A 43,854-nucleotide genomic window follows, 5' to 3' on the forward strand; every position below is an offset into this window, starting at 1 on the left:
TCGTCTGTAGTAAGATGAGTATAGGTCATTTGTCTTCACTCCTTATAATTCTTTGGACGGAACTATTTTGAGTGTAGCACAAATGACTTATTTAGTTGTCTAGCTTAATTTTACTATCGGCGAAAAGATAAAAAAATACACATTTAACCCTCACGGAAAAAATGTGTATCGAAATAACATATTCAGTTTTTATTCTTATGAGTTGATGTATTTTCAACATAGCAATGCCTCCACAAGACATTGCCTAAGCCAATTAACTATGTCACTACAATCAAAAAAACAACAACAAGAAGTGTTAAGTTCCTTATCGTTGGCTCTGCGTCTTAGCGTCTGGCTCTTTTATGATTGTTCTCTTTAATTTCTTTTATTGATTATATTTTCTTATTTACATTCAGAAAGCATAATCTAAGATATTTATTTTGCAATCACACTTTTCTTTGCCAGTGATATAAATTAAACCTCTTTCTCATTACGATAAAGAAATTTACTTCCAATCGCTATAATGAAAGTGGCAAAAAAAGTTATCATGATTGGGATGTATACTGTATCTTGAAAGACTTCAAATCCTATACCATAGATTATTTGTCCAATTAGTGAAGCACATTGAATAATCATCAAAAGAATTGACATTACTTTTGCCAAATGTTGAGTCGGTGTAATCTTTTGGACTTTACTAATTGAAAAAATGGAAACTATTGATAAACATGCAGAAAGTGGAACAGCACATAAAACAAAAAGTAAAAATGCTGGGATATTTCCAATTTTTAATAGCATAGGGGTTGTTGATAAAGTGATTGGTATTAGAAGAATGGCAATAGCCAAAATCCATAAATAGAAGTTTTTAACTTTCAATTTTTTTAGGACTGCTCCAATCATTAATGCGCCTAAAATTGTTGCAAATTGAATAGCACCAATGCCAACACCATACAACTCTGTTGATAAGTTCATTGTTACTCGTAGTATGTATGGAATACCCACAACGAATAGAGGTGCAAGTACAAGATTCAACCCTACACTAATCAATAATGTTTTTCTAACAAAACTATCGGATAGGGTGTAATGCACTCCTTCTTTTAAATCATTTGTAAGTACACGGAAGATACTTCCAGAGTATGTCGATTTGTTCTTTGGTACTAAAATTCGACTTTCTAATATTGCAGTTAAGAAGAATACAACTGTTGTAATAATTAAAATGTTGTCCATTCCAATAATGCTATATAGAAGCCCACCTAAGATTGGTGCAACAATACCAGAGATTGACTGTACACCTTGTAGTATTCCATTGGCAGATTCTAATTTATCTTGTGAAGCTAAACTAGGGATAATTGCTGTTACAACAGGAGTATCCATTGAACCTACAAATCCAAATAAAATCATTGCTATGGTTATTACAATTAATGAGGTCTGATTAAACAAAAATGCTATGAGTAACAATAGACTAAATAATCCATTCGCTGTATCTAAGCCAACCATAATTGTTTTCCGATTGAATCTATCTGCTACTGCACCTGCAATAGGCGAAAGCAATACTGGTAAACTTGATACAGCAAATAACGTTGCAAAGATATCAGCACGTCCTGTAATATCTAATACATATAGTGATAAGGCAAAGCGAAGTAATGATGTTCCAAAAACAGAAACAGCTTGACCAATTACCAACTTAATAAAATTGAATGTAGTTTGATACATTCTAGTTTGTTCAATTTCCATGATACACTCCTTATAATATTTTTATTTTGGGGTTTGAACCTGTGTTTCTTAACTCGTGACACAGAGATTTATTTTGACAAGAACTAATCATCAATTAACAATGTAGCTTTATAAAAATAAAGAGCCAGTAACATAGAATTATTCATTCCAAGTTACTGGCTCCGCGTCTTAGCGTCTGGCTCTTTTATAATTGTTATTTCTAAGTCATTTACACTTATTAGACTTTCTTGTTTACACTTAGGGCAATACAGAGGAAAGTTTTTGAGTTCAGTATCTGACCGTATTTTGTTTCGTGTTTTATTCTTACATATCGGACATAATATCCAATTTACATCTTCCATATGATTTCTCCTAATTTTCAATCTATATTCATTAATCTTTATAAAACCTAATTCTTTCTTTACTTGATGGGATTTGGTTATATACTTTTTTCCATACACCATTTTGATATACTTCATACTCTCCAAATCGACAAAGAATGCCATTTGAACCTTTTATATTATCGCTATCCATAAGCTGAAAATGGAGATGTGGAGATGTAGAATTTCCAGAGTGTCCAACATTACCTAAATAAGTACCTTTTTTAATTTTTTCATTCATGGAAATATTAATAGAATTTGTTTGCAGATGTACAAAAGCCATGTAGACACCATTTGAACATTTCATGATAATATAGTTTCCAGCGATTACACTATAATCGTCTTTGTTTTCGTTAAAGGTAAGAGTTTTTCTTAAAGCAAGAATAGATTCTCTTAACCAATGAACATGTTTTCTTTCCGAAATACCATCTACGATTGCCACGATCTCTCCATCACACGGAGCATAGATTTTTTCCCCCCAGCAATAGAATTTTTTTAAAGGTATACCAAGTAGTAGGAATCTTAAGAAACTAGCATCATAATCTTTGTTCTTATTCTTCCGATCAACTTGTAAAAAATCAAATGCATATCTTAACCCCATTCTATTAGTTCCATGACTAGGGACTTTTTTTGCTGGTGTGGTTGGAGCATTCCATTCTCCCCTTAAAGGAAAGTCTATTGTTACTGGTTCGTTATTGAATATTTTAATCATCTCTAAGATACCTCATTAGAAACATAGAAAATTTTTCGTAGTTCATCAAAGTACCCATCAAGTGTTGAAATAATCTGTTCATTATTCGGGCTTGGAGCTTCTTTACTTTTAATATCTTCTAAAATTTGATTGGTAAATCCTACATTAGACCAAAGAATAAATTGCTTACATTTTTCGATATCTAAATCTTTACGAAATTTAGATATATCCATATCATCAAAAAGTTGAAAACATTCAGACACTTTTCTTTCGTTACCACTATTTTGAATTCTTTTATTTATTTCATTAGAACTTGTTTCAACAGTTAATTTATCAAAATCAAGAATCCACGGATATTGTTTGATTAACTCTAATTGAAGTAAGTAAGACTGTCTTAATCTCTTAAAAAGGTCTTTCTCTTTCAAATTGATTTTTAAATAATATTCCTTTTCTAAAACCTCTTCAAAATAGTCATAAATAAACAAAAATAGTTCTTGCTTACTTCCGACATAATGGAACATTAATGCCTTAGAGATTCCTGCTTCTTTTGCTATAACATTTGTTGAAGCTTCATCATAACCCTTTGCTGTGAACTCTTTTAAAGCAGAGTTTAGTATCACAATTTTTCTTTTTTCATCTAGTTTAGAAATATTCATGCTATCACACCTTTCTAAAGATTTCCGATATTGATGTCTATACTGCTAATTTTTTTAGATTGAAATAATCTAAATAACAAAAAACAACTCCGATTGCACACACAATTAATCCGATTACGCCCAACGTAGCAATTAAAAATTGACTAGATGAGTTAGCAGATGAGGCAAATTCAAATACATTGAACATCGTTAAAGATACACTATTTGTTGTTATTAGAATTGCGATAATAAAAGCGATAATAATAACTAATGAGGTCATAATTAGCTTAAGTCCTCTTTTATTGATTTCTTTATTATCTTTATTCTGAAATAAAGTTACCAGTGCAAAAACGATAAATGCTAATTGAACAGGCTCTCCGATTCCAATCATATTTGTTAAATATGGAATACAGACTAAAGTTCCAAGGATTGCTGTAATAAGAAACATAGTTCTAGTTGTACTATAATTATTTTTCATAATTTCTCCTTTCATTATTTTTTTGACCTACTAGATCAATATCATAATATCGCTTTTTACCTAATAGGTCAATGTAGAAAAGATTAATCTTTTATAATTTTCCAGTTTTCATTTTTCTGTAAGGTTAACTCAAATTGAGAAAGCTATGTAACTTTAGTTTCTTTATCAAGGTATTTCACTGTTACAATGGCTGTCACTTGATTGGCAGCTTGTGTGTAAACAGGTGGTCCTATGTCAAGAATTAGGACAAGTTAAAATGAGAACACCTTATGCTTTTAGCTAATGAGTCGACATTTCCTTTTCTCGGCTTGTTCATGCACCGTTTCAAATTCATTTGGGGACAGATAATTGCAATGGCTGTGGATTCGAACTGTATTGTAGAATGTTTCAATGTATTCAAAAATCATATGGTAGGCATGAGTGAAATTTTTGAGAGTAAAACGATTTAACCATTTGTTTCCATTACAGGGTAGTAGAGGATAGTTGATTCCAGATGGAGCAAGTGCCTTGCCTAGTTTCTAGGGTGTTAGGTACCACTATAGACCATTAAAAACCAGTAGAGAATATCATACATAGGGAACTCCTAAGGTTTAGTTGCAGGTTCGATTCCTGCAGGGGACGTTATGAAAATAAGAAAGTTGAGAATCTTTATTTGAGATTCTCAGCTTTTTCTTATATTACAGGTTTCTTGTATTTTAAGTTAGATGGATTGATAAAAGATACTTTCTCATCTTTTTTAGACTATGCAAAAAAAAGAAACACTTGTCTTTATTGTTTTCTCATGCTTCGAAGAGTTTTTAACACTTTTTTCAGAAAAGGAGTATAATATGATTTCGGAAGGTTTAATTAAATCTTCTGTAAATTGTGATTAGGCAAAAGGAGAATAGAAACCTCATGACAAAGGAATTTAAAGAGCGAATTATCAAGCTGAAAAATCAGTATCCTGAGTTGTCTCTTGAAGAAAAAAAAGAACAAAAAAAGTTATTAAAAAAGCGGAACAAGATTGCCTATCATCGATGTGAAATGATGAGACATGAAATTCTGCGTCTTGAAGCTAAAAGAAGTCAGCTGCTGCTTGAAGGAAATGAAGAGCAGGTAGCAGAAATTGAAGATAAAATTTTAGAGAAAAAAGGTCAGTGGCTGAAAATCTTTTATACTAAATTAGAAAAAGTTTAGGAGGTGACCGGATGGAATTTGTTACCCTTATTATCATGTTTGCTTTTGCAGTAACTTTTTCTAATATTATCAGTCGAGTACTGCCGATTATTCCGACTCCCTTTATTCAGATTTTTGTCGGTATTTTAATTGGTCTGACTGAGCAGGGCCGCTCCATCACATTTGAACCAGAATTATTTTTGATTATGATTATTGCTCCGCTGTTATTTCGTGAGGGTGAAAAGATGAATGTTCGTACCTTTTTAAAAAACAGTGGACCTATTCTATTTTTGGCTTTTGGCGGAGTTGTATTAACGTTACTTGCTGTAGGTGGTGTATTTTATATATTATTACCAACAATCCCTTTGGCCGCTTGTTTTGCACTTGGTGCAGCATTAGGACCAACTGATGCAGTAGCTGTTAAATCTTTGGCAGGAAATCTAAAATTTTCAGAAAAGTCAACCAGCATCCTGGAAGGTGAGGGCTTGCTGAATGATGCTTCTGGTGTAACGGCTTTCCAGTTTGCACTTGGTGCACTAATTACAGGGAGTTTTTCTTTACTGGAAGCATCTGAAACATTGCTCTTCTCTAGTCTATTTGGTGCTCTGATTGGTTTTCTTTTAGTATGGATGAAAAATAAAGTGGTAGAATTAATTGAACGAGCTTCTGCAAAAGATGTGACAGGTTACTTGCTTTTAGAATTACTGCTGCCGTTTTTGGCTTATCTGCTAGCGGAAGAATTTCATGCATCAGGCATTATTGCTGCTGTAGTAGCCGGTGTGATGCAGTCTTCAGGATTTCGTAAGGTTAGTTTGTTTGAAGCGAAGCTTTCCAATGTTTCTGATACAACATGGTCTACAATTGAATTTACTTTGAATGCATTAGTTTTCCTTTTTTTGGGAATAGAAGTGTCTCAGGTATTTTCTCCTATCTGGAACAGCGTGACCTACTCAAATCCCTACCTTCTTCTGATTGTGGTGATAATCTCCATATTACTCTTTCTTGTCCGTTTTATTTATATCGTTGCTTTTTATCTTTATAAAGAAGGGTATTCTACTGTAAAAAGTCATTTTCACGATCTTCTTGTTCTGACTTTTGGCGGAGTGAAAGGAACCGTCAGTTTGGCAACAATTTTCATCCTTCCTCTATCAATAAATGGAGAGACTTTTGAAGATCGGTCATTGCTATTGTTTATCACTGCCTGTGTTATTTTGACTACACTATTAGTTGGAATGGTGGTTCTGCCTATTCTGGCTGAAGATGAAGAAGTGGAGACGGCAGATGGAAGCTTTATTGCTATTTTAGAGGAAGTAAAAAGCACGCTGATGAGTGAAGTGGAAGGGAAGTCGGAAGATAACCGTCTTCGTCTGGCTGCTGAGGTCGTGATTGAAAATTATCAGGATCGTATTGGAGAAAGTTATACTAACACATTGACCAGTGATGAGCGCAGCGAGTCGCAGGAACTTCAGGCACTGATGCTTTCTGTTGAACGAGACAGCTTAGATAATTATTATCGGCAAGGAAAAATTACAATAAATGGTTATCGTTTTTATTCCCGGTTTATCGATAATTTTGATAAATCAATTACCAGACAGATTCTTTCTTTTGCCAGTTTTTGGCTGGCTTTTGTTAAACGTCTGTTACGGGTTCTTTTACACCCAAAACTTTTTATGTCACGTCATCAAAAGGGAGCAACCTTATTGAGCCAGACGGATATTGCAGAAGTAAAAGCTCTGTTTTTAAAAAATTCAGAGTTACTTCTGGAAAGCTTAGAAAACCTGCAGGATGTCTATGATGAAAGCTTGATTGACTTTTATGCAGCCAAGCGAAAACGATTGCTGATACGCTTGGAGCAGGGAACGTTGATTCCTTCTATGTTGATCCAGCAGGAAGCAGAATATGCCAGAGAGATGCTTCGAGGGTATTACTTGGAGCGTAAGATTATCGATGAATACGAGGTTTCCAATAAAATAACTTCATGGACAGCCAACGATTATCGCCAAAGAGTGAATTTGCTGGAGTCCTACTCTATCAATAATTTGACCGAACAACTGCCGTTAACATTTGTTCTCAGAAAGCGTCGACAAATAAAAAATGAAGTAAAAGAAAGAATGTAGATAAATTGTAATCATTTGAATTGCTGAACGAAAGAGTTATTTTTTCAGGAGTATATTGGTAAGCATTACAAAAAGACGGGACTGTGACATAAGTATGTCTGAGTCCCCTAAAATTGAATAAATGGTGTTCCAGTCTTTGTATGATCTGAGCTTCGAAGAAGCGTAGGAGCAAGTTCATACATGCCCCTCAGACATGCTGTGCATCTTCATCTATCTGAGTTGAGGTCATATCATTCCAAACCTTAACTCTTTCATTTCTTTCCCAAAAAAAGACTATACCTCAAGAGTCCAACAGGAATTTCATTTTCTGATAGTATATAGCCCAGTTGTCTCTGTATTTTCTTTTCGAATTCTTATTCCGGTAAGTGTTCATCAAGTGTAAACCAAAAGGACATATCTGATCGTTGTCATTATTAACCACTCTATGCCAGTCTTTTTATTTTTATTATAGCAGGACCTGAGTATGAAGAATTCATTTTTGATGAAGCAAACGTCTTTATTCAATGTCTTCAACTAACTGATTTATTTCCAGTTGTTTAGTCAATAGACTTAGAGATTTTTTATAATGTGTGCTGAAGGGTTCATTGAAATAATAGGCTCTTCTTTGATGATTTTCCTGTGATTATTTTTATAAGACCCAAATTATTTATTGCTGAAACTCCTTGTAATTTTCTGATGCTCGTTTGTATTGTATATAAGCGAAATTTATTAAGAACTGTCATTGTCATTTAAAATAACCAGTTCTGTAAGCAACAGTGTTCTATCGTTCCAAAATAAGCTCTGAAGATTTGTCAGTAGCTAGCAAATCTTCAGAGCTTTAATAAAAGATTTATTTCAGATGAAACAGATAAACTATGCCCAGTTTCCATTGCGGAAAACAGGGACAACTGAGCCATCTTTTCGGATACCGTCAATATTCATCTGTGCTGAACCAACCATAAAATCAACGTGCGTCTGACTGCGGTTTAACCCGGCTTTAATCAGTTCTTCTTCACTCATTTCAGTTCCGCCCTTAATACTGAATGCATAGGCAGAGCCTAAAGCCAAATGGTTAGAGGCATTTTCGTCAAACAACGTATTGTAAAAAGTGATGCCGGATTGAGAGATTGGAGAGGGATCAGGAACTAGAGCGACTTCACCTAAACGTTTAGCGCCGTCATCTGTCTGCAATAATTTGGCCAGAGTTTCCTCCCCTTTTTCAGCTGAAAAATCAATGATTTTTCCTTTTTCAAATGTAAATTTCATTCCGGAAATTGTTGTACCTGCGTAGCTTAATGGTTTAGTACTGGAAATATAACCATCTACTCTGTGACAGTCAGGAGCAGTAAAGACTTCCTCAGTTGGCATGTTGGCCATAAATTTTTCTCCACGGACATTGTAGCTTCCGGCACCTTCCCACAGATGATTTTCAGGCAGACCGATTGTTAAATCTGTTCCAGGGGCAGTATAGTGTAAGAAATCAAATTGTTCTTGGTTCAGCTCTTCTGCTTTTGAGGCCAAAAGGGCATCATGCTTTTCCCAGGCTGCAATAGGATTCTCTTCATAAACTCGGGTTGTTTTGAAAATCTCATTCCAAAGAGCATCAACTTGTTCCTCTTCAGTTTTCAGTTCAGGGAAGACTTTAGCTGCCCATTCTTTACTGGAGGCTGCTACGACAGACCAACTGATTTTATTTGCCTGCGTTGTTTTTCTTAATTTCATCATCGCTTTTCCAGTTGCGTTTTGAAATAGTGCAACACGTTCAGAATCAACACCTGCCATAGCATCAGGGTTAGAGGAAACGACACTGATTCGGCTTGCACCTCTTTCGATCCATTCGTCCATTTGCATAGTTTTATAAGTAGAAACATTTTCAAGATATTTTTGATCTGCATTCATGAGGAATTCTTTTTGAACAACATCATCTGTCCATTGAACAATTACTTCACCAGCACCTAATTTATAAGCTTCTTCAGTAATTAATCGGGCTAAAGGTGCCTGATCTACATTAATTTGCACTACAATTGTTTGTCCGGGCAGTACATTCACTCCTGTTTCTACAATCAGCCGGGCATATTTTTTTAATAAAACATCAAAATTTGGTAACGTCATAAAACATCCTCCTAAAGTTTATATCATAAACGTAAATATCATAACATGGATAAAAAGCAAACTCAATTATATTAGGAAGTGATGAAATAAGGCTGATTTAACCGTCTATTAAGAACCATAACAAGCTAGTATTAGTATTTTGCAGAAATCTCTAATCGTGTTACAATAATACTAGATATCATATGGAAGATTTTTGAGGGTGTAGGTAAGGTAGAGAGGATTGAGAATATGGCAAGAAAGAAAACAATTACTAAAGACCAAATACTGAATGCTGCATATGATGTAGTAGCTACTGAAGGATTCTCTAAGCTTACTGCAAGGAATATTGCAGCAAAAATGAAATGCTCAACACAACCTATTTATTTAGAATTTGAAAATATGGACGATCTAAAAGAGGCACTGTTTGACAAGATTCACAGCTATCTTTCAACTGAGGTATTTCCTGAAAAGCATACTGGTAATACAATTATTGATCTGGCATTAAACTATATTCATTTTGCAAAAAAGGAAAGTAAATTGTATCGCGCGCTATATTTAGAAGAATATGGCGGGGGACAGCGTATGCAGGAATTTTCTTATAACTATTTTTCCAGTGCGGTTAAAAAGGACCCTAAATATACAGAATTGACTGATAAGCAGATAAATTCACTACACATGGGAACTTGGATTGTAGCGACTGGGGTTGCGTCACTAATGACTTCCGGGATTATTCATCCGACAGATGAACAGATTGAAGAACTTATGAAAGAAAGTGTTGAAACCACACTTGAACGTAATGTTTTTATAGACATCAGCTAAAATTGAATCGAACGAAATGAAAAGAGAGCAGCCGTATTTTCGGAAACTCTCTTTTTTATCTATTTGTTTATTTAGCTTATTGAAGACTGACTTAAGAAGCAGCTTCTACAAGTTTTTTTGCGAATACTTCCAGATTTTGAATATCTTCTTCTTCCGCAGCAAGATCAACTTTTACGCTGTCAGCACCTTTTACAGCACCGATTTTAGAAAAAACAGCTTCAAAATCATCTACAGATTTACAAAATTCCTCATAGAATGTATCGCCGGAACCGCAGACACCAAAAATCTTGCCATTCAGATTAATTTCCTGCAGCTCTTCATAAAAATCTACGATTTCATCCGGAAGCTCTCCATCACCATAAGTATATGTAGCAACGACGCAGATATCTGCATCCTTAAAATCTTCTGCATCTACTTGAGTGCATTCGTCAATTTCAACTTCAACAGTTAAGTTTTCAAATGCTTCTGCAACGATATCAGCTATTTCTTCAGTATTACCGGTCATACTGGCATAAACAATTTTAGCTAAGGTCATCTATTTCCCTCCTTTGAAATAATACAAATTTGATTATAACAGAAATTTGCTTAAGATGTAAATTACTTAAACGGCAGATGCTTTTTTACTTAAACATTGTTGTAAAGTAAGGTCTGTTGGAACTGGATAATTCAAAAAAAGAACCGCCGTTCTTATCTTTTTTAGTAAGAACGACGATTGATAGTTATTATTGAATAACAGAATCTGTTACTGGCTCTATAGTTGATTCGTCTGTAGATATTTCTGTTTCAACTGTTGTAGAAAGAGTCGTTGAAGTGGTATCAGCTGTTTCTTCAGTAGAAGAGGTGCTGCTTGCAGAAATACTTTCTTTGGTAGATTTATATTGTTCTTCATCATAATTTAAAATATTTTTTGTGTAAAATTCAGATTTTTGTGTAAGCTGCTCTCTAAATAAATCAAGAGGATAAATTTCCAAGAGTGTTTTTTGATTAGAGAACAAATTGGTTCCCAGACCTAATTTATTTCCATGAATGGTTACATTCAAACTAGCAAGAGTTGTTGGGAATATATCCATAGTAGTAAATTTTCTGTTTTTTGATTCAGTCGGTAAGACAGGAGAGTTTATAAACAGATTAAAAACAGTTCGTTCATAATCTTTAGGAAAATCTTCTACAAAATCCTGATCCATGGTCAAATGATCACCTGTCACAACAATGGTTGTATTCTCATAAAATGGCTGTTCTTTGCACCATGCGATGAATCCTGCAATCTGGTAACTGCTGTAAGCAATGACATTTGCATATTGACTATCATATTTTTCCGGTTTGTTTGGAGACATCAATCCATTAGGGAAATGAGTGTCTGCTGTTAACATAGTCAGATTAAAAGGTTCCCCTTTGTTGTATAAAGCAGTGGCTTCATTTTTAGCATATTCGAATAGTTTTTCATCTTCAAACCCCCACCAGGCATAGTAATCCTCTGGAATCAGTCCCAGTTCCCTTGCTTTTAAAAGATCTAAAATGTCATAGCCGCCATGCTGATTCAAATAGGTTCTTCTGCCTCCAAAGCTTGCATCGGATCCCATAATGAAGGTCTGATTGTAGCCTTCTTTTTCCAAAATTTCAGATATGGATGTAACGCCGGGAAGAAACTGTGTACTGCCGGTACTGTATGTATCCTTATCGCCAAAGCCATTTACATCGGCTGTAGGAGCTTTTAATGGTGTACCGGATGTCTGTGCCACAATGGCTGCTGCAGTATACTCCGTACCTGGTACTTGATAAGCACCGCCGATTTTGTCGCTGTCAGAAAAGTTAATCGCACCTGTATCTGTTAAATCAGTCAATTCCTGTAACAAATTATAGGGTTGTGTTCCGCCCAGCTTTTCACTAGTATAGCTTCCTTCAAGAGATTCTACAAAGATATAAATCAGATTGCGCTTTTCTTCCGGGAAGTCAATTTCCACTGTTTTAGGATCAACATATTCTTTCTCAAAAAGAGTTGATTTTCCAAAATACAGTTTCACCTGCGCGAAACCTACATTATTAATACTTAAGAGAACAGCCCCGGATAATACTATAAAGATAGATAGAGGCATCAATGCCTTTTTCCATAATGCTTTCTTTTGCCGACGAGTCTTTTTAGATGATGTAAATAAAGAATAGTGTGAGAAAAATACAGTCCCTCTAATAAAAAAATAAGTTAAAACCAGAGAAATAATCAGAGGTTTGTCAATAAATGTAATCACCTGATCTGTGTTTGTTCCGCCTAATGTCTGCATGCTGTAAAGCAGCTGATCAATGCTGACGGGTCCGAACGTACGAATCAGCCAGCTGCTGCTTGTATACAGCAAAAGAGAAGTCAGCAATATGATAGAATAAAATCCCAAAAGAATTTTAGCAGGTATGGTCAGGACGGCATTCTTTTTTTCTTTAACTGAAATGTTGACAGCTGCTTTATCTGACTGGATATAAGCAACAGCCAGTGCTATAATAACGGCGATAAATAAGTTAATCAAAAAATAGAAAGAATGACTTGTGGTATTGACAGCTTCAAGCGAGCGATTAAAAATACTTGTATAGATTAGCAGAGAGCTGCACCAGACGATAAATGAAAGATCCAATGTCTGCAAAAAACATTTCAGACCGCTTTTTTTGTCAAACAACAGCTTTCCAAAAAGCAAGTTAAAAATGTATATTAATATGAAAGCTATAGATAATGTTAATAAAATATTCAACGAAATTCTCCTCCCAATCTATAGAATAATATCATAAAATCACTGTCATTCAAAGTGTTCGTTTCTTCTTTTAATCCTATTTTAAAACTTTTTTAGTTCTTGTTTTTTGACAATTAATCAGTTTTGTAATTGAATAAATTCTCTTATTCGACAATTTTATGCTAAACTAACAGATGATAAAGATTAATTTGCAGGAGTGGAGTACAGGAATGATTACACTAAAATCAGCTAGAGAAATTGAAATGATGGATGAATCTGGAGAATTACTGGCGGATGTTCACAGACATTTGAGAACGTTTATTAAGCCAGGTATTTCCAGTTGGGATATTGAAGTATTTGTAAAAAATTTTATTGAAGGTCATGGAGGAGTAGCAGCACAAATCGGATATGAAGGCTATAAATATGCCACTTGCTGCAGCATTAATGATGAAATCTGTCATGGCTTTCCAAGAAAAAAAGTGTTGAAGGACGGGGACTTAATCAAAGTAGATATGTGTATTGACTTAAAGGGGGCCATGTCTGATTCTTGTTGGGCTTATGTTGTGGGAGAATCTACGCCGGAAATTGATCATTTGATGAACGTAACCAAAAAAGCACTTTATATTGGGATTGAGCAGGCGCAGGCAGGGAATAGAATTGGCGATATTGGTCATGCTATTCAAACCTATGTAGAAGGGGAGGGGCTATCAGTCGTTCGCGATTTTGTGGGACATGGAATTGGTCCGACAATTCATGAAAGTCCTTCTGTTCCTCACTATGGAGAAGCAGGAAAAGGTCTGCGTTTAAAAGAAGGTATGGTTATAACGATTGAGCCTATGGTAAATACTGGCACTTGGCGAATGAAAATGGACCCTAATGGCTGGACAGCCTACACTCAGGACGGCGGACTAAGCTGCCAATTTGAGCATACGCTGGCTATTACTAAAGAAGGACCGAAAATTTTAACTTCTCAAGGTGAAGAACTTACTTATTAAGCCTTGAATGAAGCGGAGCATTTTTTTTTGCTGTATAAAATTATAAAGTGTTAAAATGGGGAGAGAAATCAGTATGCTGGATAAATTGAAAAATAATGAGAATCTTAATCGATTTATTCAAACTACACAGGAGCGAATAGTCAACTCAGAGATGGGCAATACCTCTGTCGTTGTTGCGTATTATTTGCTTCTGTCATTGTTTCCTCTTTTAATTGCTGTAGGAAATTTACTGCCGTATCTTCAAATTAATCCAAACAGTGTATTGCCCTATATTTCAGAGTTTATCCCAGAAACAATATTTAATGATCTTAAGCCGGCAATCAAGTCTCTTTTGACTCAAAGCTCCGGGGGACTTTTATCAGTTTCAGCACTTGCCACTTTGTGGAGTGCAAGTCAGAGTATTAATGCCCTGCAGGTTGCTATGAATAAGGCGTTCGGTGTAGAACAGCGGAAAAATTTTATTTTGGTTCGACTGGTTTCGTTGTTTGTTATTGCTCTTCTCATGGTTGCATTGGTTGGGGTGGTGCTGATCTTAGGTCTTGGGCAGAATATTTTGGATTACATAGAGCCGATTATTCATATTCCGGCTGATTTTCTAAATACCTTTCAGACGCTGAAGTGGCCGGTTACAGGATTTGGTTTGTTTCTAACGATGAGCCTTCTTTATTTTGCTGTACCAAATGTCAAATTGAAAAGCCGTTCAGTTTTTCCCGGCGCAATTTTTGCAACAATCGGCTGGCTGCTGTTGTCTCAGGTATTTGGTGTATATATTACGTATTTCAGCTCCCGAGTATCAGGGTATCAGATTATCGGAAGTTTCATCGTTCTGATGCTGTGGCTCAATTTTGCCTCAACAATTATTGTATTGGGAGGTATTATTAATGCGGTGGTTGAAGACTACCTCTCTGAAGGTCAAATAGAAAGCCGTGAAGGAATGATCCGCCAGCTGATCATTTTTATAAAAACTAAAGTTGCCAAATAAATCCTGATTTAACTTTTGATTCCCTGTAATTTTTATTTTAGTAGATTGCAGAAAGAGCAGGGGCGTTATCGAACTTGTAAATCGGGAATGATCCTGTATAATATACGTTGAAACTTAAGAAAGTGGGACGTTTATATGTCTATGTTTATTTATGAAGTCATGTTGCGGCTGTTACTGACATTCATGATTTCTCTAATCCTGACGCCGCTGGTCAAATTGTTGGCTTTTCAAATTGGGGCCTACGATGCTCCAGGGGAACGGAGAATAAATAAAAAAAATATGCCGACTGCAGGCGGACTGGCGATTTACATCTCTTTTTGTATCTCGTGTCTGTTATTTTTTCACTCAGTAATTCCAACAAATTATATTCTGCCGATTATCCTTGCCGGCGGTATAGTGATTGCAACAGGGCTAATTGATGATATTTATGAATTGTCGCCTAGAAAAAAAACAATCGGTATATTGCTTGCTTCGCTGGTCATTTATTTTGTGGCCAAAATCCGAATAGATTTTGTTACTTTACCATTCTTTAATCAGCTTGATCTGCGCTGGCTGAGCCTGCCTCTGACAGTGGTTTGGATTGTTGCTATTACAAATGCAGTCAATCTGATTGACGGGCTGGATGGTTTGGCATCGGGTGTCTCAATTATCAGTCTGACAACCATAGGAATGGTTGGCTATTTCTTTCTGCATGCTGATTCAGTTTACGTTCCAATTGTTATTTTTATTTTAGTTGCCAGCATTGCCGGTTTCTTTCCTTATAATTTTTATCCCGCCAAAATTTTTCTTGGGGATACTGGAGCGCTGTTTCTTGGATTTATGATTGCAGTAATGTCTTTGCAGGGATTGAAAAATGCAACATTTATTTCAATGATCACACCGCTGATTATCTTGGGAGTGCCGATTACAGATACTGTGTATGCTATCATTCGTCGGCTGTTAAATAAGCGTCCTATTTCATCTGCTGACAAGATGCATCTTCATCATCGTTTGCTTTCTTTAGGCTTTACGCACAAAGGGGCAGTTATGACAATCTATGCGTTGGCGCTGGTTTTTTCCTTTGTTGCTTTGCTGTTCAGTTATGCTAGTAATGTTGCCTCGATTCTTTTGATTGTTTTCAGTTTAATTGGATTGGAGCTTTTTATCGAGTTGATTGGGTTAGTCGGAGAAAAGCACCAGCCATTGATGTATATTTTAAGAATGTTTGGAAATAAGGAATTTCGACAAGATCAAATAAATAAGCATGCCGGAAAGCATTCAAAAAAGAGGAAGTAATTTCCGAAAATGCGGAGCCTATGGTATACTTTACAAGGTAGAATGGAGCATATGATAATTATCATATGCTTTTTAATTTATGAAAGGTATAATTACGTACTTAATTTTACAGAAGGCAATGTGGGACAGGGAATAAATCTTTGCTTATTTGGCTGAAAGCAGGTTTGTTTTTTAATGAACATATTGGGAATACGTATATTAAGGGGATTATCTAACATTATGAATAATAAGATCGCACTTTCGATTGTAACGCATAACAGCAAACATATTTTTAAAGTCCTGGATAATCTGAGAGCAGAGCTGGGCGATAATTCAGAATATGAAGTACATATTTTTGATAATAATTCCGATAAAGACTATATAGCACGGCTGCAAACGTATGAACCCTTTATTGTTCTCCAGCAACATAAGGAAAACAGAGGCTTTGGATACGGTCATAATCAGGTTTTTAAAGAAGCAGCTGCACAGTATGGTATTATTTTCAATCCTGATGTTCTTGTGAGCAAGCAAGCAATGGACAGCATGATTCAACGAATCAGAGAGAATGAACAGGTTGCTCTCATCTGCCCGAAGGTATTAAATTATGATGGGACGATACAATATTTGGTTCGTCAGAAATTGGATGTTTTTGACTACATGCTCCGGTTTGTTCCTATCCATTTTGTGAAAAAAATATTTGATAAGCGTCTGGCTTATTATGAATGCCGGGATCTGCCAGAAGACAAAACCTCATACATCAAAATGGGATCTGGATGTTTTATGGTTATAGATGTAGAAAAATACAATGAGATTCAAGGATTTGATGAACGATTTTTCATGTATTTTGAAGATAATGACCTGTGTCTGCGTTTTGGACAAAAAGGATATAAGATTCTTTATACGCCTTTTGAAACAGTTACCCACCTTTATGAAAAAGGGGCGCATAAAAACATGAAACTATTTAATATTTTTATGCAGTCCATGTTCAGATTCTTCAATAAATGGGGCTGGAGGTTTTTTTGATGGATACGAGATTGGTAATTGTACTTGTATTGTATCAGAAGAAGCTTGCAGAGTCTCCGAGCTATGACATTTTACAGACTGCTGTATCAGAAAATGAAACAGTTGACTTGTTTATTTATGATAACAGTGAGCAAGCCCAGAAAGATTCTTTGTTTGATTTGAAAAATGTACACTATATTCATGATGCGGAGAACTCAGGTCTTGCAAAGGCATACAATGCCGGAGCAGAGTGGCTTAAAAAGTGTAAAGGCAGACTTCTGATGCTGTTGGATCAGGATACTGTCGTTGCTTTGGCAGATATCGAACAAATTCTTGCTCTGCCTGAAACAGAGATAGAGACAGTAGGGGCATTTGTTCCTTTTATTCGCTCAGGGAATCAGCAAATTTCTCCGGTTTTCAGTGATACGTATATCAGCAGAGAGCGTTCTTTTCCACAAACAGGTGTGACAGATCAGGCGCTGATGGCTATTAATTCCGGTACCGTTCTGACAGAGAAAGGGCTCATGGCTGTCGAAGCATTTAATGAATCGTTTCCGTTGGATTTTTTGGATCATTGGGTATTCTGGACCCTGCATCAAAAAGGTTTGAAAATTGAGGTTCTTCCTCTAACTTTCGAACATGACCTTTCTGTTCTTGACTATAGCAGTGTTTCGTTAAAAAGATACGAATCCATTATTTCGGCTGAGTCATTGTTTTATGGGGAATATGATCAAAAGAAATTGGACATTCATACAAAACATTTGCTTAAACGAACACTTAAGCAGTTTTTACTGGTAAAAAATAGAGCGATATGGCGACGAACTTGGAAAGAGTATCGAAAATTAGTGAGGGATAGTAAGTGATTTCTGTATGCATTGCTACTTATAATGGCCAAAAATTTATTTCAGCACAACTAGACAGTATTCTTCCTCAGTTAGGAGCAAAGGATGAAGTGATTGTTTCTGATGACGGTTCTTCAGATGAAACAATAACGATTATCAATGAGTATGTGAAGAAGGATAAACGAATTCGCTTAACAGAGGGACCGCGTCAGGGGGTTATAGCCAATTTTAACTGGGCTGTTAGTCAAAGTGCTGGGGAATTTATCTTTTTGGCAGATCAAGACGATGTCTGGCTGCCTGAAAAAGTTGATAAAATTCTTGGCTATTTTTCAGAACATCCTGAAGCAGAGCTTGTTGTCAGTGACTTAACAATTGTTGATGAAGGATTAAAGCCTATTATTTCTTCCTATTTTGACTATCGAAAGGTAAAGCAGGGATTCTGGACAAATTTTATGAAAAGCGGCTATATCGGAGCAGGCATGTGTCTTCGTGCAAGCTTAAAAAAGAAAATTTTGCCCATTCCTTATAATGTTCCGATGCATGATATGTGGATTGGACTAATCAGTGAATATTACCACAGCAGTGCTTTTCTTAAAGAACCGCTGACGTACTATCGCAGACATGAAGAGAACGTCAGTGAAATTGCTACAAGTTCCAGTGCTGTACAAAAAATAACATGGCGTCTGACTTTGATTTACTTACTGATTCAGCGGCTGTTTTTCAAAAGATGAAAGGCAGATTACGTTTTTGTAAAATATAAGGAAAATACATGACAAGTTTATAGGTTAATGAGATAATGTAAAATGGTATGTAAAGAATGCAACAATAAATATTTATGAAGGAGTTTTTCCATGAAAGGAATTATCTTAGCCGGCGGAAGCGGAACAAGATTATATCCGCTGACAAAAGCAACATCCAAACAACTAATGCCGATATATGACAAGCCAATGATTTATTATCCAATGTCCACATTAATGCTGGCAGGGATTAAGGAGATATTGATTATCTCTACCCCGGAAGACACACCTAGATTTGAAAACCTATTTGGTGATGGTTCTGATTTAGGCATCCATATTGAGTATGCAGTCCAAGAAAGTCCTGACGGCTTGGCACAAGCGTTTATTATCGGAGAATCCTTTATAGGGGATGACAGTGTTTGTCTGGTTTTGGGCGATAATATTTATTATGGCGGCGGGTTATCCAAGATGCTGCAGAGAGCAGCAGCAAAGGAAAACGGAGCAACTGTCTTCGGATATCACGTAAATGATCCTGAACGTTTTGGTGTAGTAGAATTTGATGGAGAGATGACGGCTCTTTCAATTGAAGAGAAGCCGGAAAAGCCAAAATCAAATTATGCGGTTACGGGCTTGTACTTCTATGACAATGATGTGGTGGAGATTGCTAAAGGTATTCAGCCTTCAGAGCGCGGCGAACTGGAAATCACCGATGTAAATAAAGTATATCTGGAAAAGAATAAATTATCAGTGGAAGTGATGGGCAGAGGCTTTGCGTGGCTTGATACTGGAACGCATGAATCGCTTCTGGAAGCATCAACCTTTATTGAGACAATTGAAAAACGTCAAAATCTAAAAGTAGCCTGTCTGGAAGAAATTGCTTATCGCATGGGTTATATTTCAAAAGAGCAACTGACTGAATTAGCACAGCCGTTGAAGAAAAACGGGTATGGTCAATATTTGCTGAGGCTGGCTGAAGTGTAGCAGGAGGAACGGAAAATAAATGAAAGTCATTGAAACAAAATTAAAAGATGTCAAAATAATCGAAATGGATGTCTTTGGTGATCATAGAGGATTTTTTACAGAAAGCTATTCAAAAGAAAAATTTGCACAGCATGGTCTGAATTTTGATTTTGTGCAGGATAACCATTCGCTTTCCAGCGAAGCAGGCGTTTTAAGAGGTCTGCACTTTCAAAAGGGAGAAGCTGCTCAGACAAAGCTGATTCGAGTGGTAACAGGAGCAGTTTTAGACGTTATCGTGGATATTCGTAAAGGCAGTCCGACTTATGGAGCTTGGGAAGGCTATATTTTGTCTGAACATAATTATCGTCAGCTGCTGGTTCCGAGAGGCTATGCTCATGGATTTGTAACGCTGACACCGGATGTTAATTTTATGTATAAATGTGATAACTACTACAGTGCAGAAGCAGATGGCGGGATCGCATTTGATGATCCTGATTTGGCGATTGACTGGCCGATTGATATCAGTAAGGCAATTACTTCTGAAAAGGATCAGCAACACCCTACTTTAAAAGAATTTGAAGCAGAAAACCCATTTGTTTATGGTGAAATTTAGAAATTGAGAGAGGTCTTGAAGATGAAAAACATTATAGTTACCGGCGGAGCTGGTTTTATTGGGTCAAATTTTGTTCACTACGTGGTGAATAACCATCCGGAAGTTCATGTAACTGTATTGGATAAACTAACTTATGCAGGAAACAGAGAAAACCTTGCAGGACTTCCCTCAGATCGAGTGGAATTAGTTGTTGGAGATATAGCAGATGCAGAGCTTGTTGAAAAACTGGTTAAAGAAACAGATGCGGTAGTTCATTATGCAGCAGAATCTCACAATGATAATTCTCTGAACGATCCATATCCATTTTTACAGACAAATATTATTGGAACTTATACACTGATCGAGGCATGCCGCAAAAATAATGTTCGTTATCACCATGTGTCAACAGACGAAGTGTACGGAGATCTTCCATTACGTGAAGATTTACCGGGACATGGAGAAGGACCGGGAGAGAAGTTTACTGATGAAACACCTTACAACCCATCAAGTCCTTATTCTTCAACAAAAGCAGGGTCAGACCTGCTTGTTAAAGCATGGGTTCGTTCATTTAATCTGCAGGCAACAATTTCCAACTGTTCAAACAACTACGGACCTTATCAGCATATCGAGAAATTTATTCCTCGCCAGATTACGAATGTCTTAAGCGGAATCAAGCCTAAATTATATGGAGCAGGAAAAAATGTTCGGGATTGGATCCACACGAATGATCACTCTTCTGCTGTCTGGGCGATTTTGACAAAAGGACGAATCGGTGAAACCTATTTGATTGGTGCCGATGGCGAGGAAGATAATAAGACAGTTATTGAACTGATTCTGGAATTGATGGGACAGCCGACAGATGCTTACGAACATGTAAATGATCGCGCTGGTCATGATTTACGATATGCGATTGATTCTGCCAAGCTTCGTGAAGAATTGGGCTGGAAACCTGAGTTCACTAATTTCCGGGATGGATTAGCCGACACGATTAAATGGTATTCTGAAAATGAAACCTGGTGGCTGGCTGAAAAAGAAGCAGTTGAGTCAAACTATGCTAAGAACGGTCAGTAGTACTTGACATGTTTATTTAATAAGAGTCAGGATTATAGGTGCCCTTTATCATGTGTTCTAATGATAGAGGGTAGTATTGGTAATGGGGACCAGTTTTTTCGACAATATTTTTTCAAACAAGAAAAATTATTGCTATTACCGGAGAAAGGTTTCCGTAACAAACAATGACAAGCAGAGGAGAAAATAAAATGATCTTAATTACTGGTGGAAATGGACAGCTGGGAACGGAACTACGCCATTTACTTGATGAGCAGGGTTTGGAATATATTTCAACAGATGCTGGGGAAATGGATATTACCAGTCTGGAAGAAACAAAAGCGTTTATTTCTGAAGTTAAACCTGAATTGATTTATCATTGTGCTGCCTATACTGCGGTAGACAAAGCGGAAGATGAAGGCAAAGAGCTTGATGAAAAGATCAACGTTGACGGGACTAAAAACGTGGCCGAAGCAGCGGAAGCTGTTGGTGCAGTTTTAGTCTATATCAGTACAGATTATGTATTTGACGGTACTAAAAAAGACGGACTCTATCAGACTGATGATCAGACAAATCCTCAAAATGAATATGGACGTACGAAATTGTTGGGTGAACAAATTGTTCAGGAAACAATGAGCAAGTATTATATCATAAGGACTTCCTGGGTCTTTGGAAAATATGGTCATAATTTCGTTTTTACCATGCAAAAGCTGGCGGAAACCAGAGATCAGCTGACTGTTGTAGATGATCAGTTCGGACGTCCTACATGGACCCGGACACTAGCTGAGTTTATGCTGTTTGTTATTCAAGAAAAAGCGGATTACGGTATTTATCATCTATCAAATGAGAATAGCTGCAGCTGGTATGAGTTTGCAAAAGAAATCTTAAAAGACACGGATGTTGAAGTGCTGCCTGTGGATTCAACGCAATTTCCGCAAAAAGCGAAACGTCCGCAGTACTCTGTAATGGATTTAAGAAAGACTGAAGCATTGGGTTTTGAGATTCCAACTTGGCAGCAGGCATTGGCACAAATGCTGGAAAGTATTAAATAACCGGAATATAAAAAAAAGATTTGTTTAAATGAATAAGTTCTATGAATACCTGTAGAATAAAATGAAGGAGAGTATTATGAAAGTTGCAGTTTTGATCCCTTGTTATAATGAAGAATTGACAATCAAAAAAGTCATTGAAGATTTTCGTAAAGAATTACCAGATGCAGATATTTATGTTTATGATAATAATTCAACTGACAATACAAATAAAATTGCCAGAGAAGCCGGCGCGATTGTCAGAAAAGAACCACGACAAGGGAAAGGACATGTCGTGAGACAAATGTTCTTTGAGATTGAGGCGGATTATTATCTGATGGTTGATGGGGATGACACTTACCCGGCAGATGCCTGCCACAGTTTACTTGAAACGCTGATAAACGGTGAGGCTGACATGGTCATTGGGGACCGACTTTCCAATGGAACGTATACGAATGAGAACAAACGTCCAATGCATAATCTGGGAAATAATCTGGTAAAGAATTCTATTAATCTATTGTACGGTAGTGATATCAAGGATATCATGACTGGGTATCGCGGATTCAACAAGTATTTTGTTCAAAGTTACCCTGTAATGAGTAACGGCTTCCAAATTGAAACGGAACTGAGTATTCACACATTGGATAAACGCTTCAGATTAAAGGAAATTCCCATCATTTACAGAGATCGTCCGGAAGGCAGCGAATCAAAGCTGAATACTATTTCAGATGGTTTCAAAGTAATTATGACAATTATTAATATGTTTAAAAATTATAAACCTTTATTTTTCTTTTCTATAGGTGCACTGATATTTTTTATCATTAGTCTTCTCATTGGAATTCCAGTAATCAATGAATTTATTCAGACTTCTTTTATCAGTAAAGTTCCATCTGCTATTCTGGCAGTGGGGCTAATGCTTGTTGCCTTGCTGTTGTTTATTACTGGTCTGATTTTAGATACAGTTGTTAACAATTCAAGGAAAGATTACGAACTGGAGTTGCACGATATTTACTGGCGAAACAATCAGGTTGATAAAAATAAAAAATAAAGCAGGTTGCGGCATAAAGTAAACAACGGATGGTCGGCACCTTGTTAGCAACAGTTAAAAGTGAATGGCAAGCAGAAATAATCATGCAGCTGTTTTTGGAGGCATATATTTTCTGCCTGCTGTTTACTGTTTTTTTGAAAAGCAGTTTTAGAAAGGATATAACTAAGTTTATGCTAAATAAAATCATAGGGTTTGGTATTGTCGGGATTATAGCAACAGTTATTGATTTTGCCAGTTTGTTTATTTTAAGATCTGTATTAGGTGTTGATGTGTACATAGCTGCTACAATTGCATTTATACTGGCACTAATTTTCAATTACGTGGCGAGTATGAAATATGTTTTTGTAGCTAAAGAAGGACTTTCCGTTCAAAAACAGGTAGTTATCTTTTTTGTAACAGCCGTAATCGGCTGGATGATCAATCAGGCAATGATGTATGTGGGAATTGAATGGCTGGGTATTTACTATATGCTGGCCAAGTTCCTTGCGACTACTGTGACGATGATCTTTAATTTTGTTTCTCGACACATATTGCTGGAAAGGTAGAGGAGAACAAAATGAAAAAGGAATCAAAAAAGAATCTGTATTGCTTTCTTGTTTGTGGAGTGATTTCCAGTATCGTTGGCTTGTTTTTAGCACATGGCTCACAGATAGGCTTTCGTAATGTCATTCATTCCATGATGAATTCGCAGCTGGTAATTCAAGATACTGAACCAGAAGCAGTAGGATACGATTCTGAAAACGGGGAACTGACATCAGAGAGAGAGGATTCCTATCTGATTTATCAGGGAATCAATTCTTATGTAAATAAGTTGAGTCTGAGAGTGTCCTCTTCAGAACTTCCTGTAGACATAAAAATATATTATACTCAACAGGGTGAAGATTTTTCAGAAGAGAAATCGATAGAGAGGGTTCTATCTGTTGACGGAGAAGAAATCAGTTTTTCTATTAATTCTTACATCAGTGATTTACGGGTTGATTTAGGATCAGCTGCTGATCAGAAATTTAAAATAGAGACTTTTGATTTGGTCAAGCCCAGTGTTTTGCTTTCAAAAGGAACTTTGACGCTGGCATTCCTTATTGCAGCGGCTGTTTTGTTTCTTTTTGCTCATTTTATTGTTGGACCAAATACATTATATCAAACCATTGACCGCTACCGTTATTGGATTGCGGCAGCTTGTATTGCAATCGCAGTTCTTTTGGAATTAAGCGGCTCTTCTATTGCTTCATGGAGAGACTACATATCCATGGAAAATGATGGTCTTTTAGTTGGAGTAAATCGACCTATTCGATCTGATGAATGGGCGGTTAATACACCGATGACCATGTCGCAATATTATAATGGGTATTCGGCTGTCAGCAATATCATCAGAGGAACTTTAACGGATGTGTCGATCGTTTATGGTCAGCCGGCGTTTAGTTTGAATCTTCTGTTCAGAATATTCAGTGTCGGCTATGTTTTACTGGGCACTTCTTATGGATTGGCATTTTTCTGGTATGCCCGACTGGTTGTTTTATTTTTGGTTACATATGAATTTGTCAAATTAATAACTAAAGGCAATAAACCGTATGCTCTTCTTGGAAGTATCTTGATTACATTTTCCCCAATTGTTCAATGGTGGTTTGCCATCAACGGACTAGTGGAAATGCTGATAGCCGCACAGCTGTCAATACTGCTTTTGGACAAATATATTAAAACAGACAATAGCAAAAAAAGAGCTCTGTATTTTGTTTTAATACTGCTTTGTGCCGGGAATTTCATTTTGACTTTCTATCCGTCGTGGATGATTCCGGTAGCATATGTACTTGTAGGCTGTATATTGTGGATATTTATAGAAAATCGATCTATTTTGAAATTTAAAAGAATTGACATTATTACTATTGCCTGTATGACTATCCTATTTGCTGCAGTAATAGGCTATGTTTTCAGTTCATCCATAGATACAATTAATTCAGTAATGAACACAGTTTATCCGGGCGCCAGAGTAGAGCTTGGCGGCGGTTATGAAATTAAGAACCTTTGGGGCGGGTTTACAAATCTGTTCTTCCCGTTCAGACCGTATGCTGATATCCATAATACTTCGGAAATGGCTGTCTTTTTGGATCTATTTCCTTTGGGTATTGTTCTGAGTCTCTTTTATATGTTCAAAGATAAGAAGAAAGATACATTGATGATTATTCTTATCATAGTCAGTATTTTCCTGCTTGTATGGATGACTGTCGGCTATCCTGAGATCGTAGCAAAAATTACTTTCCTGGATAAAACGCAATCCAGACGTGCATATCTGGGTCTTGGTCTGGCCAACACATTCCTGCTTTTGCGCGTTCTTTCGTTGATGGAAGTAAAAATTAAACCGCTATGGGGGTTCCTGACAGCCGGTCTGTATGCTGTTATAGCCGCTTGGGCGAATCAGCAGCAGTATCCAATATTTCTTCGTCATCCTCTGGCAATACTGGCTGTCTTTTTCCTTACTTTCAGTATGGGGGCTTTGGTTATCTGTCTAAATAGAAAACCAAAGCTAGTCACAGCTTTTATCGGTCTGATAGTACTGATCAGCGGCTTTTCTGTGAATCCGATTCAGCAGTCGACAGATAGTATTGAAAAATCAAAGCTTGCAGTTTCTCTAAAGGAGATTCAAAAAGAAGAGGAAGGAACATGGATTGTTGAAGGAACAGGTTTGCCAATGAATAATATACTGATAATGTTTGGTCTGCCGACAATCAACTCTACAAATGTCTACCCGAATCTGGATTTATGGGAATCAATAGATGAAGATAAAAAATATGAAGATATATATAATCGCTATGCTCATATTGTAATCAGAGCAGTTGCTTCTGAAGATCCTGCTGAAGGCAGCTTTGAGCTTGTGCAGGCTGATGTATTTATTGTGAATCTTTCTTTGCAGGAACTGAAAAATATGAACGTAAAATATATTCTTACACAGAATGATCTGAGTTTTATTCCTGAGTTTGAACAAGGCACAGAATTCAAATACCTTTCAGATGAAGGGCATAGAGTCTATAAAATTAATTAATAATACTGCATGTTAACTAAGCAAACCGACAGTTGTCAGGTTAATCAGAGGAAGAAAGAGTATTTGTTTGATTCCTCTTAATACGGTAAAATAATGAGTAGTACTTTATGGAATAGTATGAATGAAAAAACGGGTAATTGATTTCAGGAGGAAAAAATGAGTAAAAGAGTAATTATTTCCCTGATTGTCTGCGCAGATCTACTTGCGATCAGTACAGCACCTGCAATAGTTGTATCTGCAGAGGACAATACAACTTCAGGAATGGAGACACAAATAAACGAAATCTTGCTGGAAAATCAGCAGGTGGAAAGCTCCTCAAAAGAAGGAACGATCAGCACTGAAGCAGTTCCAGAGAGTAATACGACTGAAACTGAAAGCAGCACTTCTGTGGAAGAAAAAACGTCAGAAACAACAGAGACTGAAGAACCAACTGTTAATCCGACATTCGGAGTGACAGATTCAGGCGAGGGGTATACTGAGCCTTCTCCGGCCAGTCGTTCTGATTTGACAATGGCCAGCCGCCGGGCAGCAGCAATCTCTCCATTAGCAAGTATTGATGTGGTTAATGCGGGAGAAGAAAATCGTCCAACTTTAAGTTTTATTGATGTTTCTTCGCATAACGGAGAGATTTCAGCCAGTCAGTATTTGATGATGAAGAATTATGGAGTGACGGGAGTAGTTGTCAAACTGACAGAAGGTACTACCTATTTTAATCCATATGCACAATCACAAATCACTAACGCTCGAACAGCAGGATTGAAAGTGTCTGTTTATCATTACAGTCACTATACGACTGAGGCAGGAGCCAAAGCAGAAGCTGCCTACTTTGCCAGTAAAGCAAATTCTCTTTTGCTTCCAAAGGATACAGTAATGGTGGATGACATTGAAGAATCTGCGATGAGAACAGCAGCCGTTAATACAAATACAAAAGCCTTTAAAGCACAGTTAAACAGTTCGGGTTACAGTAAAGTTGCCTATTATTTGTCAAGGAGCTGGCTGGATGTTGAAGGAGGCGTATTTAGCACCAGTACATTTGAAAAGGGGAATATTTGGGTTGCTCAATATCCTTATTCACCGACAGCTTCACAAAATTGGAATAGCGACTATTCTTCATGGCAATGGTCATCTAATTTTTATTTCCCGGGAATTGCTCATCCTTTTGATGTGAATACAGATTATACCGGTTTGTTTACAAATGGAAACGGCAGTCACTGGAATGCGGCAATTCCTGTAACAGGTACAACAACGGTTGCAGATACAGCAAAGACCGAAACAACCTTTAAAGCAACTGCTGCTGTTCAGGCCGGGGGGTATACGCCTCATAAAGTAATTTTTGCTGTCTGGTCCAACATGAATGGACAGGATGACATCCGATGGTATGAGGGCAGTTTGGATAATAACGGAACATGGAGCACCAATATAGATGTTGCCAATCATAAAGACAGTGGACAATACTCTGTTCATACCTATGTTCAAATGCTGTCTGTTTCATCTGATAAAATATTTACAGCAAGTTCCGGCTTTTCCGTTTCACCTGTATCAGCAAGTATATCCACAGGTAAATACGACGAATCCAAAGGTACTTTCGATATTATTGTAGAAGGGGACAGCCCATCTGGAATCAGTCGTGTGTCTGTGCCGATTTGGAGTAAAAGCGATCAGTCTGATATTAAATGGTACGATGCGGTGAAGCAGGCGGATGGTTCTTATAAAGCAACTTTTGATATTAAAAATCACAAGTACAATATCGGAAAATATAACATACACGCTTACGTATATGCTGTGAACGGGTTGACTGCTGTGAAAGCTGCAAGTCCTGTTACAGTTACTCTGGCACCGTTGTCTGGTTCTGTAACAATTCAGGATAAGCAGAAAACAGAAACAAATTATCTTGCTACAGCGACTCTTAGCATGGGTTCTTATGGAACACCAAAAGAGATATACTTTGTTACTTGGAGCAAAAATAACGGACAGGATGATATCCGCTGGTATACTGGCTTTAAACAAAGCAATGGTACCTATACTGCTGCAATTAACATTAAAAATCATAAAGATACCGGAGACTACAATGTTCATACATATGCAAGACTTTCCGATGGAACATTGAAAATGGTCACATCTAATGTATTTACTGTATCTCCGAATGTATTAACTGTAACGGCGGGAAGCTATAACCAAAGCAAGGGAACGTTTACTGTAACTGTGAAAGGCACGAGTCCATCAGGCTTAAGCAAGGTCCGAATTCCGATTTGGAGTCAAAGTAATCAATCGGATATTAAATGGTATGATGGCGTCAAACAGAGTGACGGCAGTTTTAAAGTGACCGCTGATGTTAAGAATCATAAATTTAATTCCGGAGATTATCGGATTCATATCTATGCCGATGCAGCAAATGGTACAACTGGTTTTGCAGCAGCACCTGTTTTGAAAGTGACTGCACCGAGTCTGACTGGGACCTTGGATATTAAAGATAGTAATGGTAAAGAAATGTACTACAATATAAAACTTAACGTTGCCATGGGTATTTATGGAACACCAAAAGAAGTATTGATTCCTGTATGGAGTCAGGTAAACGGACAGGATGATATTCAATGGTATAAAGCGACTAAAAACAGTAATGGTAGCTACAGTGCCAAAGTCGATATCTCAAAGCATAAAGGTTCAGGTGCTTATAATGCACATGCCTACGTTAAATTAGCAGATGGGACGATGAAGCTGGCAACCGCAAAAGTATTTACTGTTTCTGAACCGACGCTTACTGTGACCACTAGTACTTACAATGCAGCGACTAAATCCTTTGTCGTAACATTGAAGGGGAGCAGCAAATCTGGAATTTCAAGAATCAGAGTGCCTGTATGGAGTAAGGTAAATCAGTCTGATATCAAATGGTATGATGCTGTGAAGCAATCAAATGGTACTTATAAAGTGATAGTAAACATTAAAGATCATGGAAACAATACTGGGAAATACATGGTGCATGCCTATATGTATTCCGTTAACGGGCTGTCTACTTTTGGAGCAGGAAGCCAAGTGAATGTAACAAAATAAGGATAGAAAAATGATGTAAACTATAGCTGCTGCTTTCTGGAAGTACAGATATAGTTTATATTTTTGTTCAGTAAAAATGGTAAAAAATTCTTTATGGATTTTTGATAAAATTGCCTGCTTTTGAAATAAGTGATATAATTTGTTGATGTTTTAATGGACGAGCAGGGACAAAAGAATGTAGTGTAGGAGATTAGATAATTATATGTTTAAAAAGCTGATGAGTATACCAATCGAACTAATTCAAAATAGAAAATTGATCTTTACTTTAGCTAAAAATGACTTTAAAACAAAATATGCAGGCTCTTATCTAGGCATTTTCTGGGCATTTGTTCAACCGATTATTACGATTTTTGTTTATTGGTTTGTTTTTGGCAACATTTTTCAGAATGGTACAGATCGAGGGGCGCCTTATGTTTTATGGCTGGTTACGGGGCTGGTCCCCTGGTTCTTTTTACAGGATGGGTTGGTGTCGGGAACAAACACATTTATTGAATATAATTATCTAGTAAAAAAAGTTGTCTTTAAAATCAGTATCCTGCCAATGGTAAAAATATTGTCAGCCTTTTTTATTCACATATTTTTTCTTGGGTTTGTTTTGCTGATGTATGTGTTTTATGGTATAGTCCCTGATTTTTATTATCTTCAGGTGATTTACTACAGCTTTTGTATTTTCTGTTTTGTATTGGCAGTCTCTTATATTACCAGTTCGATCGTTGTCTTTTTCAGGGACCTCACTCAAATTGTTAATATAGTCCTTCAAGTTGGAATTTGGCTGACGCCGATTATGTGGGCTTTTCCTGATTTGGGCTTGTCAGACAGCAGTTTAATTGCTAAACTGCTTAAATTAAATCCAATGTATTATGTGGTTAACGGCTATCGTACAACGCTGATTGATAAAATTGGTTTTTGGGAATATCCCAGCCTGACTCTCTATTTTTGGGGAGTAACTGCTGTTTTGTTTTTGATCGGAATTTTATTGTTTAGAAGATTAAAAGTACATTTTGCAGATGTGCTGTAAAGGGGCTCAACCATGTCAGAAAGTGTAATTACCGTAGAAAGTTTAAATAAAGTATATCGTTTATATGATAAACCCTTCGACCGGATGAAAGAAGCTCTAGGGATGAAGGTCAATTCCACTGAACATTTTGCTCTGAAAGATGTCAGTTTTGATGTGAAAAAAGGCGAAACCATAGGTATTATCGGGACGAATGGATCCGGTAAATCGACTTGTCTGAAGATTATCACAGGGGTGCTGAATCCTACAAGCGGCAATGTTACTGTAAATGGACGTATTTCTGCCCTGCTTGAGCTAGGAGCAGGTTTTAATCCAGAATATTCAGGGTTGGAAAATGTTTATTTGAACGGCACAATGATTGGTTTCAGCAGAGAAGAAATCGATGAAAAGCTGGATGCAATTTTGGAGTTCGCTGACATTGGCGAATATATACATCAGCCTGTCAAGTCATACTCCAGCGGTATGTTTGTGCGGCTGGCTTTTGCTGTGGCTATTAATATAGAGCCTGAAATACTGATTGTGGATGAAGCTTTGTCCGTAGGCGATGTTTTCTTTCAGGCGAAGTGCTACAAAAAATTTGAAGAATTTAAAGAAAATGGCAAAACAATCTTACTGGTCAGTCATGATTTGGGCAGTATCAGCAAATATTGTGACAGAGTTGTTCTCTTAAATAATGGAGAGAAGCTTGATGAAGGAAGCTCCAAAGAAATGGTTGATCTGTTTAAAAAAGTTTTGGTAAAACAAGAAGGTATTCAGGCATATGATTCACCAAAAGGAATCAATGATGTTGATGATATTCGAATGGATGAAGCAGACAGCTGGAAAAAGCCATTCAGTTTAAATCCTGATGTCTTGGAGTATGGAAATAAGATGGCAGAAATCATTGATTTTACTATTATTGATTCTGACGGTCTTGCTGCAAACACGATCGAAAAATTTACTGATTTTACTATTAAGATGAAAATAAAATTCCACCAGGATTTGGCCGATGCGATTTATGCTTTCACCATCAAAGATCTGAAAGGGACAGAAATTTCCGGCACCAACAGTCTGTTTGAAAAGGTTGAGGTGAGAGCGCGTAAGAAAGGAACGATACTCGAAGTTTCTTTCACGCAAAATATGGCGATTCAAGGCGGAGAATATTTGTTGTCACTGGGATGTACAGGATACCCACAGGGAGAATTCGATGTATATCACAGACTTTATGATATTTGTAATATTACAGTTGTTTCTTCAAAAGATACTGTAGGATATTTTGACATGAATTCAAAAGTAAAGATAGATATAGTGGATTAAGAATTGAAAGGGGTTTTGATGTGGAGATATATGTTGGTAAAGTGAAACTGGATGAAACTCATTATCCTGGTGAAGATTATTACAGTGATGGAACGATTGAAGACAAGCTTCTTGAGATCGTGACCAGTCATAAGGAAGAAGAATACAATGAAATTATTGCTGAATCCAAAGACTGGGCGATCCTCTATCATTTGTCGCATCTTCGAACCAACATCGTTGAATGGCTGCCAATCGAAAAGACAGAAACAGTACTTGAAATTGGTGCGGGCTGTGGAGCGATCACAGGGGTTTTAAGTGAGAAGGCGAAAAAGGTAGACTGTATTGATCTCTCCAAAAAAAGAAGCCTGATCAATGCAGCCAGAAATAAAGACAAAGATAATATTCTCATCAAACTGGGAAATTTTCAGGATGTTGAAGCTTCCTTAACTGAAAAATATGACTGGATTACGTTAATCGGTGTATTTGAATACGGAAAAGGATACATAAATTCTGAAGATCCTTACGTGGATTTTTTGAAGATAATAAAAAAACATTTGAGACCTAACGGAAAAATTGTTATTGCAATAGAGAACAGATTAGGACTGAAGTATTTTGCCGGGTGTGTGGAAGATCATTCTGGTCTCTTGTTTGACGGCATTGAAGGGTATCATCATGAAGGGATTGCAGCAACTTTTTCAAAGCCCGAACTTCAAACTCTTTTTACCAAGAGTGGTTTTTCAACTGTTGATTTTTACTATCCGTACCCTGACTACAAGCTGCCGCTTTATATTTTTTCCGATGACTATCTGCCTCAATCCGGAGACCTGCATATTCATCAGAATTATGATCGCTTGAGAGTAAATGCCTTTGATGAAACAAAAGCATACGACAGCCTGATTAAAAGCGGCTTATTTCCTCTTTTTTCAAACTCTTTTTTAGCTATACTGGAAGGGGATGAATCATATGAAGAAAATAGTCTTTAGTAAATACTCAAATGAAAGAGCCCGTCGTTTTGCTGTTCGAACGGATATTATGTCCGATGACTCTGGAAAACTGACTGTTTATAAAAAGAATTTGTACCCGGAAGGTCAGCAGCATATTGAAGATATCTACAACTGGTATCAGAAACTTCAGGACATATACAAGGATACCAGCATAGCACTGAATCATTGTGATTATCTGGGTGATCGGGTAGCCCTTGAATATTTGTCTCAGTACACACTGGAACATGAACTGAATCAGCTATTGCGTAAAAGAAATCTGGCACAGTTTTCAGAGCGTTTGTTTTCTTACATAAATGAAGTTAAAAAGGGAAAGATGACGCAGCCATTTGTGAAAACGCCTGAATTTATTGAGACATTTGGCGATGTTGAATTGGGTGAAGCTTTATCTGCTGAAGTGACAAATATAGACATGGTTTTGAATAATGCACTTTGCGGTGAAAAATGGACAATGATCGATTATGAATGGACCTTTGATTTTCCAGTTCCGGCTAATTTTGTAATTTATCGAATCCTTCACTATTTTATCAACAGCAGTCCATACAGAGGACAATTGGACAATATGGATCTTTTTGAAAAAGTGGACATTTCTTTGGAAGAAAGAGTTGTTTTTGCTAAAATGGAGCAGCATTTTCAAACGCACTTCTTACTAAGTGACAGGAAACAGGAAAAACTGATTGTACCAATCAGAGAGCTTCATGACGAAATTTCTCCGGGAAGTATTGATCTAAAACATGTGTACAATGCTGAAAAGAAAAAGCAGGAAACACCTATTCAATTATTTATGAGTTCAGATTATTCGTTTTCAGAAGAAAATTCTATGGTTGTCATTCGAAACATAGATAACAGAGTGGTGATTGATCTGCAATTAAATCTGGATACTGAATTTCTCAGAGTGGATCCTCTTGAGCACGCATGTCTGGTAACCGATTTTGAAATCAGAGATGAAAATGGGGAGCGGCTGGCAATTCTAAATACGAATGGAGCACTTATTAAAGACAATCAGCTGATCTTCATTGCTGACGACCCGCAGATTATTATAGGTGGGCTTAGGGAAAAGAAGGCTGTCAACATAAGTTTTCAGGTCAAAGAAGTATTTGACCACTCAAAATACATGTTTGAAAGTATTTTGAGTGAACGACAGTTATTTGAGAGAAAGATTGATGAACTGAATCAGTCCGTTGCTCATTTAAATAAAGAGAAAAGTAATTATGAAACAGAAATCAGTGTAATGGGCGATGAGCTTGCTCATCAGAAACAAGTCATTACAAATATGGAAAATACAAAGATCTGGAAAGCGTATGAAAAATATAAGAAGACGTTTAAAAAAGGTTGATGAGAAAACTTTCCATATGAAACGAGGAGACTAATAGAGTGAATAACAATTTTTGGATAAGAAACGATCGTTTTCATTTAAAAGATACAACAAAATACATTATAGATGCCTGGCTGAAAACGGATCAGACCTTACGTTTGAAACTGGATGATCAGCTGCTCAACTATATACTTGAAGAGCCTGATGAAATTCAGGATAATTCTATTGGCCGTTTTGTAAAGATTATTGTTACTCTTCCGCTTGAACTGGAAGGATACCACAGTTTAAAAATTTTAAGCCTTATCAAAGGGGAAGAAGAACTCTCTTGTGAAATAGGCGTTCCATTGCTGTTGCAAAAAAGATATCCGATTCAGGTTTTTTATGATAAGTCGGAGGTTGACTTCGTCACTAAGACTTGTAGGATAGAGGGCTGGATGGTTTCTGACAAGCCCGTTCATATTGAATTGAAGGATAACAGAAATAAATCGATTGAATATGAGCTGGAACGAGTAAAGCGAAGAGATATTCTGGCACTTTTTCCTGAATATGATTTACCTGATGAAAATGGTTTTGTCATTAAATTCCACTATACAAATGCAAGCAGTGCTGTATTGTCTTTTAGCAATGAAGAGTTTCAGATAAATAAAGAGATTCAGCTCAGCAAATCTTATTACAGGAAAGAACGATTTATTGAGCTTGCCAAAAAGGCTCGTGAAGTCATGAAAACACAGGGAATTGTTAAAATGATTCAGTCTATTGTCGGAAAAATCAGGCGTCACTTTGATTCTAATGCGCCGAGACCAGTAAATTATCAGGAATGGATTTCTATCCATTTGCCTGGAAAAAGCGAATTGGCTGAGCAGAAAAAGACTATTTTTGAAAATCAGCCACTGATCAGTATTGTTGTTCCATTATACAAAACATCTGAATATTATCTGAATCAGCTGGTTGATTCTGTGAAGACCCAGACTTATGAAAATTGGGAGCTTTGTCTATCTGACGGCAGCGGTGAACATTCACCAATCAGAGGAATACTTGAAAAATTTGAGAAAAGTGATGAACGAATAAAAGTGGTTCATAATGAGAAGCAGTTGCACATCTCTGAAAATACAAATGCAGTAATTAGAATTGCGACAGGTGATTATATTGCATTTGCGGATCACGATGATGTACTGACACCAAATGCACTCTATGAAAATGTCCGTTTAATCAACAATCATCCAAATGCAGAAGTCATTTATTCTGATGAAGATAAGGTTTATGGTGATGACCAGTATGTTCAGCCGCATTTTAAACCGGATTTCAGTATTGATATGCTGTGCTCTGTTAATTACATTTGCCATTTTTTAGTTGTGAAGAAAAATATTATTGAGCAGGTCGGCATGCTTCGTTCTGAATATGACGGGGCTCAGGATTACGATTTTGTTTTGAGATGTGTGGAAGCGACAGAGCACGTATATCATATCCCTAAAATTCTTTATCACTGGCGTATTTCTGAAGAGTCAACTGCTGAAAATCCTGAGAGTAAAGAGTATGCAGTTGAGGCTGGGAGAAAAGCAGTACAGGCTCATTACGACCGAATTGGTGTTGAGGCTGTCGTTGAGAAGGGGAAATATTTTGGTTTGTACCGAACTCGTTTAAAGAGAAAAAATGATCCTCTTGTTTCCATCATTATTCCAAATAAAGATCACATTGAAGACTTGCAGCTCTGTATAAATTCACTTGAAGAAAAAAGTACGTATAAAAACATAGAATACATTATTGTGGAAAATAACAGTACTGAAGATGGGACATTTGCTTACTATAAACAGTTGCAGAAAGAAAATTCTCGTGTAAAATTGGTCAGCTATGAAGGGAAATTCAATTACTCAGCTATCAATAATTATGGAGTAAGCTTTGCTAAAGGCGACTATTACTTATTTATGAATAATGATGTTGAGATTATTAATCCTGAAACGATTGAAGAGCTGCTAAATTATGCAATGAGAGAAGATGTCGGTGTGGTTGGTTCAAGACTTTACTACCCTGATGGTACGATTCAGCATGCAGGAGTTGTAGTAGGATTTGGCGGAATAGCCGGACATACATTTGTTAATCAGAAGCCTACTGAGAACGGCTATTTCAATCGGATTATTGTTGCTCAAAATTACAGTGCGGTGACAGCTGCCTGTATGATGGTCAGAGGTTCTGTATTTAAAGAAGTGCATGGTTTTTCAGAAGAGCTGGCTGTTGCATTTAATGATATTGATTTCTGTCTGAAGGTTCGTACCATTGGCAAGCTGGTTGTATATAATCCTTATGCAGAATTATATCATTATGAATCCAAATCCAGAGGTGCAGAGGATACACCGGAGAAAATCCAGCGGTTCCAAAATGAGATTGCTGTTTTTGAAAGAAAATGGCCGGAAATTTTGGCTGAAGGAGATCCTTATTATAATGTTAATCTCTCTTTGGATACACAGGACTTTTCTTTAAAAATGGTTTAAGAGCAGTATAGGCGGTTTAAGCTGTCGTGGAAAAGTTGGAGGGAAAGAATGGAAGAAATTAAGAGTTTTTTTAAGAAAAAAAGTACATGGATATTAGCCGTAATTCTTTTGGCCGCTACTTTTGCCAGAATCCTGCTGATTACCAGAATTCCATCGTTTGTTGATAACGGTGCAGTTTTTGATGATCGTTTGCTTGTTGATTACGCAGATACATTGGTAAAGGGAGAATGGTTGGGAGGCTATTCGTTTGTAACACTTGCTAAAGGGATTTCATATCCGGTTTTTCTGGCAATTACGAATTTTTTAAATATCTCTTATCCTAAAGCCTTGCTGGGAATATATATTCTGGCAATTATACTATTTGTTTTATCTGTGAGAAAGCTTGTTAAAAACAAGTATGCACTCAGCATATTCTATCTGTTTCTTCTCTACTCTCCGGTTATGCTGTATTTCGAATATGCAACAAGGCTTTATCGAAATGCAATATGGGCACCAAGTGTATTACTTGTCATTGCATGTTTGCTTGGATTATTTTATTCTAGAAAGAATGAGGCAATTTGGGAACCCTTGTTTTGGAGTATAACTGCTGGTATAAGTTTTCTATTCTTCTGGTTTAATAGAGAAGATTCCATATGGCTTCTGCCTCTGTTTTTAGGAGCAGCATTGGTAACAATCATCAGTATCTTCCTCGATAAAGAGAAGACTGCCGGTAAAATCAAACGGATCTTTATTTGTGTAATCCCTCTGATTTTGTTTGTGGGAGGAACCAGCTTTTTGTCGTTTATTAATTTACAGAAATATGGTGTCTATCAAATCAATGATCGAACGGAAGGACCTTTTGCTGAAACGATGTCTTTATTGACAAAAATTCAGACAAATGAAGAGAAAGAATCTGCTGTGTGGGTTTCCAGAGATGCGTTTATTGAAGGAATGAAGGCTTCGCCTACACTAAAATCTCTTGAAGAAAATATCAACTGGGTCTATGATATTTCAGGTTGGGCTGGTGAGGACGGCGAAGTACATGGCGATATTGTTTTCTGGGCATTTCGACAGTCGCTGGTTGAAGACGGCTATTATGAAAGTGCAGTAAAATCAAATGAGCTGTTTGAAAAACTGTCCAAGGAGCTTGAAGAAGGGTTTGCGAACGGACAGTTAATTAAGAAAAAAGGACTGTTTATTTCAAAATCAGGTGACGGAAAGACCATGGAAGACATGCCGCTGATCTGGGAGTATTTCCAATATGGCTTTTACGCAACCAGCCAATATGGGAACTATGATTCGAGAATTGGAGTAATGAATGCTTCTGATGAAGAGCTGGCATGGTATGGGGAATTGATAAACACGAGATTTATTTATCCAGGTACTCCAGAAGATGCTGAAATCTTTACATCAGCAAAACCAGCCGTAAAAATATCAAACCACATTATTAAGGTTTATAGAGCTGTAAGTTTACCGCTTCTGTTTTTATCACTTATCGGCTATCTGGTTATCATCTGGCAAATGGTTAAGAATAAATTTAAAGAAGAGCACACAACGCTTTTTATTATTGTTACCGGCTTGTTTTTAAGCTTTATTATTTTATTGTTCGGTGTGGCATGGTTTTCAACCTGGGCAACCGATCGAAAAGAGCTGTTCATGACACTTTATACAGGGGGCGGAGTTCCGGTTATTCAAGTTTTTAAATTGCTGTGCCTGTATTCTTTAGGAGCTTTCGTAAAAGAAAAAGTAAAGAAAAAAGATATTTCTCCTGTAAACGAATAAACTTTCTTCTGCCTATTAATTCAAAAGGAAGCGATAGGAGCGATAGGAGCGATAGTAAAGCACCTGTGAATCCACCCGTAATCGGGTTCAGATCACAGGTGCTTTTGTGTAGAAGAAAAGAATTTACGCAAAAGAAAATCTTTGTAGATAAAGTTCTTTTGTTTAGCAGTGAACTTGATTTTTAAGGAACATCTTTTTTGGGCTGAAAGGAACAAACCATTTTGAATTTACCCAAAATTGTTGAAAATAATACAGAAAATTGTTGAACTAACAGTACTTCATTTGTTTATAAAACAGCTTCTTTAACTACTGATATAATGGAGTTTTTAGTGGGAAATGGGTAAACTCAAAACAAACCATTTCTTCTCAAAGTATTCAATTGATGATAAAATAAATCAGTATGTTATTCCTTGAACTGTAAATCACAACAAAGCGACTGTTCATTTAAGTTCGGCGGATGCCTGTTTAGTCTGTTGGAAGACGAGCAGATAAGCACAATTTCGGCTTCGTTTGACATTTAAATGATTGAATTGGACTTTGCTCATAAAACACTGTAATCTATGAATAGAATAAACTTATAGAAAAGGAACGAATAAATGGCTAATGAACAAAAAATCCTCGTGAATATTGATAACATTTATAAAGACAAACAAAAAAAAGAGATAACAATTATGGGCTGGGCGATAGATATGCTCAGTAAAAAAAATCCGCAAATTGAAGTGAAAAAGACAGCAGAGATTGTTTCCAGCAAAATAGGACTGGCACCTAGAGGAGACGTAATAGGGATTTATGATCTTCCGCCCTATGTCTCTGTTGGTTTCAGTATTACTTTAACAGTGCAGTCTTTTAAAGGGGAGGCAGTTCTTCTTTTTTCAAACGCAGAAGAAACGGTCACTCAGACGATTGATTTGGAAAAGAACTATGCCAATCTTAAACAGTCTGTCAATAAAGACAAATGGAAGCAGTATTTCAGAAAAGTAAAAAAGGGTTTCGGCTATCTCAAAAGAAACGGTTTGTTGAATACGTATCGCAGAGTTCGAATTGAGCAGCAGAAAACGAATGATAAGTATTTGGAATGGATTGAGAAAAATGAACAGCCTTTACAGCAAACAGCTGAATTAAAGAATCAGGTTCTTATTTCAGTTGTCATGCCGGTATACAATGTGGAAGTTAGATGGCTGGACAAGTGCATACAGTCAATTAAAGATCAGACCTACACAAACTGGGAGCTATGCATAGCAGACGATGCTTCGACAAATAAAGAGCTGCTGGATGCTTTGGCTGCCTATGAAAAGTCAGACAGCAGAATCAAAGTTGTCTTTAGAAAAGAAAATGGTCATATTTGCAAAGCTACAAATTCAGCATTGGAAATTGCTGAGGGAGAATTTGTGGCACTGTTGGATAATGATGATGAGCTTGCTCCGAATGCATTATATGAGGTTGCTGCATTATTAAATGAGCATCCGGAATTAAACTTAATTTATACAGATGAAGATAAAATTGATGAATCCGGTACACGTTCTGATCCGGCATTTAAGCCTCAATGGTCTCCGGATCTGTTGATGGGAACGAACTACATTTCTCATTTAGGTGTTTACCGTCGTTCGATTATTGAAGAAATCGGCGGACTGCGTGAGGGCTTTGAAGGGGCTCAGGACTATGATCTGGTCTTACGATTTACTGAAAAAACAGCACCGGAAACTATTGCTCATATTCCAAAAGTACTCTATCATTGGCGAATGCTGGATACCTCTACTGCAGCGAATCAGGGCTCAAAAAACTATGCCTTCCTGGCTGGTCAGAAAGCACTGCAGGAAGCATTAAACAGAAGAGGGATTGCCGGATCTGTGGAATCTGGTGCAGCTAACGGACTGTATCGGGTAACTTATGATATTCCTGAAAAAGAAATGGTGTCAATCATTATTCCTACAAGAAATGGTTATAAGGATCTTAAAAGATGTGTAGATTCAATTGTTGAGAAAACAGAGTATCCCAATTTTGAAATTATTGTTGCAGATAATGGCAGTGATGAGGCACAGATGGAAGAGCTCTACAGTCATTATGAAACAATGCTTGGAGATCGTTTTACAAAACTGTCAATTGATATTCCGTTCAATTTTTCGAAAATCAATAATCTTGCGGCGAAAGAAGCAAAAGGAAAGTATCTCTTGTTTTTAAATAATGATACGAAAGTTATCAATATGAATTGGCTGACCAATATGGTTTCACTGGCACAGTTTGACCATGTGGGAACAGTTGGGGCAAAGCTCTATTATGAGAATAATACGATTCAGCATGCCGGTGTTATTGTCGGACTGGGCGGAGTTGCCGGACATGGGCATCATACATACCCTAAAGGGGATTTCGGCTACTTCGGAAAGCTGGTTGTAAATACAGATTATCTGGCAGTTACTGCAGCCTGTGTGATGATTAAAAAGACTGATTTTGACCAGCTGAACGGTTTCGATGAAGAGTTTGTTGTAGCGTATAACGATGTGGATTTATGTATCCGCGTTTACGACGAGCTGGGTAAATACAATGTGTTTGCAGCGGATACGGAACTTTATCACTATGAATCACAGTCCAGAGGCTATGAAGATACACCGGAAAAGCAAGAACGATTCCTGCAGGAAGCAGAACGATTCAGAAGAAGATGGCCAGACTATGTAGAAAATGATCCGTTTTATAACCCGAACTTAACAGTAAGCGGCGGAGATTTCACAGTACGCTTATAAGTGATGAAATTACATTGGGTTTGTGCAGAGAAATGGATGTTTAGAGACAGAAACTCTTGAATAAGATGCTAATTGTTGTGAAAGAACTTTTGACGAGCAATGACAGAAGTGCAGTTTAATGCCGGGAGTATTTCTAGAATGAGTACTACCCGGTTCTTTTGAAGAATTGAGAAAAAAGAAAAGGACAGTAAAGATGAGGAAAGTACTGGCAATTACAGGACCGACAGCAGTTGGCAAGACAGCATTGAGCATATATTTGGCAGAAAAATTTAATGGTGAAATTGTCAGCGGAGATTCCATGCAGGTTTACCGTCAACTGGATATTGGAACAGCCAAAGTGACAGAGCAGGAAAAAAAGAGTATTCCTCATTATTTGATTGACTGCCGTGAAATAACTGAAAGTTACTCTGCGGCTGATTTCCAGTGTGAAGGCAGGAAATACATAGAAGAGATTACTGCTAAGGGCAAACTACCGATTATTGTTGGCGGTACAGGCTTGTACATTCAGGCATTGCTGTATGATTTTCAATTGGGCGGACAAAACGAGCCGGAAACTTCTGCTATTCGTGAAAAATATGAAGAATATGCTGAGAAGAATAGCAATGAAGCTTTATGGCAGCTGCTGAAAGAGAAAGATTTGAAAGCGGCAGAGGTCATCCACTTCAATAACCGGAAAAAGGTCATCCGGGCACTGGAAGTGTTTGAGACAACAGGTTACAGTATCACGTCACCGAAAGAAAAGCCAAAGCCAGTATATGATTATTTTCTGATTGGCTTGGAAACGGAGAGGGAAATCCTTTATGCACGAATTAATCAGCGAGTGGAACTAATGATGGAACAAGGGCTTTTGAGGGAAGCAAAGCTGATGGCTCAAAACAGGTCTGTACAGGCTGCTCAGGGTATTGGCTATAAGGAATTTTTCCCGTATTTTGATCAGCAGCTTCAGCTAGAGGAAGCGGTTGATCAGGTAAAACAAAATTCACGAAGGTATGCGAAACGACAGCTGACATGGTTTAAAAATCGAATGACTGCTCATTGGATTGATCTGGTCATGCACCCAGAAAAATTACCTGATTTGGAACGATCCGTTGCCCAATGGCTCGATCAATAGAGAGGAAGAAACTATGGAGAATGGAAAAGAACGAGTGATTCTGGTTGGTGTAGAAACGGAAGCAAATACTCGTCAATTTGATTATTCAATGCAGGAATTAAAAAAACTAACAGAGACAGCACAAGGAGAAGTCGTTTTCTGTTTGACTCAAAAGCGTCCTCGAGTAGATCGGCAGACAGTTATTGGCAAGGGGAAATTAGAGGAGCTTATTAACTTTTCAGATGCCCATGAAGCAGATTTGGTGATTTTTAATCATGAGTTAACCCCCAGACAAAACCAGCAGCTTGCAGAGGCTCTTGGGATAAGAGTTATCGACAGAGTACAGCTGATTTTAGATATTTTTGCTCTTCGGGCACGCTCAAAAGAGGGAAAACTTCAAGTAGAGCTGGCTCAGTTGAATTATCTATTGCCGCGACTGGTAGGACAAGGTTTGCATTTGTCCCGGCTGGGCGGCGGGATCGGAACGAGAGGACCTGGAGAAACCAAATTGGAGTCCGATCGAAGGCATATTCGCAATAAAATTACCATTATCAAAAGAGAATTAAAAGAAGTTGCTGCACATAGAGAACGAAGCAGGCAGAAGCGGCAAAATGCTGATGTCTTCCAAATTGGGCTGGTAGGATATACGAATGCCGGAAAATCAACGATTATTAACATGTTGACAGCTGCGAAAACTTATTCAGAAGATCAGCTGTTTGCCACCTTGGACCCGCTGACTAAAAAATGGCAGATGCCTAATGGGATGGAGGTTACGATCACTGATACAGTTGGATTTATTCAGGATCTGCCTACACAGCTGATTGAAGCCTTTCAGTCTACACTGGAAGAAAGCAGAGAAATGGATCTCCTGCTTCACGTTGTTGACGCCAGTGCTCCCAATCGTCTTCAACATGAACAGACAGTGACAGGTCTGCTTGATGATCTTGATTTTGAAAATATTCCTGTACTGACCGTTTATAATAAGGCGGATTTGATTATGGAAGATGATTTTACCCCAACGCTGTTTCCAAGTGTGCTGATTTCTGCAAAGAACAGTCAGGATAAAGAAACGTTAATCGGCAGGATCAGAGAGAAAATGATGGAGCTGCTTGTTCCTTATGAGTTGGAAATAGCTGTTGATCAGGGGCAGCTGCTGAGCGAACTTAAACGACATACGATTCTATTGTCAGAAGAATTTGCAGAAGAAGAAAACAGTTATAGGGTGCGCGGATTTGCGAAAAAAGATTCCAAATGGGTAAGGAGACAGGAAAATGAGTTGGACTGAAGGCTTTTATCCTGAATTGATCACTAAAATTGAAGAAGTTGATAAAAAAATAAATTCGCAGCTTAAACTGCTGTAGGAAAGATTGAAGGAAAAAGAGGCGATGATCAAGTTTTGTCAGGCGATTCAAAAGTTTTCTCCAGCTGATGCATTTGTTGTACCGATTCCGTCCGGCATGCTGAGCTATGAAGATGATGTTATCATGGCAGCCGGAACGTTTATTCAGGGACCCAGTATGGAGTTGAGTGCAGACGCCCCCGTTCGTCCTCCGTGTTTAATTTATCTTCAAGGCGGACTGACTTATGAACACATAAAAATTGCTGTTTCACATGCCGTTAATGAAGTATTCTATTAGTATAAAAATGGTCTGGTTTTTTCACATTTTTTAGTATATCGATGATTGGAATGATATCTCCAGTCATCGTTTTTTCGGCTCTTTGTCAAATCGGACTGATAATATCACCAATGAACATCGGAAGAAGGAATCGAACTCCTTCTCCGGTGTTTTTTATTTGTATTGAATAAGGCCGTTGAGTAAGAAAATTCGGGTACGCATATTTGAAAAATCTCGGAAACCATA

At 37.2% G+C, this 43,854-nt stretch carries 35 protein-coding genes and 1 pseudogene; 27 read left to right on the forward strand and 9 right to left on the reverse strand.

The genetic code is table 11. From position 1 onward, the window contains the following. Positions 1–453 precede the first annotated feature (453 nt). The 6 genes from LI951_RS14045 to LI951_RS15445 form a co-directional block, all read right to left on the reverse strand. Entirely contained in the window at positions 454–1,710 is a 1,257-nt protein-coding gene (locus tag LI951_RS14045) for an MFS transporter (protein WP_202068979.1), read from the reverse strand. A gap of 152 nt (positions 1,711–1,862) precedes the next feature. Then, positions 1,863–2,051 carry a cysteine-rich KTR domain-containing protein gene (locus LI951_RS14050; protein WP_202068977.1) on the reverse strand — a complete coding sequence of 63 codons (189 nt, stop codon included), beginning with the start codon at positions 2,049–2,051 and terminating at the stop codon, positions 1,863–1,865. Positions 2,052–2,082: 31 nt separating this feature from the next. Continuing rightward, a complete protein-coding gene (locus tag LI951_RS14055; RefSeq protein ID WP_229442637.1) occupies positions 2,083–2,781 on the reverse strand; it encodes a M23 family metallopeptidase in 699 nt (232 codons plus the stop codon). 2 nt (positions 2,782–2,783) lie between these two features. Continuing rightward, positions 2,784–3,416 carry a TetR/AcrR family transcriptional regulator gene (locus tag LI951_RS14060; RefSeq protein ID WP_229442639.1) on the reverse strand — a complete coding sequence of 211 codons (633 nt, stop codon included), beginning with the start codon at positions 3,414–3,416 and terminating at the stop codon, positions 2,784–2,786. Positions 3,417–3,453: 37 nt separating this feature from the next. After that, on the reverse strand, positions 3,454–3,888 hold the full coding sequence (locus tag LI951_RS14065; RefSeq protein WP_229442642.1) for a hypothetical protein: 435 nt from the start codon (positions 3,886–3,888) through the stop codon (positions 3,454–3,456). Between the two features lie 260 nt (positions 3,889–4,148). Then, positions 4,149–4,361, reverse strand: a complete 213-nt coding sequence (locus LI951_RS15445) for an IS3 family transposase (protein ID WP_420705943.1) — start codon at positions 4,359–4,361, stop codon at positions 4,149–4,151. A 406-nt stretch (positions 4,362–4,767) separates the two neighbouring features. Between LI951_RS15445 and LI951_RS14075 the strand changes: the two genes are divergently transcribed. Further along, entirely contained in the window at positions 4,768–5,049 is a 282-nt protein-coding gene (locus LI951_RS14075) for a hypothetical protein (RefSeq protein ID WP_202068970.1), read from the forward strand. Between the two features lie 11 nt (positions 5,050–5,060). Further along, positions 5,061–7,145 (forward strand): cation:proton antiporter, encoded by a 2,085-nt coding sequence (locus LI951_RS14080; protein WP_229442644.1) that lies wholly within the window; start codon positions 5,061–5,063, stop codon positions 7,143–7,145. Positions 7,146–7,997: 852 nt separating this feature from the next. Here LI951_RS14080 and LI951_RS14085 read toward each other — a convergent pair. Further along, positions 7,998–9,236 (reverse strand): aminopeptidase, encoded by a 1,239-nt coding sequence (locus tag LI951_RS14085; protein WP_229442646.1) that lies wholly within the window; start codon positions 9,234–9,236, stop codon positions 7,998–8,000. Between the two features lie 228 nt (positions 9,237–9,464). On the opposite strand from LI951_RS14085, the gene LI951_RS14090 reads away from it, so the two are divergent. Continuing rightward, positions 9,465–10,034 (forward strand): TetR/AcrR family transcriptional regulator, encoded by a 570-nt coding sequence (locus tag LI951_RS14090; RefSeq protein WP_229442648.1) that lies wholly within the window; start codon positions 9,465–9,467, stop codon positions 10,032–10,034. Between the two features lie 91 nt (positions 10,035–10,125). On the opposite strand, the gene LI951_RS14095 is transcribed toward LI951_RS14090, so the two are convergent. Further along, entirely contained in the window at positions 10,126–10,569 is a 444-nt protein-coding gene (locus tag LI951_RS14095; RefSeq protein WP_229442650.1) for a flavodoxin, read from the reverse strand. 187 nt (positions 10,570–10,756) lie between these two features. Continuing rightward, entirely contained in the window at positions 10,757–12,766 is a 2,010-nt protein-coding gene (locus LI951_RS14100; protein ID WP_229442652.1) for an LTA synthase family protein, read from the reverse strand. A gap of 209 nt (positions 12,767–12,975) precedes the next feature. Between LI951_RS14100 and map the strand changes: the two genes are divergently transcribed. From map to LI951_RS14220, 24 genes and pseudogenes are all read left to right on the forward strand, one after another. Next, entirely contained in the window at positions 12,976–13,740 is a 765-nt protein-coding gene (gene map, locus LI951_RS14105; protein WP_202068959.1) for a type I methionyl aminopeptidase, read from the forward strand. Positions 13,741–13,807: 67 nt separating this feature from the next. Then, the gene (locus LI951_RS14110) at positions 13,808–14,722 is read left to right on the forward strand and encodes a YihY/virulence factor BrkB family protein (protein WP_202068981.1); all 915 of its coding nucleotides are present in this window, start codon (positions 13,808–13,810) and stop codon (positions 14,720–14,722) included. Between the two features lie 135 nt (positions 14,723–14,857). Next, entirely contained in the window at positions 14,858–15,997 is a 1,140-nt protein-coding gene (locus LI951_RS14115) for a glycosyltransferase family 4 protein (RefSeq protein WP_202068957.1), read from the forward strand. A 219-nt stretch (positions 15,998–16,216) separates the two neighbouring features. Continuing rightward, positions 16,217–16,999 carry a glycosyltransferase family 2 protein gene (locus LI951_RS14120; RefSeq protein ID WP_202068955.1) on the forward strand — a complete coding sequence of 261 codons (783 nt, stop codon included), beginning with the start codon at positions 16,217–16,219 and terminating at the stop codon, positions 16,997–16,999. After that, complete coding sequence (locus tag LI951_RS14125) at positions 16,999–17,841, forward strand: glycosyltransferase (protein WP_229442653.1); 843 nt, start codon at positions 16,999–17,001, stop codon at positions 17,839–17,841. The genes LI951_RS14120 and LI951_RS14125 overlap by 1 nt, the downstream gene beginning before the upstream one ends. Continuing rightward, positions 17,838–18,551, forward strand: a complete 714-nt coding sequence (locus tag LI951_RS14130) for a glycosyltransferase family 2 protein (RefSeq protein WP_202068951.1) — start codon at positions 17,838–17,840, stop codon at positions 18,549–18,551. Before LI951_RS14125 ends, LI951_RS14130 begins: the two co-directional genes overlap by 4 nt. Positions 18,552–18,671: 120 nt before the next feature. Beyond that, positions 18,672–19,538 carry a glucose-1-phosphate thymidylyltransferase RfbA gene (gene rfbA, locus LI951_RS14135; RefSeq protein WP_202068949.1) on the forward strand — a complete coding sequence of 289 codons (867 nt, stop codon included), beginning with the start codon at positions 18,672–18,674 and terminating at the stop codon, positions 19,536–19,538. Positions 19,539–19,557: 19 nt separating this feature from the next. Beyond that, positions 19,558–20,130 (forward strand): dTDP-4-dehydrorhamnose 3,5-epimerase, encoded by a 573-nt coding sequence (rfbC, locus tag LI951_RS14140; protein ID WP_229442655.1) that lies wholly within the window; start codon positions 19,558–19,560, stop codon positions 20,128–20,130. Between the two features lie 21 nt (positions 20,131–20,151). Further along, entirely contained in the window at positions 20,152–21,180 is a 1,029-nt protein-coding gene (rfbB, locus tag LI951_RS14145) for a dTDP-glucose 4,6-dehydratase (protein WP_202068945.1), read from the forward strand. A 188-nt stretch (positions 21,181–21,368) separates the two neighbouring features. Next, complete coding sequence (gene rfbD, locus LI951_RS14150) at positions 21,369–22,208, forward strand: dTDP-4-dehydrorhamnose reductase (protein WP_229442657.1); 840 nt, start codon at positions 21,369–21,371, stop codon at positions 22,206–22,208. Positions 22,209–22,284: 76 nt separating this feature from the next. Next, the gene (locus tag LI951_RS14155; protein WP_420705942.1) at positions 22,285–23,232 is read left to right on the forward strand and encodes a glycosyltransferase family 2 protein; all 948 of its coding nucleotides are present in this window, start codon (positions 22,285–22,287) and stop codon (positions 23,230–23,232) included. A gap of 41 nt (positions 23,233–23,273) precedes the next feature. Continuing rightward, positions 23,274–23,777: a GtrA family protein gene (locus LI951_RS14160; RefSeq protein WP_229442660.1), complete on the forward strand. Its 504-nt coding sequence runs from the start codon at positions 23,274–23,276 to the stop codon at positions 23,775–23,777. 11 nt (positions 23,778–23,788) lie between these two features. Then, the gene (locus LI951_RS14165) at positions 23,789–26,266 is read left to right on the forward strand and encodes a YfhO family protein (protein WP_229442661.1); all 2,478 of its coding nucleotides are present in this window, start codon (positions 23,789–23,791) and stop codon (positions 26,264–26,266) included. Positions 26,267–26,422: 156 nt separating this feature from the next. Then, the gene (locus LI951_RS14170; protein ID WP_229442662.1) at positions 26,423–29,314 is read left to right on the forward strand and encodes a GBS Bsp-like repeat-containing protein; all 2,892 of its coding nucleotides are present in this window, start codon (positions 26,423–26,425) and stop codon (positions 29,312–29,314) included. Positions 29,315–29,516: 202 nt separating this feature from the next. Continuing rightward, the gene (locus LI951_RS14175) at positions 29,517–30,332 is read left to right on the forward strand and encodes an ABC transporter permease (protein WP_229442664.1); all 816 of its coding nucleotides are present in this window, start codon (positions 29,517–29,519) and stop codon (positions 30,330–30,332) included. Positions 30,333–30,344: 12 nt separating this feature from the next. Continuing rightward, on the forward strand, positions 30,345–31,625 hold the full coding sequence (locus tag LI951_RS14180) for an ABC transporter ATP-binding protein (RefSeq protein ID WP_229442666.1): 1,281 nt from the start codon (positions 30,345–30,347) through the stop codon (positions 31,623–31,625). 20 nt (positions 31,626–31,645) lie between these two features. Continuing rightward, on the forward strand, positions 31,646–32,587 hold the full coding sequence (locus LI951_RS14185) for a class I SAM-dependent methyltransferase (RefSeq protein ID WP_229442668.1): 942 nt from the start codon (positions 31,646–31,648) through the stop codon (positions 32,585–32,587). Then, positions 32,568–33,941: a hypothetical protein gene (locus tag LI951_RS14190; RefSeq protein ID WP_229442669.1), complete on the forward strand. Its 1,374-nt coding sequence runs from the start codon at positions 32,568–32,570 to the stop codon at positions 33,939–33,941. The genes LI951_RS14185 and LI951_RS14190 overlap by 20 nt, the downstream gene beginning before the upstream one ends. Before the next feature lie 38 nt (positions 33,942–33,979). Next, positions 33,980–36,406: a glycosyltransferase family 2 protein gene (locus LI951_RS14195; protein WP_229442670.1), complete on the forward strand. Its 2,427-nt coding sequence runs from the start codon at positions 33,980–33,982 to the stop codon at positions 36,404–36,406. 48 nt (positions 36,407–36,454) lie between these two features. Next, complete coding sequence (locus LI951_RS14200; protein WP_229442671.1) at positions 36,455–38,167, forward strand: hypothetical protein; 1,713 nt, start codon at positions 36,455–36,457, stop codon at positions 38,165–38,167. Positions 38,168–38,838: 671 nt separating this feature from the next. After that, positions 38,839–40,902, forward strand: coding sequence for a glycosyltransferase family 2 protein (locus LI951_RS14205; RefSeq protein ID WP_420705944.1), 2,064 nt, complete (start codon positions 38,839–38,841; stop codon positions 40,900–40,902). Positions 40,903–41,095: 193 nt separating this feature from the next. Further along, complete coding sequence (gene miaA / locus LI951_RS14210; RefSeq protein ID WP_229442673.1) at positions 41,096–42,013, forward strand: tRNA (adenosine(37)-N6)-dimethylallyltransferase MiaA; 918 nt, start codon at positions 41,096–41,098, stop codon at positions 42,011–42,013. A gap of 13 nt (positions 42,014–42,026) precedes the next feature. Next, positions 42,027–43,277, forward strand: a complete 1,251-nt coding sequence (hflX, locus tag LI951_RS14215) for a GTPase HflX (RefSeq protein WP_229442674.1) — start codon at positions 42,027–42,029, stop codon at positions 43,275–43,277. A gap of 85 nt (positions 43,278–43,362) precedes the next feature. Continuing rightward, positions 43,363–43,629: pseudogene (locus LI951_RS14220) on the forward strand (methionine gamma-lyase family protein); the annotation flags it as partial. Between the last annotated feature and the right edge of the window lie 225 nt (positions 43,630–43,854).

The organism is Enterococcus sp. BWT-B8 (assembly GCF_020567625.1).
In the GTDB taxonomy this organism is placed as follows: domain Bacteria; phylum Bacillota; class Bacilli; order Lactobacillales; family Enterococcaceae; genus Enterococcus_L.

What these genes read in the sequence shown, in the direction of transcription:
- LI951_RS14045 (WP_202068979.1), bottom strand. Translation starts at nt 1,710, where the DNA reads ATGGAAATTGAACAAACTAGAATGTATCAAACTACATTCAATTTTATT.
- LI951_RS14050 (WP_202068977.1), bottom strand. Translation starts at nt 2,051, where the DNA reads ATGGAAGATGTAAATTGGATATTATGTCCGATATGTAAGAATAAAACA.
- LI951_RS14055 (WP_229442637.1), bottom strand. Translation starts at nt 2,781, where the DNA reads ATGATTAAAATATTCAATAACGAACCAGTAACAATAGACTTTCCTTTA.
- LI951_RS14060 (WP_229442639.1), bottom strand. Translation starts at nt 3,416, where the DNA reads ATGAATATTTCTAAACTAGATGAAAAAAGAAAAATTGTGATACTAAAC.
- LI951_RS14065 (WP_229442642.1), bottom strand. Translation starts at nt 3,888, where the DNA reads ATGAAAGGAGAAATTATGAAAAATAATTATAGTACAACTAGAACTATG.
- LI951_RS14075 (WP_202068970.1), top strand. Translation starts at nt 4,768, where the DNA reads ATGACAAAGGAATTTAAAGAGCGAATTATCAAGCTGAAAAATCAGTAT.
- LI951_RS14080 (WP_229442644.1), top strand. Translation starts at nt 5,061, where the DNA reads ATGGAATTTGTTACCCTTATTATCATGTTTGCTTTTGCAGTAACTTTT.
- LI951_RS14085 (WP_229442646.1), bottom strand. Translation starts at nt 9,236, where the DNA reads ATGACGTTACCAAATTTTGATGTTTTATTAAAAAAATATGCCCGGCTG.
- LI951_RS14090 (WP_229442648.1), top strand. Translation starts at nt 9,465, where the DNA reads ATGGCAAGAAAGAAAACAATTACTAAAGACCAAATACTGAATGCTGCA.
- LI951_RS14095 (WP_229442650.1), bottom strand. Translation starts at nt 10,569, where the DNA reads ATGACCTTAGCTAAAATTGTTTATGCCAGTATGACCGGTAATACTGAA.
- map (WP_202068959.1), top strand. Translation starts at nt 12,976, where the DNA reads ATGATTACACTAAAATCAGCTAGAGAAATTGAAATGATGGATGAATCT.
- LI951_RS14115 (WP_202068957.1), top strand. Translation starts at nt 14,858, where the DNA reads ATGTCTATGTTTATTTATGAAGTCATGTTGCGGCTGTTACTGACATTC.
- LI951_RS14120 (WP_202068955.1), top strand. Translation starts at nt 16,217, where the DNA reads ATGAATAATAAGATCGCACTTTCGATTGTAACGCATAACAGCAAACAT.
- LI951_RS14125 (WP_229442653.1), top strand. Translation starts at nt 16,999, where the DNA reads ATGGATACGAGATTGGTAATTGTACTTGTATTGTATCAGAAGAAGCTT.
- rfbA (WP_202068949.1), top strand. Translation starts at nt 18,672, where the DNA reads ATGAAAGGAATTATCTTAGCCGGCGGAAGCGGAACAAGATTATATCCG.
- rfbC (WP_229442655.1), top strand. Translation starts at nt 19,558, where the DNA reads ATGAAAGTCATTGAAACAAAATTAAAAGATGTCAAAATAATCGAAATG.
- rfbB (WP_202068945.1), top strand. Translation starts at nt 20,152, where the DNA reads ATGAAAAACATTATAGTTACCGGCGGAGCTGGTTTTATTGGGTCAAAT.
- rfbD (WP_229442657.1), top strand. Translation starts at nt 21,369, where the DNA reads ATGATCTTAATTACTGGTGGAAATGGACAGCTGGGAACGGAACTACGC.
- LI951_RS14155 (WP_420705942.1), top strand. Translation starts at nt 22,285, where the DNA reads ATGAAAGTTGCAGTTTTGATCCCTTGTTATAATGAAGAATTGACAATC.
- LI951_RS14165 (WP_229442661.1), top strand. Translation starts at nt 23,789, where the DNA reads ATGAAAAAGGAATCAAAAAAGAATCTGTATTGCTTTCTTGTTTGTGGA.
- LI951_RS14170 (WP_229442662.1), top strand. Translation starts at nt 26,423, where the DNA reads ATGAGTAAAAGAGTAATTATTTCCCTGATTGTCTGCGCAGATCTACTT.
- LI951_RS14175 (WP_229442664.1), top strand. Translation starts at nt 29,517, where the DNA reads ATGTTTAAAAAGCTGATGAGTATACCAATCGAACTAATTCAAAATAGA.
- LI951_RS14180 (WP_229442666.1), top strand. Translation starts at nt 30,345, where the DNA reads ATGTCAGAAAGTGTAATTACCGTAGAAAGTTTAAATAAAGTATATCGT.
- LI951_RS14190 (WP_229442669.1), top strand. Translation starts at nt 32,568, where the DNA reads ATGAAGAAAATAGTCTTTAGTAAATACTCAAATGAAAGAGCCCGTCGT.
- LI951_RS14200 (WP_229442671.1), top strand. Translation starts at nt 36,455, where the DNA reads ATGGAAGAAATTAAGAGTTTTTTTAAGAAAAAAAGTACATGGATATTA.
- LI951_RS14205 (WP_420705944.1), top strand. Translation starts at nt 38,839, where the DNA reads ATGGGCTGGGCGATAGATATGCTCAGTAAAAAAAATCCGCAAATTGAA.
- miaA (WP_229442673.1), top strand. Translation starts at nt 41,096, where the DNA reads ATGAGGAAAGTACTGGCAATTACAGGACCGACAGCAGTTGGCAAGACA.
- hflX (WP_229442674.1), top strand. Translation starts at nt 42,027, where the DNA reads ATGGAGAATGGAAAAGAACGAGTGATTCTGGTTGGTGTAGAAACGGAA.